Origin of the sequence: Salipiger sp. PrR007, from assembly GCF_010499845.1 — a bacterium.
Taxonomy (GTDB): Bacteria; Pseudomonadota; Alphaproteobacteria; order Rhodobacterales; family Rhodobacteraceae; genus Salipiger; species Salipiger pacificus_A.
In genome coordinates, this window is record NZ_JAAGOZ010000037.1 from 1 (window position 1) to 41,395 (window position 41,395).

General features: G+C 63.4%; 48 protein-coding genes and 2 pseudogenes. 34 read left to right on the plus strand and 16 right to left on the minus strand.

The annotated features are described in order from the left end of the window. Nucleotides 1–109: 109 nt before the first annotated feature. On the minus strand, nucleotides 110–295 hold the full coding sequence (locus G0Q01_RS16060) for a hypothetical protein (RefSeq protein WP_235940196.1): 186 nt from the start codon (nucleotides 293–295) through the stop codon (nucleotides 110–112). Nucleotides 296–464: 169 nt separating this feature from the next. Here G0Q01_RS16060 and G0Q01_RS16065 point away from each other — a divergent pair, with 169 nt between their 5' ends. The 7 genes from G0Q01_RS16065 to G0Q01_RS16095 are packed head-to-tail and all read left to right on the plus strand — an operon-like array spanning nucleotide 465 to nucleotide 5,523. Further along, complete coding sequence (locus G0Q01_RS16065) at nucleotides 465–1,190, plus strand: GntR family transcriptional regulator (protein ID WP_164195907.1); 726 nt, start codon at nucleotides 465–467, stop codon at nucleotides 1,188–1,190. Beyond that, on the plus strand, nucleotides 1,187–1,984 hold the full coding sequence (locus G0Q01_RS16070) for a sugar phosphate isomerase/epimerase (protein ID WP_164195905.1): 798 nt from the start codon (nucleotides 1,187–1,189) through the stop codon (nucleotides 1,982–1,984). Before G0Q01_RS16065 ends, G0Q01_RS16070 begins: the two co-directional genes overlap by 4 nt. Further along, nucleotides 1,981–2,433, plus strand: a complete 453-nt coding sequence (aroQ, locus tag G0Q01_RS16075) for a type II 3-dehydroquinate dehydratase (RefSeq protein WP_164195902.1) — start codon at nucleotides 1,981–1,983, stop codon at nucleotides 2,431–2,433. Before G0Q01_RS16070 ends, aroQ begins: the two co-directional genes overlap by 4 nt. After that, complete coding sequence (locus G0Q01_RS16080) at nucleotides 2,430–3,323, plus strand: dioxygenase (protein WP_164195900.1); 894 nt, start codon at nucleotides 2,430–2,432, stop codon at nucleotides 3,321–3,323. Before aroQ ends, G0Q01_RS16080 begins: the two co-directional genes overlap by 4 nt. A 7-nt stretch (nucleotides 3,324–3,330) precedes the next feature. After that, a complete protein-coding gene (hpaH, locus tag G0Q01_RS16085) occupies nucleotides 3,331–4,113 on the plus strand; it encodes a 2-oxo-hept-4-ene-1,7-dioate hydratase (protein WP_164195898.1) in 783 nt (260 codons plus the stop codon). A 10-nt stretch (nucleotides 4,114–4,123) separates the two neighbouring features. Beyond that, nucleotides 4,124–4,885: an HpcH/HpaI aldolase/citrate lyase family protein gene (locus G0Q01_RS16090; protein WP_164195896.1), complete on the plus strand. Its 762-nt coding sequence runs from the start codon at nucleotides 4,124–4,126 to the stop codon at nucleotides 4,883–4,885. After that, complete coding sequence (locus G0Q01_RS16095) at nucleotides 4,876–5,523, plus strand: transporter substrate-binding domain-containing protein (RefSeq protein WP_164213618.1); 648 nt, start codon at nucleotides 4,876–4,878, stop codon at nucleotides 5,521–5,523. Before G0Q01_RS16090 ends, G0Q01_RS16095 begins: the two co-directional genes overlap by 10 nt. A 144-nt stretch (nucleotides 5,524–5,667) precedes the next feature. On the opposite strand, the pseudogene G0Q01_RS27370 reads toward G0Q01_RS16095, so the two are convergent. Next, nucleotides 5,668–5,782, minus strand: a pseudogene (locus G0Q01_RS27370) (IS5/IS1182 family transposase); the annotation flags it as partial. A gap of 432 nt (nucleotides 5,783–6,214) precedes the next feature. Here G0Q01_RS27370 and G0Q01_RS16100 point away from each other — a divergent pair. The 5 genes from G0Q01_RS16100 (at nucleotide 6,215) to G0Q01_RS16120 (ending at nucleotide 9,767) form a co-directional block, all read left to right on the plus strand. Continuing rightward, nucleotides 6,215–6,847: a tyrosine-type recombinase/integrase gene (locus G0Q01_RS16100; RefSeq protein WP_113913682.1), complete on the plus strand. Its 633-nt coding sequence runs from the start codon at nucleotides 6,215–6,217 to the stop codon at nucleotides 6,845–6,847. 278 nt (nucleotides 6,848–7,125) lie between these two features. Then, the gene (locus G0Q01_RS16105; protein ID WP_164213619.1) at nucleotides 7,126–7,662 is read left to right on the plus strand and encodes a dihydrofolate reductase family protein; all 537 of its coding nucleotides are present in this window, start codon (nucleotides 7,126–7,128) and stop codon (nucleotides 7,660–7,662) included. A 59-nt stretch (nucleotides 7,663–7,721) separates the two neighbouring features. Continuing rightward, nucleotides 7,722–8,219 carry a TetR/AcrR family transcriptional regulator gene (locus tag G0Q01_RS16110; RefSeq protein WP_370526757.1) on the plus strand — a complete coding sequence of 166 codons (498 nt, stop codon included), beginning with the start codon at nucleotides 7,722–7,724 and terminating at the stop codon, nucleotides 8,217–8,219. A gap of 236 nt (nucleotides 8,220–8,455) precedes the next feature. After that, complete coding sequence (locus G0Q01_RS16115) at nucleotides 8,456–8,917, plus strand: carboxymuconolactone decarboxylase family protein (RefSeq protein WP_235940198.1); 462 nt, start codon at nucleotides 8,456–8,458, stop codon at nucleotides 8,915–8,917. Then, nucleotides 8,877–9,767: a sigma-70 family RNA polymerase sigma factor gene (locus tag G0Q01_RS16120; RefSeq protein WP_164213622.1), complete on the plus strand. Its 891-nt coding sequence runs from the start codon at nucleotides 8,877–8,879 to the stop codon at nucleotides 9,765–9,767. Before G0Q01_RS16115 ends, G0Q01_RS16120 begins: the two co-directional genes overlap by 41 nt. Nucleotides 9,768–10,263: 496 nt before the next feature. Here G0Q01_RS16120 and G0Q01_RS16125 read toward each other — a convergent pair whose 3' ends face one another. From G0Q01_RS16125 to G0Q01_RS16135, 3 genes are all read right to left on the minus strand, one after another. Further along, nucleotides 10,264–11,457, minus strand: a complete 1,194-nt coding sequence (locus G0Q01_RS16125) for an IS91 family transposase (RefSeq protein WP_164198535.1) — start codon at nucleotides 11,455–11,457, stop codon at nucleotides 10,264–10,266. A gap of 12 nt (nucleotides 11,458–11,469) precedes the next feature. Next, a complete protein-coding gene (locus G0Q01_RS16130; protein WP_164198534.1) occupies nucleotides 11,470–12,357 on the minus strand; it encodes a site-specific integrase in 888 nt (295 codons plus the stop codon). A 398-nt stretch (nucleotides 12,358–12,755) separates the two neighbouring features. Beyond that, nucleotides 12,756–13,655 (minus strand): DMT family transporter, encoded by a 900-nt coding sequence (locus G0Q01_RS16135; RefSeq protein ID WP_370526758.1) that lies wholly within the window; start codon nucleotides 13,653–13,655, stop codon nucleotides 12,756–12,758. A 526-nt stretch (nucleotides 13,656–14,181) separates the two neighbouring features. Between G0Q01_RS16135 and napF the strand changes: the two genes are divergently transcribed. From napF to G0Q01_RS16165, 6 genes are all read left to right on the plus strand, one after another. After that, nucleotides 14,182–14,700 (plus strand): ferredoxin-type protein NapF, encoded by a 519-nt coding sequence (napF, locus tag G0Q01_RS16140; RefSeq protein ID WP_164213624.1) that lies wholly within the window; start codon nucleotides 14,182–14,184, stop codon nucleotides 14,698–14,700. Continuing rightward, the gene (locus tag G0Q01_RS16145) at nucleotides 14,697–14,969 is read left to right on the plus strand and encodes a chaperone NapD (RefSeq protein WP_092431207.1); all 273 of its coding nucleotides are present in this window, start codon (nucleotides 14,697–14,699) and stop codon (nucleotides 14,967–14,969) included. The genes napF and G0Q01_RS16145 overlap by 4 nt, the downstream gene beginning before the upstream one ends. 3 nt (nucleotides 14,970–14,972) lie before the next feature. Continuing rightward, nucleotides 14,973–17,465, plus strand: a complete 2,493-nt coding sequence (gene napA, locus G0Q01_RS16150) for a nitrate reductase catalytic subunit NapA (protein WP_164213625.1) — start codon at nucleotides 14,973–14,975, stop codon at nucleotides 17,463–17,465. A gap of 330 nt (nucleotides 17,466–17,795) precedes the next feature. Then, nucleotides 17,796–18,239 carry a nitrate reductase cytochrome c-type subunit gene (locus G0Q01_RS16155; protein WP_092431210.1) on the plus strand — a complete coding sequence of 148 codons (444 nt, stop codon included), beginning with the start codon at nucleotides 17,796–17,798 and terminating at the stop codon, nucleotides 18,237–18,239. Nucleotides 18,240–18,265: 26 nt separating this feature from the next. Next, the gene (locus G0Q01_RS16160) at nucleotides 18,266–18,967 is read left to right on the plus strand and encodes a NapC/NirT family cytochrome c (RefSeq protein WP_164213626.1); all 702 of its coding nucleotides are present in this window, start codon (nucleotides 18,266–18,268) and stop codon (nucleotides 18,965–18,967) included. Nucleotides 18,968–19,040: 73 nt separating this feature from the next. After that, the gene (locus G0Q01_RS16165; protein ID WP_235940200.1) at nucleotides 19,041–19,313 is read left to right on the plus strand and encodes a hypothetical protein; all 273 of its coding nucleotides are present in this window, start codon (nucleotides 19,041–19,043) and stop codon (nucleotides 19,311–19,313) included. A 586-nt stretch (nucleotides 19,314–19,899) separates the two neighbouring features. On the opposite strand, the gene G0Q01_RS16170 is transcribed toward G0Q01_RS16165, so the two are convergent. Next, nucleotides 19,900–21,135, minus strand: coding sequence for an NnrS family protein (locus G0Q01_RS16170; protein WP_164213627.1), 1,236 nt, complete (start codon nucleotides 21,133–21,135; stop codon nucleotides 19,900–19,902). A gap of 80 nt (nucleotides 21,136–21,215) precedes the next feature. Then, nucleotides 21,216–21,644 (minus strand): pseudoazurin, encoded by a 429-nt coding sequence (locus G0Q01_RS16175; protein WP_092431216.1) that lies wholly within the window; start codon nucleotides 21,642–21,644, stop codon nucleotides 21,216–21,218. A gap of 101 nt (nucleotides 21,645–21,745) precedes the next feature. Here G0Q01_RS16175 and G0Q01_RS16180 point away from each other — a divergent pair, with 101 nt between their 5' ends. Then, nucleotides 21,746–22,441, plus strand: a complete 696-nt coding sequence (locus G0Q01_RS16180) for a Crp/Fnr family transcriptional regulator (RefSeq protein WP_164213628.1) — start codon at nucleotides 21,746–21,748, stop codon at nucleotides 22,439–22,441. A 28-nt stretch (nucleotides 22,442–22,469) separates the two neighbouring features. Here the strand turns inward: G0Q01_RS16180 and G0Q01_RS16185 are convergent, their stop codons facing one another. Next, nucleotides 22,470–22,688, minus strand: coding sequence for a DUF1858 domain-containing protein (locus G0Q01_RS16185; protein WP_164213629.1), 219 nt, complete (start codon nucleotides 22,686–22,688; stop codon nucleotides 22,470–22,472). Between the two features lie 125 nt (nucleotides 22,689–22,813). On the opposite strand from G0Q01_RS16185, the gene G0Q01_RS16190 reads away from it, so the two are divergent. Genes G0Q01_RS16190 through hemN form a run of 8 tightly spaced genes read left to right on the plus strand, consistent with a single transcriptional unit; the run spans nucleotide 22,814 to nucleotide 29,808 of the window. Continuing rightward, nucleotides 22,814–23,266, plus strand: a complete 453-nt coding sequence (locus G0Q01_RS16190; RefSeq protein WP_092431218.1) for a cytochrome c — start codon at nucleotides 22,814–22,816, stop codon at nucleotides 23,264–23,266. Nucleotides 23,267–23,287: 21 nt separating this feature from the next. Further along, the gene (locus tag G0Q01_RS16195) at nucleotides 23,288–24,631 is read left to right on the plus strand and encodes a cbb3-type cytochrome c oxidase subunit I (protein ID WP_092431220.1); all 1,344 of its coding nucleotides are present in this window, start codon (nucleotides 23,288–23,290) and stop codon (nucleotides 24,629–24,631) included. A 3-nt stretch (nucleotides 24,632–24,634) separates the two neighbouring features. Then, nucleotides 24,635–25,429 carry a CbbQ/NirQ/NorQ/GpvN family protein gene (locus G0Q01_RS16200; protein WP_164213630.1) on the plus strand — a complete coding sequence of 265 codons (795 nt, stop codon included), beginning with the start codon at nucleotides 24,635–24,637 and terminating at the stop codon, nucleotides 25,427–25,429. A 4-nt stretch (nucleotides 25,430–25,433) separates the two neighbouring features. Then, the gene (locus G0Q01_RS16205) at nucleotides 25,434–27,311 is read left to right on the plus strand and encodes a nitric oxide reductase activation protein NorD (RefSeq protein WP_164213631.1); all 1,878 of its coding nucleotides are present in this window, start codon (nucleotides 25,434–25,436) and stop codon (nucleotides 27,309–27,311) included. Between the two features lies 1 nt (nucleotide 27,312). After that, nucleotides 27,313–27,486, plus strand: coding sequence for a hypothetical protein (locus tag G0Q01_RS26615; protein WP_176806976.1), 174 nt, complete (start codon nucleotides 27,313–27,315; stop codon nucleotides 27,484–27,486). Beyond that, nucleotides 27,483–27,713, plus strand: a complete 231-nt coding sequence (locus G0Q01_RS16210) for an NnrT protein (protein WP_092431223.1) — start codon at nucleotides 27,483–27,485, stop codon at nucleotides 27,711–27,713. Before G0Q01_RS26615 ends, G0Q01_RS16210 begins: the two co-directional genes overlap by 4 nt. Then, on the plus strand, nucleotides 27,710–28,402 hold the full coding sequence (locus G0Q01_RS16215; RefSeq protein WP_164213632.1) for an NnrU family protein: 693 nt from the start codon (nucleotides 27,710–27,712) through the stop codon (nucleotides 28,400–28,402). Before G0Q01_RS16210 ends, G0Q01_RS16215 begins: the two co-directional genes overlap by 4 nt. A 50-nt stretch (nucleotides 28,403–28,452) precedes the next feature. Then, nucleotides 28,453–29,808, plus strand: coding sequence for an oxygen-independent coproporphyrinogen III oxidase (hemN, locus tag G0Q01_RS16220; protein ID WP_164213633.1), 1,356 nt, complete (start codon nucleotides 28,453–28,455; stop codon nucleotides 29,806–29,808). Nucleotides 29,809–29,877: 69 nt separating this feature from the next. On the opposite strand, the gene G0Q01_RS16225 is transcribed toward hemN, so the two are convergent. From G0Q01_RS16225 to hmpA, 3 genes are all read right to left on the minus strand, one after another. After that, nucleotides 29,878–30,681: an SUMF1/EgtB/PvdO family nonheme iron enzyme gene (locus tag G0Q01_RS16225; protein ID WP_092567504.1), complete on the minus strand. Its 804-nt coding sequence runs from the start codon at nucleotides 30,679–30,681 to the stop codon at nucleotides 29,878–29,880. 96 nt (nucleotides 30,682–30,777) lie between these two features. Next, a complete protein-coding gene (nirK, locus tag G0Q01_RS16230; RefSeq protein WP_164213634.1) occupies nucleotides 30,778–31,926 on the minus strand; it encodes a copper-containing nitrite reductase in 1,149 nt (382 codons plus the stop codon). A 399-nt stretch (nucleotides 31,927–32,325) separates the two neighbouring features. Then, nucleotides 32,326–33,507 carry an NO-inducible flavohemoprotein gene (gene hmpA, locus G0Q01_RS16235; protein WP_164213635.1) on the minus strand — a complete coding sequence of 394 codons (1,182 nt, stop codon included), beginning with the start codon at nucleotides 33,505–33,507 and terminating at the stop codon, nucleotides 32,326–32,328. A gap of 147 nt (nucleotides 33,508–33,654) precedes the next feature. Between hmpA and G0Q01_RS16240 the strand changes: the two genes are divergently transcribed. Then, entirely contained in the window at nucleotides 33,655–34,086 is a 432-nt protein-coding gene (locus G0Q01_RS16240; protein ID WP_164213636.1) for an Rrf2 family transcriptional regulator, read from the plus strand. 85 nt (nucleotides 34,087–34,171) lie between these two features. On the opposite strand, the gene G0Q01_RS16245 is transcribed toward G0Q01_RS16240, so the two are convergent. Continuing rightward, nucleotides 34,172–34,876 (minus strand): FadR/GntR family transcriptional regulator, encoded by a 705-nt coding sequence (locus tag G0Q01_RS16245; RefSeq protein ID WP_164213637.1) that lies wholly within the window; start codon nucleotides 34,874–34,876, stop codon nucleotides 34,172–34,174. Nucleotides 34,877–34,966: 90 nt separating this feature from the next. On the opposite strand from G0Q01_RS16245, the gene G0Q01_RS16250 reads away from it, so the two are divergent. Next, nucleotides 34,967–35,722: a sulfite exporter TauE/SafE family protein gene (locus G0Q01_RS16250; protein WP_164213638.1), complete on the plus strand. Its 756-nt coding sequence runs from the start codon at nucleotides 34,967–34,969 to the stop codon at nucleotides 35,720–35,722. A 54-nt stretch (nucleotides 35,723–35,776) separates the two neighbouring features. Continuing rightward, on the plus strand, nucleotides 35,777–36,922 hold the full coding sequence (locus G0Q01_RS16255; RefSeq protein ID WP_164213639.1) for an HPP family protein: 1,146 nt from the start codon (nucleotides 35,777–35,779) through the stop codon (nucleotides 36,920–36,922). Nucleotides 36,923–37,002: 80 nt separating this feature from the next. Here the strand turns inward: G0Q01_RS16255 and G0Q01_RS16260 are convergent, their stop codons facing one another. Beyond that, nucleotides 37,003–37,608, minus strand: a complete 606-nt coding sequence (locus tag G0Q01_RS16260) for a hypothetical protein (protein WP_164213640.1) — start codon at nucleotides 37,606–37,608, stop codon at nucleotides 37,003–37,005. Between the two features lie 282 nt (nucleotides 37,609–37,890). On the opposite strand from G0Q01_RS16260, the gene G0Q01_RS16265 reads away from it, so the two are divergent. After that, nucleotides 37,891–38,085, plus strand: a complete 195-nt coding sequence (locus G0Q01_RS16265; RefSeq protein WP_164213641.1) for a hypothetical protein — start codon at nucleotides 37,891–37,893, stop codon at nucleotides 38,083–38,085. A 251-nt stretch (nucleotides 38,086–38,336) separates the two neighbouring features. Here G0Q01_RS16265 and G0Q01_RS16270 read toward each other — a convergent pair whose 3' ends face one another. From G0Q01_RS16270 to G0Q01_RS16280, 3 genes are all read right to left on the minus strand, one after another. Continuing rightward, entirely contained in the window at nucleotides 38,337–38,630 is a 294-nt protein-coding gene (locus G0Q01_RS16270) for a DNA-binding transcriptional regulator (RefSeq protein ID WP_164213642.1), read from the minus strand. Next, nucleotides 38,627–38,968: a type II toxin-antitoxin system RelE/ParE family toxin gene (locus tag G0Q01_RS16275; RefSeq protein ID WP_164213643.1), complete on the minus strand. Its 342-nt coding sequence runs from the start codon at nucleotides 38,966–38,968 to the stop codon at nucleotides 38,627–38,629. Before G0Q01_RS16275 ends, G0Q01_RS16270 begins: the two co-directional genes overlap by 4 nt. Before the next feature lie 85 nt (nucleotides 38,969–39,053). Then, complete coding sequence (locus G0Q01_RS16280; protein ID WP_164213644.1) at nucleotides 39,054–39,947, minus strand: DMT family transporter; 894 nt, start codon at nucleotides 39,945–39,947, stop codon at nucleotides 39,054–39,056. Nucleotides 39,948–40,351: 404 nt separating this feature from the next. Here G0Q01_RS16280 and G0Q01_RS16285 point away from each other — a divergent pair. From G0Q01_RS16285 to G0Q01_RS16295, 3 genes and pseudogenes are all read left to right on the plus strand, one after another. Then, nucleotides 40,352–40,690, plus strand: a pseudogene (locus G0Q01_RS16285) (transposase); the annotation flags it as partial. Beyond that, complete coding sequence (gene tnpB, locus G0Q01_RS16290) at nucleotides 40,684–41,037, plus strand: IS66 family insertion sequence element accessory protein TnpB (RefSeq protein ID WP_164213646.1); 354 nt, start codon at nucleotides 40,684–40,686, stop codon at nucleotides 41,035–41,037. The pseudogene G0Q01_RS16285 and the gene tnpB, both read left to right, overlap by 7 nt. Nucleotides 41,038–41,091: 54 nt before the next feature. After that, complete coding sequence (locus G0Q01_RS16295; RefSeq protein ID WP_235940201.1) at nucleotides 41,092–41,337, plus strand: transposase; 246 nt, start codon at nucleotides 41,092–41,094, stop codon at nucleotides 41,335–41,337. The last annotated feature ends 58 nt before the right edge of the window (nucleotides 41,338–41,395 follow it).

Below are 41,395 nucleotides of genomic sequence, written 5' to 3' on the forward strand. Positions count from 1 at the left end.
GAGGCAGAACACCGGTCGAGGCCCATCAGGGCCCCGGCCTCAAGGCGGCAGCATGATCACCAGGCAAGCTTAGCAGCGCCGCAAAACTGTCCGGGAAATGGGGACCACCTCAGTCCGCGAAGTCGGCAACCGCCGGCCCGAAAACCTCGGTCATCGCGACGGCGCGCTGATCGGTTTCGGAATTCACCGCCGACAGCCGGAGTTGAACCTTATCCTGAGCGAACGCGCTGCCGGACGTGACGGCGAGAGCCGCCGTGGCGGCCAGTACAGCACTCCGAGTAACCGAAAATGACATTTGTCTCCTCCCTGAATTTCAGTTCGGGCGACCGTCACCGGCCCCGCCGAATCCAATGAATCGAGGAGTAGAGAAATAAATCCACCCAGTCTAGAGAAATCGATTTTCAATCTTTACATCGATACTAAGCCATGAAATCTTCCACTCATAGAAACTTCGGACACGCCCCATGACCACGTTGGATGCAACAGCCAGAACACCGGACACCGCCCAGAAATCCGTCGGCAAGCCGACGATTGCGGGTCAGGTCGAGGCGCGGATGCGGCACGACATCCTGCATGGGATCCTGAAGCCCGGCGCGCGCCTGAACCTCGATCAGCTGCGCACGACGATGGGTGTCGGCCTCTCGCCGCTGCGCGAGGCCGTGACCCGTCTGGTGTCCGATGGGCTGATCGAGGTTGCGACTCAGCGCGGCTACACGGTCACCCCGACCTCGGTCGCCAATCTCGACGAGGTCAGCGCGCTGCGCATCGAGCTCGAGCCCTACGCGCTGCGCCGGTCGATCGCGAATGGCGGCCTCGACTGGGAGACGTCGGTGATGGCGGCGCTCTACCGCCTCAACAAGACCGACCGCATCGCCGGGGACAATGCCAGCCTGGCCGAATGGGAGGCTGCCAACAACGCGTTTCACCTTGCCCTGATAGAGCGTTGCGACATGCCACTGCTGTTGAAGATGTACAACTCGCTGGTCAACCTGAACGACCGGTATCGGCACATCTACCTGCAAGCGGTCGGCATTCAGCGGGAGGTCATCGACGAGCATACGGCCATCGCGCAGGCGGCGGTCGAGCGGCGCGCCGATGACGCGGCCGAATTGCTGTGCAGACATATCGAGAGATCCACGAACAACCTGCGCCGCCTCATCGCCGCAGAGCTTCCCAAGGTCTCAGAATGACCCGTCCGCTCGGCCTCGGCCATTTCACCTTTCTCGACCTCGCCCCCGCCGATCTCGTCAGGCTGGCACGGCGATCGGGGTTCGACTTCGTGGGCCTCAGGTTTCACCCCGTCGCGCCGGGAGGGGTCCACTACCTTCCCGCCACGCAGGACGTTTCGGAGCTGCGCCGCGTCATGGAGGGCGAAAGGATCGCCCTCTACGACATCGAGACGGTGGTCATCGACCGCGCCCTCGACCCCCGGTCACTGATCCCGGCGATGGATGCGGCGGCGGAGCTTGGCGGCAGGCGCGTGAACACCTGCGCCGACCTGTTCGACGGCCTGCCCGATCGCTTCGCGCAGGTCTGCGCGCTGGCACAGGAGCGCGGTCTCGGCGTCGATCTCGAGTGCATGGCATGGCGCGGCATCGACAGCCCTCAGGCCTGTCTCGAGCTGATCGACCGATCCGGCGCGCCCAACGCCGCCTACCTTGTCGACGCGCTGCATCACGTGCGCTGTGGCGGCACGCCGCAAGGCATCGCGGCGATGCCCGAAGACCGCGTCGTCTCGGCCCAGCTCTGTGATGCCCCCTCTGCGCGCCCGAGCGCCACCGACGCCTTGATCGCCGAGGCCCGCGGCGGGCGCCTCCTACCCGGCGAGGGCGCCCTGCCCCTGCGCGAAATCGTGGCCGCGCTGCCCGCCGACACCGTCATCTCGGTCGAACTGCCGTCAGCCGACGACCCCCGCCCCCCGGCGGAGCGCGCCCGTGCCATTCACTCCGCCACAACCGCCCTTCTGGAAGGACAGCCGACATGAAGACCATCGTGGTCCTGAATGGGCCGAACCTGAATCTGCTCGGCAAGCGCCAGCCGCAGATCTACGGCCATGAGACGCTCGAGGATGTCACCCGACTCTGCGAGGCCGCCTGCGCCGAGGATTTCGATATCCGGCTGCTGCAATCGAACCATGAAGGCCAGATCATCGACTGGATCCACGAGGCCCGCGAGACGACCTGCGGGATGGTGATCAACCCGGCCGCCTTCACGCATACCTCGGTCGCCATTCTGGACGCGCTCAACACCTATGAGCCGCCGGTCATCGAGGTCCATATCAGTCAGGTGCACAAGCGCGAGGCATTCCGCCACCACTCCTACGTGTCGCATCGCGCCGACGGTGTCATCGCGGGCCTCGGGATCGAAGGCTATGCCGCCGGCGTGCGGCGCATCTGCCAGCTTGTGGAAAGATCGACGGAGGCTGCGACATGACGATCATCAAGAGCGAACGAGACGTGACGCCGGCCGTACAGGCCGTCATGGCGCAAACCAGCGACCCGCGCCTGCGCGAAATCATGACATCCCTCATCACCCATCTGCACGGCTTCATTCGCGATGTGCGGCTGAGCGAGTCCGAGTTTCAGGCCGCCACCAAGATCCTCAACGCAATGGGGCAGCAGTCGAATGACAAGCACAACGAGTTTGTGCTGATGGCAGGCTCGCTCGGGGTGTCCTCGCTTGTGTGCCTGCTGAACAACGGCGATGGCGGCGCAACAGAGACGACGCAATCGCTGCTCGGCCCGTTCTGGCGGATGAACCAGCCGCTGACCGAAAACGGCGGCTCGATCCTACGCTCTGATACGCCCGGGCCGCGACTTTACGGTCTGTTTCAGTTTCACGATCAGGACGGCCGTCCGGTCGAGGGGCTGGAGGTCGATATCTGGCACGCCTCGCCCGTGGGGCTCTACGAGAACCAGGATGAAAGCCAGGCGGATTACAACCTGCGCGGCAAGTTCATCACCGATTCAGACGGGGTCGTCCGGTTCAAGTCGGTCAAGCCGATCGGCTACCCGATCCCGACCGACACCACCGTCGGCCAGTTGCTGAAGGCGCAGGGCCGCCACCCCTATCGCCCTGCGCATGTGCATGTCCTTGCCCACAAGCAGGGCTTCAAGACACTGATCAACCAGACCTACGTGGACGAAACCGACTACCTGACATCGGACGTGCAGTTCGGCGTGACCGAGGCGCTGATCGGCAAGCTCGAGCGCCATGACGGGCCGCACCCCGAGGAGGGCGACATCGGCGAATGGTACACCCTCGAGCATACCCTCGTCATGGAACCCGGCGAATCCCGCCTCCCCATTCCACCAATCAAGTGAGACTGAGATGTTGAGCGACCAGAACCGCCAGGCGGCGGCGGATGCGATCCTGACCGCCGAACGGTCCCGTGAGGTTTGCCCGCAACCCTCCGCCACATGGCCGGACATGACCCTCGAGGATGCCTACGACGTGCAACGCCGCTGGGCCGAGGCACGCATCGCCGACGGCGCACGGATCGTTGGGCGCAAGATCGGGCTGACCAGCCGCGCCATGCAGCAGGCCTCGAAGATGACCGAGCCCGACTATGGTGTGATCCTCGACGATGCGCTGTTTCAGGATGGCGCCCGGATCACCGCCGGCACCTTCATCAAGCCCCGACTGGAGGTCGAGCTGGCCTTCATCATGGGCGAGGACCTGTCCGGAGCGGGGTGCCAGATCCACGACGTGCTGCGCGCGACGGAATTCGTGCAGCCCGCGCTGGAGATCATCGACTACCGCACCGAGGTCCCCCGCCAGATCGTTGATACCATCGCCGACAACGCTGCCTTCGGCGCCATCGTGCTGGGCGGTCGCCCGATCCGGCCCTTCGACGTCGATCTGCGCCGGGTCGGCGCGACCCTGTCGCAGAACGGCGTGATCGAGGAAAGCGGCCTCGCCGCGGCCGTCATGGGACACCCCGCCGCGGGCCTGGCCTGGCTTGTCAACAAACTGGCACCGCTGGGGGATGGCCTGAAGAAAGGCGACATCGTCCTGGGCGGTGCCTTCACGCGACCCGTGGATATCAAGTCCGGCGATGTCATCGCGGCGGACTACGGCGAGCTTGGCTCGATCGGCGTCGGCTTCGAATAGGATCAGTATCATGAATCTGCCCCCCAACACCTTCAAAACCGCCCTCCGCGAGGGCCGTCGCCAGATCAGCATCTGGCATTCGCTGTGCGACCCCACGGTCGCCGAATTGCTGGCCGGCTGCGGCTACGACTGGGTCATGCTGGACACCGAGCACTCCCCGGTCGGCCCGGCGGAAGCGATCTCCTTCCTGCGCGCGGTCGCCCCCTATCCCACGAGCCCCGTGGTGCGCCCCGGCTGGAACGATCCGGTCGAGATCAAGAAGCTGCTCGATGCCGGCGCCCAGACCCTGCTGATCCCCTATGTCCAGAACGCGGACGAGGCGCGGGCTGCCGTCGCTGCCGTGACCTACCCCCCGAAGGGAATCCGCGGCGTGTCCGGGATCACCCGGGCCACCCGCTACGCCGCGGTCTCGGGCTATGCCCAACGTGCCAACGAAGAGATCTGTCTGCTCCTGCAAGTGGAAACCCGCGAGGCGCTCGACAGGATCGAAGAGATCGCTGCCGTCGAGGGCGTGGACGGCGTCTTCATCGGGCCTGCCGATCTGGCCGCCAGTTTCGGCTATCCCGGCGAGCCTTCGCATCCCGAGGTGAAGGCGGCGATCCTCGAGGCTTTCGCCAAGCTGGACCGGCTGGGCGTTCCGGCGGGCATCCTCTCGCTGGACCAGGAGTTCCTACGCGAGGCGAAAGCCGCAGGCGCGCGCTTCATCGCGGTTGACGTGGATAGCGGACTTCTCCGCAAGGCGGCCCTGTCGCGGCGGGCCGAATGGGACTGACAGGCCACGCGCTCGGACAGGGCGGCACGCTCCGCGTCGGGCTGAACATGAACAACGCCGCGCTGATCCGGAAGGACGGCGCTGCGTATACCGGGGTCGCCTACGCGCTCGCCCAGAGACTTGCCGAAGTGGCCGGGCTGCGGCTCGTTCCTGTCGAGTATCCGAACGCACGCGCGGCGGTCGACGCCGTCGGAGGCGAGTGGGACATTGCCTTTCTCGCCATTGATCCCTCGCGGACGGATCGGATCGCCTTCAGCGTGCCATACCGATCCGTGGAGGCAACCTTCCTCGTGCGCGACCGATCTCCAAAGCTGCGGTGTTCAGACGTTCTGGCGTCGGGGGAGCCTATCCTGAGCGCGCGCGGTGCCGCCTATCACGCGTACCTCGAAACCCTGGCGAGGCCGGGCGATCTCGTCGCCGCAGCGTCGCCCGCCGAGGCGCTCGCGCGGTTCCGGGCGGGCGAAGGGGCTGCGCTGGCGGGCATCCGCAACACCCTGTCCGACCACGAAAATGCGGCGTTCGGTGTCGTACCCGACTGTTTCGCCAAGATCGAACAGGCTGTGGCGCTACCGCGCCAGAACCGCGCGCAAATGGTGTTCGTAGACCAAATCGTTCAGACATTTCACGGTGACGAGTGAGTTAAGCCGATGTATCGGAGGGCAGGAATGCCATGTGTCGCTCGAGGAAAGAGGCGGCCGCTCCGCATGAGAGCTTCACCCGCGCGGCTGAGGCACGCGGTGTTGGTCGACGTGCTATGCGATGGTTCTGCTCTTCAAAAGCGAGAAGCTCCTTCCCGATATTATTCTGCGTGGCCACCCGCGGCGTGCAGTGCGACTTCGGGAAGTAGGGCTGCAGCAACTCCCTCTGGGCTTCGGTCAACCAGAAAAGATCGCACATCGTCAGCCTCCTTCTAGCGGGGGCTGAATCGCGCGAAGCCGTGCTAATCCATGGGTCCATCTGAGCCTAACGCCGCTCCGCGTGTCCAAAGTACCGGGTAGATGCCGTGTTCCAGCGAACCTGGAGCCAAGAAACTTCCGAATCCAATTGTTACTGGGACCGACCTTCGCAGCGAACGGACACTCCGTAGGCGGTTTGGTCGCTTCTCCCGAGGATTTCGCTGCGCGGCGCACGAACGACGAGATCCATAGCTGCGGTGCAGCATGAAGTTTTGACCGCGCCGCAGCGAAGACTCTGCTGCGAACGCGCGCAGTGAGGAATTGGCCCTTCCGAAACGGGCTCCAAGCCGACCTTCGCTGCGGATCGGTGTTATAATGGGTCGTCGGCGGAGCGCCGAAGACGCGGTGGGACCGGTGGAGTGGAGGAACCGCCATGTCTACCGCCAACCTACCAGCAATCCGTGCTTGCCGCCCCGCTTGGAACAAAGGGCGCATCGTCGGTCAAAAACGTCCGCTGCAACCGAAGCATGTCTGGGCGATCCGGGTCCGACTCGAAATCGCGCATCGCACCAGAGAACTGGCGCTCTTCAACCTTGCCATCGACAGCAAATTGCGTGGTTGCGACCTGGTGCGGCTCAAGGTCGCCGACCTCTATGCAGCGGGTCAGGTCAAGCACCGCGCTACGATCGTTCAGAGCAAGACAAGAAGGCCTGTCAGCTTCGAGGTCACCGAAGGTACCCGGAAAGCAATCGCAGCCTGGCTGGATGCCCCGCTCATGGTCGGGTCGGAGCATCTCTGGCCGGGACGGTTCCACGAACGGCGGCATATCTCGACACGGCAGTATGCTCGCCTCGTCCGGGACTGGGTGACCTCCATCGGTCTCGAGCCAAGCGCCTACGGCACCCATTCCATGCGCCGCACTAAGGTTGCGCAGATTTATCGGAAGACCGGCAATCTTAGAGCAGTGCAGCTATTGCTTGGCCATACGAAGATGGACAGCACCGTGCGTTACCTCGGCGTCGAACTGGAGGATGCGCTCGCGATTGCAGAGTCGGTAGAGATTTGAGCGCCTGGGGCCGGTCCGTCGCGGCCGGCCCATTGCGGACGGTCGAGCACGCGCACATGCGGCGGTGCGGCTGCCCTGAAACGGCCGTTCATGGCTTAGTGCAGAAAAATCCTAGGTCGAATGCCGCTGATGCGGACCCTGCTGCCGTTCGCTTTCGGTCTCGGGTTGCGTCAATCAAAACGAAGTCTATGCGGTGCCAACGTTGTGGACGGGCGTTACACTTGACACGAGGGACGCACACCTTCATTTATTATACAGTGTATAAATAAAGGTGTGAAATGATCACAGGGCATGTTTTCATTGCTACCAGTCTGGACGGCTTCATCGCTCGAAAGGACGGCGATATCGCGTGGCTCCTGGACCGCGATAGCCCCGACGAAGACCATGGCTATGATGCCTTCATCGCGGATATCGACATCATTCTGATGGGACGCGGAACATTCGAAAAGATGGCAGCCGTAAGACCATGGCCCTACAGTCGTCCAGTTGTCGTCCTGTCTTCGACCCTGTCGCAGTCCGACGTGCCGGACGACCTGGCCAACAAGGTACGGGTCGTGACGAAAGCGCCTGAAGAGGCGATGCATATGCTGGCGATCGAAGGACACCGGAAGGTATATGTCGATGGCGGCCTTCTCATTCAGTCCTTCCTTCGGGCCGGCCTGATCGCCGACATGGTGATCACCAGCGTTCCGGTGCTCCTTGGTGAAGGACGCCGGCTCTTCGGCAAGGTCGCCGCTGACATTCCCCTCTGCCTTGAGGACGTAAAGAGCTTTCCATCCGGACTCCTCCAGTCCCGTTACCGGGTCGAGGCATGAAGCGTCCCCGGGGGCGGCCACCACGGGCGCAAGCTCCTGTCTCGCGCGACGAGATGGTTGTGGCCGCCCTCGAGCTTCTGGATCGCGAGGGGGCAGACGCCCTCACGATGAGGGCGTTGGCGGAGCGCCTCGCCATCAACCCCATGACGATCCATCATCACTTCGGCGGACGGGATGGCTTGATCGGCGCGATGTCGGACGCGGTCTATGCGCAGGTAATGGCGCCGGAGGACGGCACCCCAATTGATCGGATTGGAGGTCTACTGAAGGCTTACCACGCCCAGGTGCTTCGCCACCCAGCCTTGACCTTGCTGATCTTCAGCCGGCCGACCGTTTTTCCGCAGCAGGCAGAACGGATCACCGACGAGATCTCTGCCCTTCTGGCCGACGTCGGCCTGCCAGATGATCGGACGCCGCTGTGGCGCGATATACTTGTGGACTTCACCCATGGCTCCGCCTTGGCGACTGCGATGATTGGTTGCGACGGGGACAGCGGATCTCACAAAAATCAGGGGTTCACCATGGCTCTGAGGGAACTCTTGATAAGCTTGAGCTGACGAGGCCAACTGGGTGGCAAGGACTCAGAGTTGGCTTGCGGCCGTGCGGCGGGACGGGGACAATCGCGTCCCGTGTCTCTCCCGGCCCTCAGTTGACCTTCTGTATGCGCCCCGGCGAACGTCCGTTCGGGAGATCAAGGCTGCCATATACTTTTTTGCAGCAGGCATGTCACATCAGCCTTTTCTGAATCGTCATATGGGTGTCAGCTAAACAGGAGACATCGATGACACCCAGAATGACCGATCACTTCCAGCGTATTGGCGCCGCCTCTCAGGGGTTGGTGACCTTCGAGACAGAGTTGCTGAAGGGGCCGGTGGAGCATTCCCTGCTTCACCTGATCAAATTGCGGGCCAGCCAGATCAACGGATGCGCGTTCTGCATCCAAATCCATGCGGCCGATGCGCTAAAAAATTGCGAAACCCATCTTCGCCTTCACATGCTGGCGGGCTGGCGTGACAGCAATCTCTTTACCCCCCGTGAACGCGCCGCACTGGCTTGGACCGAGGCCCTTACGCTGGTGGCGGAGACCCATGCACCCGATGGTATCTGGGAAGAGGTCTGTTCCTTATTCGACAAGGACGAAGTGGCATTCCTGACCTTCGCCATCGGCGCAATCAATCTGTGGAACCGGACCCAGATCGCGTTTCGGGCAATGCATGCCGATGCGCTTCCTGCCGAACGTGCCCATGCCGCCTGAGGGTGCGACCGAAATCTTCGAGATGCAGCGGCCGATGCTGCTGCGTCTCGCCTACCGGATGCTTGGCTCTCATGGGGAAGCAGAAGATGTGGTGCAGGAGGCTTGGGTGCGCTGGCAGGCTACAGATCATGCGCAACTTTCGGAGCCGTCCGCATGGTTGAGCACGGTCGTTTCGCGTCTGTGTCTGGACATTATGAAGTCGGCACGAAACCGTCGCGAAGTCTATACCGGCCCGTGGCTGCCCGAACCTCTAGTCGAAGAGGAAAGTGATGACATACGGCCTGACAACCTCACCCTGTCACTGATGTTGGCACTGGAACGACTGTCGCCCCTAGAGCGCGCAGCTTTTCTCTTGCATGATGTCTTTGGACAACCGCTCGATCAGGTCGCCCAGACAATAGATCGGTCTCCTACAGCGGCACGGCAATTGGCCAGACGGGCCAGGGCCCATGTCCATGTAGACCGCCCTCGCTATACGGTTCCGCGCGAAACCGGCGAGAGGGTGGCACGTGCCTTTTTCGACGCCTGTAAAACCGGAGATTCCAGCACCTTGTCTGCCATCCTGTCCGAAGGCGCGAGGCTTTACTCGGATGGCGGCGGCAAGGTCCGCAACGTGCTCAATATCATTTACGGAAAGGACAACCTGTTGCGAATGTTCAAGAGCTTGTCGCGCAAAAGAGGGGATGAGATGGAGTATATCCACTTTACCATGATTGATGGCCTGCCGGGTTTCATCTGGCGTTTGGGTGGTGAAATTCAGACGGCCGCCGTCGAAATGGACGCGACACAGATCATCGCAATCTACATCACACGAAACCCCGACAAGTTGAGTAAGATCAGATTGAATTAGTTAATGACAACTTCATTCGGATAGCGGGCTTTGATTCCCTGAGCAGCTATCGACAGCTTTCCGCCCTGCGTGTCCGAGCCTGACGACATGCTGCGCCTGGCACGAATGTCTTGGAAGGGCTGTGGAGCGGCCATCTGTCCCGTCCGGGCCGAAGTTCCTGGTGAAGGATTTTCGATGCGGGCCGTGGTGCAACGGTGCCGCTTGACGAGTGGTCGGCCGGCGTTGGAAATCCTCCCAAGGTGGAAGCCGCGGTGGCCAGGTGCTGTCTATGGGGAAAGTGCGCTCAGGTTTCCAGCGCCGGTGCAGCGTGGCTGACGGCTCGAATGATATCGAACGTCGCAAAGGGCGCCCTGATCGGCCGAGTTGATGATGTGCGGTCGCGGGCGGCGCCTTTCGTCGGCGGTTCGCGGGCGTGGCACTACGTGAGGCATGGCTGAGCCGGTCCGGAACGGGCGGGAGATCCGGAGTTTTGATCGTGGCAGAGACTGGCGGTTTGTCATGCGGCCTGCTCCCATGGTGGGGCGCGCGACATCGGTTTCTGGCCGCGACGAAAGATTTCGGTGATGCGCATCGGGCCACCGCAGCATGGGCACGGCTCGCGCAAGGTGAGCGGGGCAGGCTCCGCTGGTTCCTGCGCTTCCAGTTCGGGCGCCCGCTGCCCGAGCAGGCCACGGATGCGGACGATGGTGGCCTTGCGGGTTGCACCGGCCAGAAGGCCGTAGTGCCGGATCCGGTGGAACCCGTCGGGCAGGACGTGCATCAGGAACCGGCGGATGAACTCGGATGTAGCGAGGCGCATGACCCTCGCGCGGTCGCCGGACTTGATGCGGTAGTCCTTCCATCGAAACGCGACAGTCTCGGCGTCGGCGCTGACCAGGCGGGAGTTGGAGATCGCGACGCGGTGGGTGTAGCGGCTCAGGTAGGCGAGCACTGCCTTGGGCCCGCCGAAGGGCGGTTTGGCGTAGACGACCCATTCGGATTTGCGGAACGGCGCGAGCCAGGCGGCAAAGGCATTCGTCTGTGTCAGTCCTTCGAGATCGCCATAGAAGGCCAGCTCGCCAGCGGCATGAAGGGCCAGCAGCCCGTCGAGGAACAAGCGCCTGAACAGGCGCGACAGCACCCGCACATGCAGAAAGAACCCTGGCTTGCAGGCGACCCATCGGGTGCCATCAGGCGAGAGCCCTCCGCCCGGCACAATCATGTGGATGTGGGGATGGTGGGTCAGCGCCGATCCCCAGGTGTGCAGCACGCTGGTCATGCCGATCCGGGCGCCGAGCCGCTTGGGGTCGGCTGCGATGGTCGTGACCGTCTCGGCGGACGCCCGGAATAGCAGGCCATAAATGGCCTTCTTGTTCCACAAGGCGATCTGCGCGATCTCGGCTGGCAGGGTGAAGACGACGTGGAAATACTCCACGGGCAGAAGGTCCTCGGCGCGCGCCGCCATCCAGTCGCGCGCCGCCGGCCCCTGGCACTTCGGACAGTGCCGGTTCTTGCAGGAATTGTAGGCGATGTGGTGGTGGCCGCACTTGGCGCAGCCCGCTACATGCCCGCCGAGCGCCTCGGTCCGGCAGGCTTCGATGGCTGACATCACCTTGAACTGCGAGAGGCTGACGTGCCCGACATTGGCCTGCCGCCACCCAGGACCATGGGAACGAAAGATGTCAGCGATCTCCAGCGTCGGCCGGGGCACCCCGGCGCCCGGTCACTCCAGACTTCGCTTCACGGCGTGATCCTGCAGCTTGGCCAGCATCTCGTAGGGGCTGACCGTGTCGCGGATCGTCTTGGTGGCGACATGCGTGTATTGCGCCGTCGTCGTCAGCTTGGCATGGCCGAGCAGAACCTGGATCACCCGGACATCCGTGTTGGCCTCCAGCAGATGGGTCGCAAAGCTGTGCCTCAGGGTGTGCAGGGTGGCCGCCTTTTTGACCCCGGCCATGGTCTTGGCCGACGTGAACGCGCGGTTCAGTTGGCGCGGTGAGATCGGGTTGATCTTGGGCTTGCCCGGGAACAACCAGCCCTCGGGGCGCGCTTCGCGCCAGTAGTCGCGCAGGAGTTCGAGCAAGCCGGGGGACAGCATCACCTTGCGATCCTTCCGCCCCTTGCCCTGCTCGACATGGATCAGCATGCGGTCGCTGTCGATGTCCCCGATCTTGAGATTGCAGACCTCGGCCGCCCTGAGCCCGGCACCGTAGGAGATGCTGAGCGCCGCGCGATACTTCAGGCCGGGCCCAGGCGCCGCCATCAGAATGTCGGACACCTCCTCGACGCTGAACACCACCGGCAGCTTCCGTGGCTGCGTGCGGAACTGCATGTAGCGCTTCATGTCCTCGCGCCCGCAAGTCATGCCGAAGAAGAACCGAAGCGCCACGATCCGCACGTTGAACGTGCTGGCCGTGACCCCGTTGTCGGTCATGTGCAGTTGGTAGGCGCGCAACTCCTCCGGCGTGGCGGTGTCCGGCGAATGCCCAAGGAACTGGGAGAAATCCTTGATTGCCCGGATGTGGGACTTCTGCGCCTTCTCGCCCAACCCGCGGATGCGCATGTCTTCGATCATTCGCGCCCGCAGCGGCGAAATCCTCTCCTCGGTCATGGGAACCTCCTGTCTGTCGATTGAGAGGCCTCAATCGTCAGGCAGTTGCCCACATTCCCAAATGCACAGGGTGGCGATCAGTCCCACACCCCAGCCACACGCGCCATTGCCGCGCGAGCGGCTTCGTCCATGGGCCGGCAGCGTCTCGGCACTGCAGCGGTGGTGCGCCGTCCAGCTAGATCGGCTTCCTCCGCATACTGCATGACCAGGGCGTCGAGGCGGTCGACAGCTACTACGAGGGGCAAGCCCGAGGCTCGGTTTGTGGCGCCGAGGATGATGCTCAGGCGACTGCCCTACCCCGCACCGGAATCGCATAAGCACCAATAGGTTAGCCTTCGACTTGGCGCTGAACCGCCACATGTATTGGCTTCGTGCCGCCAAGGGGCCGGGTCAAACCCCTACGCCGCTGTGTTTGCGTGCGCAACTTGAGCAAACTGTCGTTCCCGGTTGTGCTCTCTCCACACTGTAAAGACACCGCTACCAATGATGATGGCGGCGCCGGCGAATACGGGCATTTCCGGGATTTCGTTCCAAACGAGCCATCCTGCCAACGTTGCCCAGATCAGAGCCGTGTAGTCGAGAGGCGCAATGACAACCGCGGGCGCCATTCGGAAGGCTTGGGTGATCAGCGTCATCCCAACTGTCCCAAAAAATGCGATAGCCACGAACTTCCACAGGTCATTCAGCGGCACGGGATGCCATACGAATGGTGCAATGAATGCGCTCAACAGAGCCCCTGCCCCGGTAAGATATAGAAGGAGCGTCCAAACGCTCTCACGCTCGTCGACCCATCTGGCGCTGACCATGAGGAGAGCGTAGAAAAGGGCAGTTCCGATGGGCAGCAGTGATACCAGCTGAAAGCTGGCCGCCCCTGGGCGTATCGCTATGACGACGCCGAGAAATCCCGCCAAGACTGCGAGCCACCTTTTCCATCCGACGTGCTCGCCAAGGAACATGGCCGAGATCGCAGTGATGAAGAGCGGCGCCACGAACACCAACGCTGTCGCTTCAGCGATGGGCATCTGCTTCAAACTTGAGAAGAACATGAAGGCGGCGCCCACCCAGACAACACCGCGGACGAGATGGGCGGCGGGTCGGTATGATCGCAAGGCACCAGTTCCGCCGCTGAACAAGACGATCGCAATTGCGAAAGGCAGCGCAATGAGATTTCTCAGGAAGAGAACCTGAAAAGGGGAATAGTCAGACGTCAGGTGCTTGGCAAAGGCGTCATTGACGCTCAGGCACGCGACCCCGACGCACATCATGAGCATCCCGATCGAGACTTTCGACTGCCGCACCTCGCGCCCTCCCTGCATGGTTGCTCGCACTCTTAGCAGGACTGCTCGAGTTGGCGCCATGCTCTCAGCAGAAAATCCACATCGAATGCTTAGAACACATTCAAAATTTCATGCTGTAGCGAAGCCGAACATGTTTGGCTTCGAGGTCTTTCGGTCACATCGCGCGTCCCGCAGAACCCAAGGCACGCCGCCGACCGGAGGGCCAGTATACCGCTTTGGAACGCTTAACTGTCCCTCGGGGCTTGAGTGGGCTAGTCGCTCACCCCGTCGGTCTCGCGGCAGGCGACCGCCACGTCCTACTGCGCGAACGGCCGGGCCAGACACGGCGTCAGATCGAAACGCGTGATTTGTGATTGAACAACCTTACGAGATTTCACAGCTAGGTCTCTCACAATTGGACAACGTTCAACACCACTTTATGCTAGGTCAGGCGCAGCTCTTTTCAGGACGCTCAACCTGTGGCAGTCTGCAACTCACAGTTTAATTTTGCTAAATTTTATAGAGTCAGCGAAAGGCCAGGACGTCAATGACGACCCAGCACAGCAGACGCAACTTCCTTCGCGGGCAATTGTCGCGCCCCGAGGCACCTCTCATGAGGCCCCCGGGGGCTCAGGCCCGCTTCTCGCAGCTCTGTACAGGTTGCGGCGACTGCCTGCGCGCCTGCCCCGAAGCGATCCTCATCCGCCAGCCCGGCCCGCATGAACCTGCCATGCCGCTGGTCGACTTCTCGCTCGGTGCCTGCACGTTCTGCGGTGCCTGCGCCGAGGCCTGCGAGACCGGCGCACTGCTTCCCGAGGCCGTGCCCGAGTGGCCGTGGACCGCCACCATCACCGACACCTGCCTGTCTCTGGGAGGCATCGCCTGCCGGGCCTGCGAAGATGCCTGCGAGCCCCGCGCCATCCGCTTTCGCCTGATGACCGGCGGCCGCGCCGCACCCACACTCGACCCTGAGCAATGCACCGGCTGCGGCGAATGCGCTTTCACCTGCCCCGCCGGCGCCGTTTCCTTTGAGCAGCGCGCACCGGCAACGGAGGTCGTGCGATGAACATCTGCGGCTGCCTCGTCCACGTTGCGCAGAACGCGCTGCTTGATGCCCGCGCGCAGATGGAAGCGCTCGACGGCGTCGAGGTGCATGCGCAGAGCGACGACGGAAGGCTGGTGGTGGTGGTCGAGGACACCGACACCGCCTTCGCCTCGGACATCATCATGACGCTTCACCAGATCCGCGGCGTGATCTCGCTGACCATCAACTACCACCATTTCGAAGACCTCGCCCAACGCCCATCCACCGCCGCCCCCCATCCGGAGACCTGACCCATGACCATCTCGGACTCGCGCAGGACTTTCCTCAAGGCCACCGCCGCCGCCAGCACCGCCGCCGCAGCGGGCATCTCGCTCGCCCCCGGCGCGCTGGCGCAGACCCCGGGAAATTCGGACATCCGCTGGGACAAGGCTCCCTGCCGCTTCTGCGGCACCGGCTGCTCGGTGCTCGTGGGCACCAAGGCGGGCCGGGTGGTCGCCACGCAGGGTGACCCCGAGGCCCCGGTGAACCGCGGCCTGAACTGCATCAAGGGCTACTTCCTGTCGAAGATCATGTATGGCGCCGACCGGCTCACCACGCCGATGCTGCGCAAGTCGGGCGGCGTCTACGACAAGAACGGCGAATTCGAGCCGGTGAGCTGGGACGAGGCCTTCGACGTCATGGCCGAGAAATGGAAGGCGGCTCTGGCCGCCAAGGGGCCGACCTCGGTGGGCATGTTCGGCTCGGGGCAATGGACGGTCTGGGAGGGCTACGCCGCCTCCAAGCTGATGAAGGCGGGCTTCCGGTCGAACAATATCGACCCCAACGCCCGGCACTGCATGGCCTCGGCGGTGGTCGGCTTCATGCGCGCCTTCGGCATCGACGAGCCGATGGGCTGTTACGACGACTTCGAGCACGCCGACACCTTCGTGCTCTGGGGCTCGAACATGGCCGAGATGCACCCGATCCTCTGGTCGCGGCTGACCGACACGCGGCTGACCAAGCCCGGGGCGCAGGTGCATGTTTTGTCGACCTTCGAACACCGCAGCTTCGAGCTGGCAGACAACGGCATGGTATTCACGCCGCAGACCGATCTCGCGATCCTCAACTACATCGCCAATTACATCATCCAGAACGATGCGGTGAACTGGGACTTCCTGGAAAAGCACGTCAACCTCACGAAGACCGCCACCGACATCGGCTATGGCTTGCGCGACACCGACCCGCTGCAGCAGGCCGCAGCCAACCCCAACTCGGGCGAGCTGACCCCGATCGACTTCGACGAATATGCCGCCGCCGTTTCGGAGTACACGCTGGAAAAAGTCTCCGAGATGTCCGGTGTGCCGGCACATCAGCTCGAACGGCTGGCCGAGCAATACGCCGATCCGAACCGCAAGGTCATGTCGCTCTGGACCATGGGCTTCAACCAGCACACGCGCGGCGGATGGGTGAATGGGCTGTGCTACAACATCCACCTGCTGACCGGGAAGATCTCCGAGCCGGGCAACTCGCCCTTCTCGCTGACCGGCCAGCCCTCGGCCTGCGGCACCGCCCGCGAGGTGGGCACCTTTTCGCACCGGCTTCCCGCCGACATGGTGGTGACCAACCCCGAACACCGTGCGCATGCCGAGGAAATCTGGAAGCTGCCCGAGGGCACCATCCCCGATAAGCCGGGCTTGCATGCGGTGGAACAGAACCGCGCGCTGCGGGATGGAAACCTCAACGCCTATTGGGTGCAGTGCAACAACAATATGCAGGCGGCCCCAAACATCAACCAAGAGGGTTGGCCCGGGTACCGGAACTCTGACAACTTCATCACGGTGTCGGATGCCTACCCCACGGTAACCGCCATGTCCGCCGACCTCATTCTCCCCGCCGCCATGTGGGTTGAAAAGGAAGGCGCCTATGGCAATGCCGAGCGCCGCACCCAGTTCTGGCGCCAGCAGGTCATGGCCCCGGGCGAGGCCAAGTCTGACCTCTGGCAGCTGATGGAGTTTGCCAAGCGCTTCACCGTCGAGGAGGCCTGGGGCGACGAGCTTGTGGCCAAGATGCCCGAGCTCGCCGGAAAGACACTCTACGAAGTGCTCTACCAGAACGGCAACGTGGACAAGTTCCCACTCGAGGAGACCGCCGAGGGCTTTGACAACGTCGAGGCGCAGCATTTTGGCTTCTACGTGCAGAAGGGGCTCTTCGAGGAATATGCCACCTTCGGGCGCGGCCACGGCCACGACCTCGCGCCCTTCGAGCAGTACCATCAGGCGCGCGGGTTGCGCTGGCCGGTGGTCGACGGGCAGGAGACGCTCTACCGCTTCCGCGAGGGCTATGACCCCTATGTGCCCGAGGGCTCGGAGGTGTCCTTTTACGGCTACCCGGATGGCAAGGCGAAGATCATCTTTGCCCCCTACGAGGCGCCGCCCGAAGTGCCCGACGACGACTACGACCTCTGGCTCTCGACCGGGCGCGTTCTGGAACATTGGCACTCCGGCTCGATGACCCGCCGGGTGCCCGAGCTGCACCGCGCTTTCCCCGCCGCCGTAGTATTCATGCACCCAGAGGATGCCGAGGCGCGGGGGCTTCGGCGCGGGCAGGAGATCGCCATCTCGACCCGGCGCGGCGAGATGCTCAGCAGGGTCGAGACCCGCGGCCGCAACAAGCCGCCGAAGGGCGTGGTGTTCGTGCCCTGGTTTGACGAGGGGCAACTGATCAACAAGCTCACACTGGATGCCACCTGTCCGCTGTCCAAGCAGACCGACTTCAAGAAATGTGCCTGCAAGGTCGAGCGGGTATGAGCTGGGCCGTCCACGCCCGAGGAGAGGTTAGAGGAGGCCGACCATGCCCACCGCCACGCCGTTTTCACCCCAACGCCGCAGTTTCCTGAAGGATACCGTGCGGATGGCCGGCGGCGGCGCGCGTCAAGGATGGCGATACACCGCTTGTCCTTTCGCTCGATTGCGCCAGTCACGGGCGCTGCGTCGAGGCCTGCTCGGTCGACGTTTTTGCCTTCACTTGTCACTTCGACACCCATGTCGAGGCCCCCTCCTCCCCGCCCGAACGATCCTGACACTCCACCGCCTGAGTGACCCACCCTGCGTGACAGCAATCAACTACGGAGAGCGCCCATGAAACTGCCGGTCATCGCGAGGATCGCCGCCTTCGCAACGCCCCTGCTCGTCGCGGGGCTGGTCGTGGCGCAGACATCCGGAGGCATCCAGTCGCTGCGCGGCGCCTCGGTCGATCAGGAACTCCAGCCGCCCGAGATCTACCAGCAGCAGGAGGGCCGCGAGGTGCGCAACTACCGGCAGCAGCCGCCAGTGATCCCGCATTCCATGACGCAATATCAGATCGACCTGCGCACCAACCAATGCCTCAGTTGCCATGACTGGAGCAATGCCGGTGACCGCGGCGCTCCGACGCTGTCGATGACACACTACCTCGACCGCAGCGGGAACCAGCTCGACACGGTGGCCGGCACCCGCTGGTTCTGCAATCAGTGCCACGTCCCGCAGGCGGATGCGCCGGCGCTGGTCGGCAATGACTTCGAAGCCTCCAGCGAAATGCGCTGAAGCAACGGCCCAATGGGAGAGACGAGATGCCGGATAAAAACGAGCTCGGTCGCCGCAATATCCTGCTTCGGATCTGGGACAAGTTCTGGAGCCCCACCGGGCTGTTCAGCACCGGCTTCCTCCTGATCGCGGGTTTTTTGGGCGGCATCCTCTTCTGGGGTGGTTTTCACTGGTCGCTGGAGATGACCAACACCGAGGAGTTCTGCACATCCTGCCACTCGATGGAGACGAACCTCGGCGAATACCGCCAGACTGTCCACTATAACAACCACTCCGGCGTGCGGGCGATCTGCTCGGACTGCCATGTGCCGCACGAGTGGCAATACAAGATGAAGGCGAAAATCATGGCGGTAAAGGATGTCTATCACGAGGTGCTGGGCACCATAAACACCTCGGAGAAATACGAGAATCGACGGCTCGAGATGGCCGCGGCGGTGTGGAAGAAGATGAAGGCGACCGACAGCCGAGAGTGCCGCAACTGCCACGCCTTCGAGTACATGGATTTCACCATCCAGGAGACGCGGGCGGCACAAAATCATCAGCGCGCGGTCGACGAGAACATGACCTGCATCGACTGCCACCAGGGCATCGCGCATGACCTCGCCCCGGGCTACCTTGAGGAATACCAGCACGTGGTCGAAACCCTGGCGCAGAGCCGCATGCCCGAGGCGTCGGGGCGCGTCGATGTCGCCTCGATCCGCTCATACCTCGGCATCTCGGCGGACTGACCACCTACCGGGCCAAACGGCGCCGGGGCGATGTCCGGCCGGCCCCACGCCAGCAACTCACGGAGACCAGACCATGCTGAGCCTGCTTGATCTACTCGGCACCATCGGGGGTAGCATCCTCGGCCTGCCCGGCATCCTCGGCGTCGCGCTCGGCATGACGACCCGGAACTGGATCATCGCGATGATCCTGGGCGGGGTGATCGGGGTCCTTACCCCAATTATTCTCGGGGGACATCATTCTGCGCACGTGCCGATCACCACACTCGAATACAGCGTCTCGACGGTCATTGGCATCATCGCCGGGCTTGTGGGATGCGCCATCCGGCGCAAAGGCGCCATGCTTTGACTCGAGTATCGTCAAGGCCACGAGATCGGATCACGGCCTACACCAAAGGAAACGAACTCGCCCAAGCTTGGAGACTGATCGGGTCCGGTTCGAACCGAGTCTCAAGCCCACCGGCGAAAGCGAAAAGCAGTCAAGGTAGCGAGGGCTGGCGGAAACAACGGCTGGCATGTCAATGTCCAGCGCAGTGGCAAAGACCGGAGGGAATCCGCAACCCGCCTAAACGTGGTGACCAAACCTATTCAGGATCAGCAAATCAGCGGCCCTGGCCAAATGATCAACACTCCCAAAAGCCGTAAGACCGCGAGTATTCGAGAGCCACGAGATCGCCCTGCAACTGCATCAGCGTCCGGCGCTTCTTCTGGCACTTCGTGACCTCCATCTTCAGCCCCGCAGCAAGTATTGCGGCGTAGGGAAGAAGTTTGCTCGACCGAGCCGGAGCCTTGAACGTCGCCTCGACTGCGCCAGCGTTGATAAGTCTTGATAATGTTTCGCAACAGGCAGGTTCGGCGGGTCAGAGGACGCTCCAGTATTCGCCGGTGATTTCGGCACCCGCCCTCCAGGGCGAACATTCATGGAACAAAGTCAGTCAAGTTGTTGCTCGAGCGTCCGATGTGGCAGCTTCTTGTTTGTCAGGCGGTGAACTGGGCATCTTCCGCGCCACCCGCGGTCGGGCAAGCCACGGACCGATCCGCCACGCAAGCAGGGCGAAACCGGCAGTCCAGAGCGCGGCAGATAGGTCGATCCCGTCTAGCGGGCCCAGCCACAAATGAGTGCCGGCCACGCGGGCAGCGCAGGCTGCGACGACAAGCACGAAGGCGGCCGTCAGCACTGGGCCAGCCACCAGCGGCCGGCCGGTGTGCCCCATCGTCGCTCGCATCATTACCGCGACGGTCATTCCGCCCACGGCCCCGATCCCGAAGATGTGCGCCGCGCCAGCCGGCCCGGTAAGGTCGATCGCCGCCGCCACCACTGATGCGAAACCGAGCGGAACCATCAGGTAGGCGAGGTGCAGCATCAGCAGAAGCGGCGAGCGCCATGTCTCCACGCCGCGCCAGCGGACAAGCCGGACTAAGTGCAAAATGGCCGCCACCGAGTTGAGCACGGTGCAAGCCATGCCAAAGGGAGCGACCACCCAGGCGATCAGCGCCGCCGCGCCGGATACCAGGCAAAGCCCGTCAAAGCGATTGAAGGCGACAGGCAGCCGGGTCGCGCCGCGATGGACCAACCAATTGCGCGTAAAGCTGGGGACAACCCGTCCACCGATCAGCAGGATTAGAAAGATCAGCAGGGCAATTCCCAGCCCGCGACCGAGATCCGCGCTGCCCTCTACCATCGCCTCGACATGAAACAGCAGGTTGGCGATCCAGAGAAGCGACACAGGCACCAGAACCTTGAGATTGCGCCAGTTCTTTCCGGCGACGATTTCTCGCGCGATCATTGCTGCGACTGCCAGGAGGAACATCTGGTCGACGAATGCCACCGCCGTCGGACTCAGCCCTAGTCCTCCGGCCACCGCCACGCGACCGGCCAGCCATACAGCCAAAAGTAACGCAAGCGGCCAGCCGCGTGTCGGCAGTCGTCCGGTCCAGTTCGGCACCGCGGTGAACAGGAACCCTGCCAGTACAGCGGCACCATAGCCGAAGACCATCTCGTGGACATGCCAGTCGGTGGGAATAAAATGGCCTGCGCGGGCGATCTCTCCGCGCCAGATCAACAACCATGCGGGGATCGCGACAAGCGCGAAGAGCACAGCAGACAAAAAGAAGGGCCGGAAGCCATAGGACAACAGCGCCGGGCCACGGTAACGCTCACGAAGGGGCATGGGGTTCCTCCAGGCCTAAAGACAATCGGGCGGTGCGTCTGGCACCGCCCGGATCGGTCGAACGTCAAAGGGACGAGTGATCATTCGACTTGTTCAAGCAGCTCCGCCATGCGGTCTTTCGATTTCCCTTTCTGCTTCACGCCTGCAGCCGCGTCGAAGTTCACCGCATCACCAACCTGGATCAGGGCCACCATTCCCATGGCGTAATGCGGGGTGCACTTGATGCCATAAACGCCTTCCGCCGCGGCGGTGAGTTCGAATTCTTTGTTCATATCGGATTTGAAGGCCTCGACGCCATCGGGAAGCATGCCATCGATACTTTCCGCATTGTGCCCTTTGTCGGTGGGAACAAACTTGATCACGTCGCCCGCTTCCGCCTTCACGAAAGCCGGTTCGAATACCATGGCACCGGCCTCACCGCGGTTCAGCATTTTGATCTCGATGGTCTCGGCACCGGCAATCGTCGCGGTCACTGCAAGGGTAGCAGCCACCATCATTTTCGCAAACATCGGAACATCCTTTCTTCTTCGTCCGCTTGTTTCGCCTGGCACATTTCTGGTTTAAGACAGTCTCCTGAACGTTGCTCTTGATCAAACTCGCGGACCGAAACTTGCTGAAGCTCGACGAAAGCCTTCTGAGCGGCCTGCCACCCTTCTCGCGGCTCAGCAGATCGCAGATCCGCGAAATCCTCGATCAGGCCAGCTCGCGCCGCTACGAGGAAGGCGTGGCCATTTTCCGCGAGGGCCACGATGCCGATCGCTTTTTTCTGCTTCTGGACGGCTATCTGCGGGTAATCCGCACCACGCCCGGCGGCGAACAGATCATCGTCTTGCACATCTCGCCCGGTCAGCTCTTTGGCATCGCCCCGGCGCTGCAGCGTGACACATTCCCCGCCACATCCGTCGCGGCGGCGGAATCTATCGCGCTGTCTTGGCCGGTGCGGCTGTGGCCCGAATTCACGTCAAAATACGACGGTTTCGCCACCGAAAGCTACAAGACGCTGGGTGCGAGGCTGGGCCAGATCCAGGAAACCCTGACCGAGATGGCGACTCAGGCAGTGGAGAAACGCGTCGCTGCCGCGGTGCTTCGCATGGTTAATCAAAGCGGTCGAAAGACCGAGAAGGGGATTGAGATCGCCTTTCCGGTCACCCGCCAGAACATTTCAGATATGACGGGTACCACCCTGCATACTGTGAGCCGGTTGCTTTCTGCTTGGGAAAAGGCAGGCATGGTTCAATCTACGCGAAAGCACATCGTCGTCACCGATCCGCATCGATTGGTCGTGCTCAGCAACGAGACCGGCTGAACCCTTACTCCATTGTCTAGCTGTAACGCTACCTTCCCGCTCCCAGCTGGCCGACAATCGCGTTCCGGAAGGTATCTTCGTCCAGACCGTACTCCCGGCAGGAATCCATGATCGTATGAAACGGCGCGATTGGGCAGCCAGGGCAAAGCATTCCTAGGTCCAGGAACGGACGTGCCGCCTCGGGCCAGAGCGCGAATAGGTCCGCCAGCGTCAGATCAACATCATCAATGTTCGGGCGGCGGCGCATGGAGAAGTCCTTTCCTCCGGAACCCTGCCAGCACCTTTCACCGGGTTCTTTGCGCTTACACAACAAACGGTCGCCTGCCGCCGCGTAGACCTCGCGTATCCGAAACAAACTGCCGGGACCGCGAAATGTCAGAGATACTTACAAAATCGCGGGCCAGGAACGTGTTCTACGGGGGATCCATTTTCTTCGTGCTCGTGTTCGTGGCCCTGACGGCGCAAAGCCACCGTCACATCACCCAGACCGCGACCGCCGGGATGGAACTGACCGATGAGGTCCGCCACGGCAAGCATGTGTGGGAACGTCATTCCTGCATCAACTGCCATACCCTGCACGGCGAGGGTGCCTATTTCGCCCCCGAACTCGGCAACGTGATGACCCGCTGGGGCGCGGCCGAAGATCCCGAGCTGGCCTACGAGATCCTCGACGGCTGGATGAAGGCACAACCCTCCGGCATCGAGGGGCGCCGCCAGATGCCCTTCTTCGAGATCACCGACGAAGAGATGCGCGCCCTTGCCGAGTTCCTTCGCTGGGCGGATCAGACCGACACCCAGGGCTGGCCGCCGAACGACGCCGGCTGATGCTCTGACAGGAGACAAGCAATGAAGTACCAATCGCAAAAGGTGGCTTACGCCTATTTTCTCGTGGCCATGGCGCTGTTCGGAATCCAGGTGCTGGGCGGACTGCTCGCCGGGTGGATCTATGTCGCGCCCAACACGCTGTCAGAGGTCCTGCCCTTCAACGTGGTTCGCATGATCCATACAAACGCGCTGATCGTCTGGCTTCTGCTGGGATTCTTCGGTGCCGCCTACTACCTCGTGCCGGAGGAGAGCGAGCGTGAGATCTTCTCGGTCAAGCTCGCCTACATCCAGCTTGCCATCTTGGTGATCGGCACGCTTGGCGCCGTGGTCTCCTACCTCGCCGGAATCCACGGCGGGCGCGAGTTCCTGGAACAGCCGCTCTGGGTCAAGTTCGGGATCCTCGTTGCCGCCGTGATCTTCCTTGTAAACGTGTCGCTGACCTTCCTCGCCGGGCGCAAGACGGCGATCACCAACATCCTGATGATGGGGCTGTGGCTGCTGTGCCTGCTCTGGGTCTTCGCCTTCATCAACCCCGACAACTTGTCACTCGACAAGATGTACTGGTGGATGGTGGTGCACCTTTGGGTCGAGGCGACGTGGGAACTGGTCATGGCGGCGATCCTCGGATTCCTGATGCTGAAGCTCACCGGCGTGGACCGCGAGGTGATCGAGAAATGGCTCTATGTGATTGTTGCGACTGCGCTGTTCTCGGGCATTCTCGGCACCGGACACCACTTCTACTGGATCGGTACGCCGGGCTACTGGCAGTGGATTGGCTCGATCTTCTCGACCTTCGAGGTGGTGCCCTTCTTCGCCATGATGTCCTTTGCCTTCGTGATGGTCTGGAAAGGCCGCAAGAACCACCCAAACAAGGCCGCGCTGTTGTGGTCACTCGGCTCCTCCACCGTCGCCTTCTTCGGTGCGGGCGTTTGGGGTTTCCTGCACACGCTACACGGGGTGAACTTCTATACCCATGGCACGCAGATCACCGCCGCCCACGGACACCTGGCCTTCTACGGCGCCTACGTGGCCCTCAATCTCGCGATGTTCAGCTATGCGATGCCGGTCCTGCGGAATCGCGCGCCCTACAACCAGGTGCTGAACATGGCATCTTTCTGGCTGATGACCGGTGGGATGGCCTTCATGACCTTCACGCTGACTTTTGCCGGCACGATCCAAACGCACATGCAGCGGATCGTAGGTGACTACTACATGGACGTGCAGGACCAATTGGGTCTGTTCTACCTGATGCGCTTCGGGTCCGGCGTGGCCGTGGTGCTGGGCGCGCTCCTGTTTATCTACTCCATGCTCGCGGTGCGCCGCGAGGTGATCAAACCCGGCCCCGTGGCCGTTCCGGGAGAGTGAGCGATGAAAGACATGAACACACCCGACCTGCCGTTCTACCAACCTGCCGGCGATGAATGCGCAGTGTTCGAGACGGCCCATGAAAACGGTCTGCCCCTTCTTCTGAAGGGGCCCACCGGCTGCGGCAAGACGCGGTTTGTGGAACACATGGCGGCGCGTCTCCGCCTGCCGCTGCACACCGTGGCCTGCCATGACGACTTGTCCGCCGCCGACCTTATCGGACGCTACCTTCTGAAGGGGGGAGAGACCGTCTGGGTCGATGGGCCATTGACACGGGCAGTGCGCGAAGGCGGGATCTGCTATCTCGACGAGGTGGTCGAGGCGCGCAAGGACGTCACAGTCGTGCTGCACCCGCTGACCGACGACCGCCGCCGGCTGGTCATAGACCGCACGGGCGAGGAACTGGCAGCGCCCGACTCCTTCATGCTCGTGGCCAGCTACAACCCCGGCTACCAGAATATCCTGAAAAAACTGAAACCGTCGACACGGCAGCGTTTCGTCTCGATCGGGTTCGCGTTTCCCTCGCCAGAGGTGGAGGTGCCCGTCGTGGTCCGCGAAAGTGGTCTGGACGAGGCGCGCGCGGCCGCCCTGGTGCGGCTGGGGGGTAAGATCCGAGCGCTTTCGGGCATGGACCTCGAGGAAGGCGTCTCCACCCGCCTGCTGATCTACGCAGCCACCATGATTGCCAAGGGGATGCCAGTAGACCGCGCGCTCGAAGCCGCAATCATCGAACCGCTTAGCGACGAGGCGGACACGCAACAGGCGCTGCGAGACCTCGCCGCCGTGATCTACGGGTAGGCCCATGCTACACGTTCTCGACCTGATGGAGCCCGAGGAGACCGTCGGCAACCTCTGGCACGACATGGCCTCCCGGTGGGGGGCTGCGACCGGCGACGCCGCCCGCGCAGTGACGTTCGAGGATATGCGCCGATCCGTCACCACGCTGTTCCGAGCACTCGGTGGCGCAGCGGGCGTGGAAATCGCGCACGCCCCGCTCATGACCTCCGACCACCGGACAGGCCGCATCCGCCGCATCGGAACGCCGCGCGAACGGGTGCATGTCGCTGATTTCGACGGTGACCGTCTGCGCCTGCCACCGGTGATCGACGCTTTCCCGACGCACGAGCTGAACAGGGCCTGTTACCTGTGGCTGGCGGCATTGGCGGCCCATGTCGAGGTCCCATCGCCAGAGGCCGACGCATTGGCCGCAGACCGGGCCGAGATCGCCGCGCTGGCGGCCGCGTCGGACCGGACCTATGCCGCCTGCCCCGGCCTGCGGCAAGCATACGACAGTCTGTGCCGGCTGATAGTACAGTATCGTAGCCGCGGCGGTCTGCCGCGCTGCGAGGCCGGTGTTGAACGTCTGATCCTCGACCAGCTGAGCGGCGTCTCAGATGCCGAGGAATGCCGGGTCTGCCCCGCCCCCCGAAGGTACCGGAGCTATGCGCCCGTCCCGGTCTGGCTGCGGTTGCGCAACGCGACCCGGGTCGACAAGTCCGCGTCGGACGAGTTGCAAGACCCCGGAACCGCGATGGCGGTGCCCACCCGCAAGGATGCCCGCCGCGAGGACCGCGACCAGGCCAACCGCAACGACAGCTTCATCATTCACCGCTTCGAGACGATCATGTCCTGGGCGGAAAGCCTCAACCTCAATCGGATGGTCGACGACGACGACCAAGATAACGCCGCCAAGGCCGCCGAGGATCAGGAGTACCTGTCCCTGAGCCAGAACCTGAAACGCGCTGCCACGCGCCTGCGCCTGTCTCTGGATCTTTCGCCGCAGGATGCCGAACACGAGCACCTGGCAGGAAAGTTCACCTACCCGGAATGGAACCGCCGCACGGGGGACTACATGCCCGGACACACGCGGGTGCTGGAAGCGGAAGCCAGCCCGCGCGACCTGTATTCCCCGGATCCGAAGCTCGTTGCTCGGGTCAAACGTCAGTTCGCTCCGCTGCATCCAAGGCGCGTGGTCCTGCCGCGGCAGATCGACGGTGACGACCTGGACCTTGACGCGGTGGTGACATCCCGCACCGACATAACCTGCGGCCACGAGGGCAGCGACCGCATCTGGCAGTCGAACCGACCAATGGCGCGAGATCTGTCCGTGGCGATCCTGATGGATTGCTCGCGCTCGACGGAGGCGGCGATAGGCGACACCTCTGTCATAGAGGTCGCGCGCGAGGCGTTGTCCTCGCTCGCCGAAGGAATCGATACTGCCGGCGACCGGTTGGGCATCTGGGGCTTCTCGTCCCTGCGCCGCGATCGGGTGTTCGTGCACCGAGCCAAGGCCTTCAAGGAACCGATGAGCCGTGCGGTAACCGCACGGATCGGCGGGCTCACTCCGGGCCACTACACCCGCCTCGGTGCCGCGATCCGGCACGTATCGGCACAACTGGCCGAAGAGGGCGCGACGCGCCGCCTGCTCCTGGTGCTGACCGATGGCAAGCCCAACGACCTGGACCACTACGAAGGGCAGCACGGGGTCGAAGACAGCCGCATGGCCGTCCGCGAAGCCCGCGCGCTGGGACAGGCGGTGCATGGTGTGATCGTGGACGAGGACGGACAGGACTGGTTTGCCCATATCTTCGGTCGTGCCGGGTTTACGCTGTTGCCAAACCCCGCCCGCCTGCCCCGTGCCCTCCCCAACATCTATCAAACCCTGACTATGGAGAGATGACGTGAAACGCATTCTTGCCCTCGTCTTGACCCTGCCCGCAACGGCGCTGGCCGAGCCCTTCGAACGGCCGATCCCGCAGCCGCAGACCGAGGCGGCCGAGTTCTGGTTTCTTGTCGGCTCCCTCGCGCTGATCGCCGCCTTGGCGGCGGTGCAATGGCTGGTAAGCCGGCGATGAGACCTGAACGTCGCCCCTCGTGGAAGCTGCTTTCCGCGCTCTACCCGTTCGGCGCGGGCGCGATGGGTGTGAACCTGTTCTTCGCCGCGCTGATCGGGTCTTGGCTCGGCTGGCCAGTGCTGACTCCCTTGCAGGCCGCCGCCGGAGGGCTGGTCATCGGCCTGCCCGCCACCTATGCCTTCGCCGGGCACATCGTGCGGCTGATGGAAAAGGCGGAGGATGCATGACCGGTTGGACAGAATACGGGCTCGCGCTGACGCTTTTCGTGGCGAGCCATTTCCTGCCGCGCGTCGGCGGCCTGCGTGAACGGCTGATCGGCGTGGTCGGCCGGCGGGTGTATTTCGGCGTCTACGGGCTGTTGTCCACCATCCTGCTGGTCTGGGTGGTCTCGGCTGCGATCCGTGCGCCCTATGTCGATCTCTGGCCGCAGCTGCCCTGGACCCGCTGGGTGCCGAACATCGCCATGCCGATCGCCATGATCCTGGTGACCTGCGGCACCGGGCTTCGCCAGCCCTTCACACTCGGCGGCAAGCGCGGCGCAGAGTTCGACCCCGCACGGCCCGGATTCGCCGCCATCTCGCGCCATCCGCTGTTTCTGGCACTGGCGCTGTGGTCCGGTGCGCACCTGGTGCCGAACGGGGATTTGGCCATGGTGATCCTGTTTGGCAGCTTCCTTGTCATGGCACTGGCCGCAATCCCCGCTTTCGACGCGCGGGCCCGCCACTCACTTAACGGCAACTCCGGCGCATTCTTTGCAAATACCGCTATCCTGTCCCTCTCTCCTCTGGTGCGCGGCGACTGGATGCGCGCCAATGCGCGCGGGACGGCGATCCGGGCAGGTGTCGGGCTTGTCCTCTGGATCGCACTCTTGCATCTTCACTCGGTGATCATCGGCGTTTCGCCCTTCCCGATTTGAACTTGTTTCAGCGCAAAGAACGTCGCGCCGGAAACCTTCATACAGGGCACATGAAACAGATCGACCGCCTCAGAACCCTCGGCCTCTTCGACGCCCGGGTGCCCCGCTATACCTCGTACCCGACAGCACCAGTGTTCTCGACCGACGTCTGCGCGCCCCAGCAGGCGAGCGCCCTCGCGGCGCTGGACCCGGCAGAACCGGTATCGGTCTATATCCACATACCATTCTGCGAGCGGCTGTGCTGGTTCTGCGCATGCCGGACCCAGGGCACGAAAACGCTGAGCCCTGTGGAAAGCTATATCAGCACTCTGGAACAGGAACTCGCCCTGCTCGCAGACACGCTTCCCGAGGGGCTGCGCATGGGCCGGATGCACTGGGGTGGCGGCACACCGACAATCCTGCCGCCTGCACTGATCCGCCGGCTGGCACGGGCGGTGAAGGCGGTCATCCCGCATACTGACGACTGGGAATTTTCGGTCGAGTTCGACCCGACCATGGTGGACCGCGACAAGATCGCCGCTCTGGCCGACGAAGGCTTGAACCGTGCTAGCATCGGCATCCAGGATTTCGACCCCGTCGTGCAAAAGGCCATCGGCCGCCTGCAGCCCTTCGGCGTCACGCGCGCCTGCGTTGAGGGTCTTAGAGCCGCTGGCATCCGTTCACTAAACGCGGACCTCGTCTACGGCCTGCCGCATCAGGACCTCGCGCGGCTGGATGACACCGTGAGCAAGGTGCTGGACCTGAAGCCCGACCGCATCGCCGTGTTCGGCTACGCCCATGTGCCGTGGATGTCGAAGCGGCAGCAGCTGATCGACGAGGACGCGCTGCCGAAAGAGTTGGAACGCTACCAGTTGTCCGAGTTGGCAGCGCGTCGCTTCGGTGAAGCGGGGCTGGAAAGCATCGGCATCGACCATTTCGCCCGCCCCGGCGACGCGCTCGCTCTGGCCGCGAGGAGCGGCCGCCTGCGCCGCAATTTCCAAGGCTATGTTGATGACGCCTGCGCAACGCTCATCGGCCTTGGCGCCTCGTCGATCTCACGCCTTCCCACGGGCTACATCCAGAACGCCGCCGTCACGCCTGCCTACGTCCAGCGGATCGAGGCCGGCCATCTGGCCGGCGCGCGGGGCCATATGATGAGCGATGACGACCTCATGCGCGCCCGCGCGATCGAGATGATCATGTGCACGTTCAAATTGGACCTGGAAACCCTGCGGGACGCCCATGGAGACGCGGTGGACCAGCTGCGCTCCGAAATTGCCCTGCTGCGCGACCGCTTCGGCGAGATAGTCGAGGGCCGCGGCGCGACAATGTCGATCCGGCCCGAGGCGCGGGCCCTGACCCGCATCATCGCCAGCCATTTTGATGCCCACGTGCCCGAAGCTGCGCGCTACAGCCAGGCATCGTGACACATACGCGGGTGCCGAGCTGGTGCACATCCCGGGGTTGGCCATTCCGGCGCTGTCAGCGCCGAACTGCTAGTCCAGGGAACGTACCAGCCGGAAGCCTAGATGGTCAGGCGGCAGTCCGACAGCGCAGCCGCCGACACTGGCGTCACGCACAATGTCCACGATTGCGGCCCGGTGCATCCCGCCAGCGATCCGCACCCAGCAATAGGGTTCGCTTTCGGCAATCGAGCCGTCGTCGTTCAACGAGCCGCGTTCCATGCAACTGTCCGTCCATTCCCAGACATTGCCTGCCATGTCGACCACCCCCCGGGAATTGACGCCGAAACTGCCCGTTGGTCGAAGGGTCGGGCTGGCGGTTCCACGCAGCAGGACACCAGCTTTGTAATTGGCCAGCATCCGCTCGCCAGGATCAAGGTCGCCCGGATCGACGTTTGCATCGGCATAGCGTTCGGCCGCGGCGTGCTGCCATTCCATCGCTGTCGGCAGGCGCCAAGTCTGCCCGGTGACCCCGGAATACCAAAGCGCGAAGTCCGTGGCATCCTGCCAGTTTACCTGGGTCTGAGGCACCCCAGTGCCGGCCGCCGGAACCTCCGAGCAGGCTGAGGCTGAGACGCAGGCCCCGTATTGTTCCCGACTGACCTGGTACTTCATGATCTCGAACGCCCGGACCTCGAGCGAAACCGGGTCGGGAGCACCAACCCTGCCGCCTCGGGAAAAACTTCCGAACGGACGGTATTCAACCGTGCCACCCGGCACTTCGACAAGTGCGGCCGGGTCGAACGGCGCGTTCGGCGTGTCACGCTTGGTCAGCAACAAGGGAACGGTTGCAAAAGTCAGTGCGGCGACACCTGCAACAAGGCGGGAAGGTTTCATGGCGAGGCTCCTGAGCCAGAAGGGGCGGCCGGCCTGACCCCACCGCCCCACTTTTCTCTCGGTTTGGGCAGCCCTCTGCCGGGCCGCGACCGGAGCTTACGGCAGAGCGGTCTTGCCCTCGTAGACCGCGTCGTACTCGATCGGAGCCTGCACTTGTTCCATCAGGTCATTGTTCCAGTCGCCCTCGACGACCACGTGGGCCGTCGCGCCCAGGTTCACCGCCTCGATCAGATTGTGGTTCACGTAGGCGTAGACCCCTGGCTGCAGGAATTCATAGAGCATCGCCCCGGCAGAGCCGCCGCGGATCAACCAGGTTTCAAGATCGCGCTCTGGCGGGTTGTTGAACTTACCAGTCTCCCAGACAAGGTCGCCGTGACCGCCAATCAGGTGCGGACGGGTGTCGCGGTTGGCCTGGCTGTGCACGAACAAGACCTTCTCGCCCTGGCGCGCATGCAGCGCGTTGTCGCCCGTCAACGCACCAACTTTGCCGTTGAACACGACGTGGGTAGGGATCAAGCCGTTCATGACTTCGAGCGTATCGGGATAGCTTTCGCCCGCATCCTCGAAGCGCTTGAATTCCCCCTTCTCGTCCTTCGGAATGTAGAAATCGTTCTCACCGATGTAGAACACGCGGTCGTATTTCACCGGATCGCCCTTGTGATCCGTCAGACCGCCTCGCGGCAGAACCATGATGGCACCGGACATGCCGCTGACGACGTGCCACGGGATCATGGGACCGCCTGGAGCACAGTGATAAACGAAGGTGCCTGGGCGCGTCGCCTTCCACCGCAGCGTGGTCTTCTCACCCGGGTTCACCAGGGTCAGTGACCCGCCGCCCAGAGCCCCAGTGGAGGAGTGGAAGTCGATATTGTGCTGCATCAGGTTTTCGGGCGAATTGTAGAGCGTCAGCTCGACGTAATCGCCCTCATGCACCACCATGAGCGGGCCAGGGATCGAGCCATTGAAGGTCATCGCCTGCAGGTAGGCGCCACTGTCGACCTCGACCTCCTTTTCGATGATCTGCATCTCGAATTCCACGATACGCGGCCCTCCTGGGGCGGTCTGCTCGTGTTCGTGCACCATCGGCGGACGGACCAGCCGGCGCTTGATACGCTGAAGGCTGGAGAGGTCGACAGGCTCCGCCATCGACGTATCCATGATTTCCTCGGCCTTGGCGGCCTTCGCCAGAACGGGGGTCGCGGCGATCCCTGCGGCGCCCATCAGGGCGGCTCTTCGCGTCAGCATTTCTTGTCTCCTTTCCGGTATGATTGTTGTTCGGAAGGAGGACACTGCGATTGGACCCTTGTCACTTTGCGCAAGCACAAGGTTCAGGTTCGATTCAGCCGAGAACTCGCATCTTTCAGCCTCAACGCGGAGCAAAGCGCAGCCAAAAGAAAGAATGCAGAGCGGAGCGTTCTCGCTTGGGTAGAAAAAGCTCCGGGCGCAACTCCGCGCAACCTTAGTAGCTTTGGAATCAGGGGGACGAATTGGTCCACAGACGACGCGAGACCCGCCCCCCTGGATGAACGTTCGGACACCGTAGCATGACAGCGCAGGGCTGGACCGTGCCCGCATGCAATCCGAAGTCGTGGTCCATTGGCCTTTCTCCTCGCGATGGTCTGCTGCGGCGGGTGCCCGGAGCGTTCAGCCCAATACCTCCGCTGCTGGTCCGAAGAACTCATGGTGAATGCGGGCATTGGGCACATTCGCCGCCTTAAGCCCACGCACCATCGCCTGCATGAAACCAACCGGGCCGCAGATGAAATAGTCGGCCTGCTCGATGTCGGTGTTCTCGGTCAGCCAGACAGGGTCGATGCGTCCCTCCAAGACCCCCTCCTTGCGCTCCCGCCCGCCAAGATCCTCATAAAACGCAAAGGTCGCGTCGGCGAGCCTACCAGAGATCCCGGTCATGGCGTGGCGCTCCGGATCCTGCGCCGCGTGGACATGGATCATGCGCAGACCTTTCCCGCCACAGGCTTCGAGCATCGAGATCATCGGCGTCAGTCCGACACCGCCCGAGAGCAGCACCACTTCCCGCTTGTCACGGGGGTCGAGGAAGAAGTCACCCGCCGGCGGCGCGACTTCGATCCGCTGGCCCACCTCGGCCACCTCGTGCAGCCAGTTCGACACGCGCCCGTGCGGCTCCCGCTTCACGGTGATGCGGTAGGTCTGACCGTTTGGCGCCGAGGAGATCGAATAGTTCCGCCGCTGCTCCTCGCCATCGGCAAGATGGAAGCGGAAGCTGAGATACTGGCCAGGTAGGTGCTGGACGACTGCGCCGCCGTCCACGGGACGCAGAACGAAGGAGACGATATCCGTCGCTTCGCGCCGCTTCTCCGCGATTTCGAAGGAGCGCCAGCCGCGCCAGCCACCGGACGCCTCTGCCGTACCCTGGTAGATGTCCTCTTCGCGTCCGATCAAGATGTGCGCGAGCTGCCAATAGGCCTCGCCCCAGGCACTCAGGATCTCCGGCGTTGCAGCCTCACCCAGCACCTCCGAGATCGCTCCCAGAAGCGCATCTGCGACATGCGGATAATGCTCCGGGAGAATCTGCAAGCCCGCGTGCTTCTGTGCGATCCGTTCGACGGCCTCGGCCAATACGTTCGGCGTGCGGATATGGGTTGCATAGGCCACCAGCGCATTCGCAAGGGCCTTGTGCTGTGGTGCCTGGCCCTCCTGATTGGACATGTTGAAGAGCGCGCGGATTTCTTCGTCCGCAAGCAGGCGCCGGTACATCGCAGGGACGATCTGATCGACATGCTGGGCCACGACCGGCGCGGTCGCTTCGATGATCTGCAGGGTTGCTTCGCTGAGCGGGCTCGACATGACGCTCTCCTAAAAGGTTCCGATAATCGGCATCTATACACGCCCTTCAAAAACATGCCACCCGTTCGTATCTTAAAGCCCTGCGTCATTGCGTCCCGGCCTGAGCGGACCGGTGCAGACTCCTGGCGCGACGGAAAGGACCGGAACATGCGGCTCAACGACAGCACCGACATTGCGCTGCGGATCATGATCCACGCCGCCTCGACCGGCGGCCACCGCATCACGATCGACCAGATCGTCGCCCACTACCACCTGCCGCGCAGCACGGTCATGAAGGTGGTCAATGCGTTGACACAGGGAGGATTTCTCAGCGCGCAGCGCGGCCGTTCAGGCGGACTGACGCTAGCACGGGACGCGGGCGACATTCCCGTGAGCGCCTTGGTCGAGCATATGGAGACCGATTTCGCCCTGGCGGAATGCATGCGCCCGGGCAACGCCTGCACAATCACGCGGCACTGCCGCCTGATCTCCCCCCTTGAGGAGGCACGCCGCGCCTTCCTTGCCGCGCTCGCGCGGTATTCCGTCGCCGACATTGCCCTCGCGCCCGCAGAGTTCGGTCTGACCGCGCCCGATACCTGAAGCCTTTCGGGTCTCTAGGCGCGCCGCCCCAAGGCGCCAGCGCACCGCCAGCGCTTCTGCATTCTCAGAACCTAAGCACCCAACCCTACTGTCCCGCCCCCGGCAGCCCGGCCGCGCGCATCGCCTCCGAGATGGTCTCGAGATGCCCCCGCATCGCCGCCGCCGCGGGCTCCGGGTGGCACCCCGAGATCGCCGACGCAATGGCCTCGTGCTGGGCGCTGTGGCGCTCGGTGAACGCGCTGACGCCGAGCCTCCGGTAGGTCAGCTCCCACTCTCGCTGCCATGCCGCGTGACGCCGCACACCCGCAAGATAGTCAAGCAGTCCCAGCAGGATTGGGTTGCCGGTCACCTCGGCGATGCCGCGGTGAAAGGCCGCGTCGAGCTGCTCGCTTTCGGGCCGCGTGCGCGCCCTGCGGCCGCGCTGCGCCAGCTCCGCCAAATAGGCCGCCTGCTCCGGGGTGGCGAGCCGCGCCGCCTCGGCGGCCACCGAGGGCTCGATGGTCTGCCTCGCCTGCATGAGCTGCATCGGCGACGCACCCTGCACGAGGATCTGCTCGCGGATCGGATAGCCGAGCGGCCGCGGGCCGCAGAAGGTGCCCTGCCCGACATGCCGCCAGATCTCCCCTTCGCGCTCGAGCACCTGCAAAGCGCCGCGCAGCGTCTCGCGGCTGCAGCCGAGCAGGCGGGCAAGCTCGCGCTCGGGCGGCAGCCGCGCGCCAACCTCGGTGGCCAGATCGGCCACCAGCCCGCGGAGTTCCGACAGGACCACCTGCCCCCGCTTCGAAGTCATGCCGCGCCTCCCGCTCCGGGCCAAACCCAGACCAATTTGCAGACCAATGCCATGCTATGCAACACCGCGCTTCTCTCGAGGAGGACTCATATGCTGACCACGACCATCCTTGCCCTTGCCGGTTTCGGCGCAGGGGCGCTCAACGCCATCGCGGGCGGAGGCACATTCCTGACCTTTCCCGCGCTGGTCTGGCTCGGCGTGCCGCCGATCATGGCCAATGCCACCGCCACTTTCGCCGCCCTGCCCGGCTATGCCGGAAGCAGCTGGGCCTATCGCCGAGACATCCAGGCAGGCGAAGGGCCAAGCCTGCGCGCGCTCGTCGTCACCGCGCTGCTTGGCGGGATCCTCGGTGCGCTGCTGCTGTTGGTCACCCCCGAGGACCTGTTTTCCGGCGTCATTCCCTGGCTGCTGCTGATCGCCACTCTGGCCTTTGCTGCCGGTCCCGCGCTCCTGCGCGGGCTGCTCGCCTCGGGGCGCAGCCTACCCGATGCCGTCTCGCTAGCGCTGCTGCTGCTCGTCTCGATCTACGGCGGCTATTTCAACGGCGGGCTCGGGATCCTGCTGCTGGCCGCCTTCGGGCTCATCGGCATGAGCGACCTGCACCGGATGAACGGGCTGAAGACGTTGGCCTCGCTGGTGCTCTCGGCTGTCTCGGTCGCCACCTACAGCCTTGCCGGGCTGATCGACTGGAGCGCGCTGATCGTGACCGGCCTTGGCTGCACTGCGGGCGGATACGTCGGGGCGCATATGGCCCGCAAGGTGCAGGACATCGCGCTGCTGCGGACCTTCATCGTCACCGTGGGGCTGGTCACCACCATCGTCTTCTTCACTCAAGCCTATGGTTGAATTTTTCACGAAATGCTGAATTTTTGCGCAGAAGATGCACAAGGCAGTTCTCATATGCAGATTCTTCGCTCCCTCGGGCCCGCTGTGGCGCACGTTTCCCTACGCGAGTCGTTGCGCGCAGGCTTTGGCGCTTTGCTTGGCCTAGGCGTCACCGGGCTGTTCCTGCTCTCACCGCAGGTCAACCTGAGCCTTGGGCTCTATCTCGTCGCGCCCTTCGGCGCGACCTCGGTGCTGCTTTTCGCGGTCCCCAACAGCCCCCTCGCCCAGCCCTGGTCCGCCATTGTCGGAAACACCGTCGCGGCGCTCGTGGGCGTTGCAACCTGCCTGCTGATCGCCGACCCGGCGCTGCGCATCGCGCTCGCCGTGGGCCTCGCGATCACCGCGACGATCTTGTGCCGCGCGGTGCATCCGCCGGCGGGGGCGGTGGCAATGACCGCCGCCATGAGCCCCGACGCCATCGACCATCTCGGCTTCTGGTTCGCCCTGACCCCCATCGCCGCGGGCACCACTGCGCTGGTCATCCTCGCCGCGCTCTACGCAAAGCTCACTGGGCGGCACTACCCGTTCCGGCAGTTCGACGCCCCCGGCCAGCACGGCACCGAGGACCGTGCCCCCTCCGAGCGCCTCGGGCTCTCCGAAGCCGAGCTCTCCGGGCTACTGGAGCGTTATCGGCAGTCGTTCAACCTCGGGGTCGAGGATCTGGCGCGGCTCATCGGCGCCGCCGAGATGCAAGCCGCGAGCCATCATGCAGGCCCGCTCAATGCCGAGGACATCATGTCACGCGATCTGGTCACTGTTGGTGGCGGCACCTCCCTTGCCGAGGTCGCCGAGCTGTTCCGGCGGCATCGGTTCACCTCGCTGCCAGTGGTCGGGCCCGAGCAGAGGTTTCTCGGGGTGATCTTCCAGATCCATCTGATCACCCGCGCCCGCGAGGATGCGCAGCGGCTTGAGCGGGGCTTCCTGCCCGCCTTCCGGCGGCTCGTCGATCTCGGGCGAGAAACCCCGGTGACCGCCTCGGACATCATGAATGTCGCCGGCCCGCGCGCGACGCGCGCCTCGCCGGTCGCCGCGCTGCTGCCGATGATGGCGGATGGCGACGTCGATGCCATCCCGGTGCTCGAGCGCGGACGCATCGTCGGCATCGTCACGCGGACAGACATGATCGCTGCGCTGGCACGCCAGGCGCTGCGGCACCGCTGAGATCGCCGCAGGAAAAAGCCTGCAGACCAAAAATGTCCGAGACAAGCTCGGCCGAAGTCCAACAGGGAGGTAGGGACGGCCTATAGCCGTGGAACTTTGCGAGCGTTTGGCCAAGCGTGGTAAGGATTGTTCGACACGATTGGCGCCTCCAATTCGTCCGCCAACTCGATCACCCACGCCGCGACCGACTTCTCCGACGGGCAGATGTCGATATTCACGTCACGGTCCAGGAGCCGACGGAATCCGCGGAGATCACCCTCTTCGCCCAACGACGTCCGGCAGGCGTCAGGGGCCAGAACGATATGCGGCGTGACCCGCCGCGCCTGCAGCATATCGATCACGGTGCGCAGCGCCTCCAGATTTGCGACCCTTCCCTCCCAGCACATCACATCCATGCCATCGACGATAGCGAGATCCCGGCGCCAAGCCCGCGGCGTCGACTCAGGGTCATTGTAGGAGGCCCCGGACGCCTCCTGACTTGGCGACTCCGCTCTGGGATGGGCGCAATCGGGGTCGCCGACGACCAGGCCAACTCGGGAGGCGCCTTCCTCGCCCTGAGGCTCAGTCACCTGCGCAGAGATCTGTTCGGTGGCCGCGTCCGAGTGCGTGTGAGACGCGAGCAATTGAGCGGTGTTCGCATCCGCAAGGCGACCGGTCGCGACGAGCTCCGAAGTTTCCGCGCCCATGGAAGCTGGATATCTTCGCAACCAGGCAAGCGCCTTTCGGAGGATATCGAATACGTATCTGAGAAGCATTTTTCGTGTAGTTGATGCGGTGCAGCGCAAAGATTATAGAAAGACCGACCGCAACAGCAGCGCCGATAAGGAGCCAGCAAATTGCCGCGGGGCCATTACTGTCGCACCATCGCTTTGGCGAAGTCCAGCGTCATGATGAATGGCGGCCGCGACGGTGAAGCCATCCCTTTGCAGCCTGCAGATTCTCGCGGAACGACCTGAGGACACGCCCCAATGCGTGATTTTGTCATTGTCTGCGGCCCGAAAGGGCATGTCTGGCATGGTGCTCACATCCTGGTAACAGAAAGGGCCGGAAACCATGTCGTGACAAGTCTCGGCACCTTCAGACGCGACCGCTACGGCACACTCCGCCTCGAGACCAACCCTGCCTTCCGCATTGAGGAGGACCCGGAAGTAGAGCAGACCTGACCATGATGCCAGTCAACTACTTGGGATTTAGCCAGGAGCTTTGGCTTCGACCGATACCTACCCTGCAGGGTCTCAGCTGATCCAGCGAACATCATGTCTGAAATTTACTACATATTTCGGACAAGCGAAGCGAGAGTGCGGTCCCGCATCGATGCAGCCGGCCCCGACGGTCTCGAAGCACCATGGCGCTAATCTTCACGGTGCCGCTGGGGGCATTGCCGAAAACGGTCGTTGGCGCCTTTCCTGGCTGCTCACCTACCGCGCAGGAGATCCTGAACGACTGAGGGCTGCTTGGCGATGAGCGCCAGCAACACCTGCGCCGGCCCGGTAGGCTGCCGGCGCCCCTGCTCCCAGTTCAGCAACGTGCCCTTTGCGACTCCAATACTCTTGGCGAACTCGCTTTGTGACAGTCCGGTTTTCTGCCGGACTTTGGCGACATCGACGCTGGCGACCGCAACGTCATGCACCTTGGCGCCAGCCTGCTGGCCCGCTGCGAAGGCCAGCGCCTCTTCGAGACCCCTGGTCACAGATTCAAATGCGCTCATTTGTCGTCTCCGTATCTGGCGATGATCGCCTTGCTCATCTCTACGGCCGCGGCCTGCTCCGACTTCGAGAGGTTGGCTTTCTCGTTTTTGGCGAACACCGTGATCAGGAAAATCGGCATGTGGCTGCCTCCGAACACGTAGATCGTCCTGAACCCACCGCTCTTGCCGCCGCCTTCCCGCGGGATGCGAACCTTGCGCAAACCGCCGCCCAGCGACACACCAGCTTCCGGGTTCGCGGCGATGAAAGTGATTGCCGCCGCCCGTTCCTCGTCCGACATGATCGCCTTTGCGCGCTTCTGGAATTCGGGAAGCTCGACCACTGTCTGCAATCGTGTCATCTTCTGCTACCATATATGCGTCATTGACATATACGTCAACGGCGGACTCTCGGAGTCCGCCCTTAACGAGTCTCCAGCCTGGTTCTCAATCTACAGAGGAGCACAGCCCTGGGACGTCATCCAGCATGGCGGCCGGCGCAGGCGATCTCTCCCGGTAGACGACGTAAAGGCCCGAGGCGAGGATGACTGCTATCCCGAGCCAGGTCATCCGATCAGGAAAGTCTCCGAAAACCAGAAAGCCGGCGGCAGTGGCGCCGATGATCTCGAGATACTGGAATGGTGCCAGGAGACCGGCTTCAGCGTGGCGAAAGGCTTCGGCGATCAGGACATAGCTTGCAGCGGCGAGGAGGCCGCTTCCCAAGATCAAGGCCCAGGCCGAAGTCGCAAGGGCGCCAGGGTCTGGGGTGGGAAGCCCCGATGCGTGAAGCGCGAACGAAAGCGCTACCATTCCGAGGCAGGCATAGATTGTGGCGCCGCACTGAATGGTCAGCCCAGAGCGTGTGCGCGTGGCACGGCGGAGGACGATCATGTTGAGCGCATGGGAGGCGGCCGCGAGGAGCGGCAGTAGCGCGGCGATCTCGAACTCCGGTCCCGGCCGGATCACGATAAGCGCACCGACGAGTCCTGTGCCGACTGCTGCGAGGCGCCGCGCTCCGACTGTCTCGCCCAGGAGTGGGCCTGCCAGCAACGTCAGGATTAAAGGCTCAACGAAAAAGATGGCGATCGCGGTGGCAATCGGCATGACCGCGAAGGCGCCTATCAGGCCGATGAGGGTGATCATCACCAGCAGACCGGACAGCGCAACGATCGGAGAGAGCATTGCGCCACGGAGGCGGCCGGGCAACAACGCCGCCGCCGGCAGGAGGAAGGCTGCTTGGGCAACAACGCGCGCGGTCGCGACGTCGACCGGGTTCAGTTTCTCTGTCAGAAACTTCGACAAAGTGTCGCCCAGTGGCAGCAGTAGCATTGCCGCGGCCATGCAGGTCATTCCTGCGCAAGAACCAGTCCACATGGTCCGCGACCTGTCGAACAAGGGAAGAGTCATAGGACACCTCATAACTTCAGGCTCCGCACGATATGTGCGGGAGCAAGTCCGGGCGTTCAGGACATCGGTTGAAAATATCGGGGCTGGGCAGCGGACGCGCGACGCCATCGCATGCTGCCTTGCAACCCGCATATAGGGGTCTTCGAAGGAGTTGTCCAATCCGGGGAGCAGGCCGATCTCTGTAAACGCTGTCGCCGCCCCACATTGCCGACGGGATCAGCCATTGCGAGTTGATACGCATCCAAAAAGAAGGAGTGCGTTTCGCAATGTTCGCAAAGAGTTCATTTCTCACTGCGCTTGGTGTTGAAGTCTTCGCTTCCGGCTAGAGGCGTTGGCCGGATCACGTTAAGGCGCAGGCGGTGGCCGAGACGCTGGAGCCCGGGGCGACGGTGTCGGGTGTCGCGGCGCGCTACGAGATCATGCCGAGCCAGCTGACGGCGTGGCGGCGGCTGGCCAAGGAGGGCAAGCTCGTCTTGCCCGCGGTGGAGGTCAACGAAGCTGTCTTCGCACCTCTGGTGGTCTGCGACGAGATCACGGCGGCCTCTGAGGCTGAACCGCCAAGCGCCGAGACGCCGATCAGGATTGTGCGGGATACGGTCATCATCGAACTCGCGAAGGATGCGCCCGCCGCCCGGATCGCCGAGATCGTCCACGCCTTGGAGGCGCATCCATGTTAATGCCCTCGCAGGGTGTGCAGATCCTGGTGGCGACGAAGCCGGTCGACTTCCGCAAAGGCCATGATGGCCTCGCGGCGCTGGTGCAGTCGATGCTGGCCGAGGACCCGTTCACTGGCACGGTCTTCGTGTTCCGCTCGAAGCGCGCCGACCGGTTGAAGATCCTGTTCTGGGACGGCAGTGGTTTGGTCATGGCCTACAAGCGGCTTGAGGAAAGCACATTCACCTGGCCTTCGATCCGTGACGGGGCCATGACCCTGAACCGCGCACAGTTCGAGGCCATGTTCGCCGGCCTGGACTGGCGCCGGGTGCGGTCACTGGAGGTCCGCCGTCCGGCTGTGGCAGAGTGACTCACCGCGCTGAATAGCCGGACATCGGCACCCCGGGCGCAGTATCATCCGCCCATGTCCAGCGCCCCGCCCATCGACCTGTCCACGATCCCCGAGAGCCAGCGCGCCGCCGTGCTGGCGCTGTTGCAGGAGAACGGCGCACTGAAGGACGCCACCCGGCGGCTGGAGCATCTCGTCGCTGAACTGAACCATGTCGTGCATGGCAAACGCTCCGAGAAGCTGAGCGAGGACGATCGGCAACTGGCCTTCGAAGACCTGGAAACAGCCGTCGCCGAGGTCGAGTGTAACCGCCGGACGTAATCTCCCCGAAACCGCCGTTTGAATTTTCCCCAGACGAGAGCGTCAGGGCCAATTCCGA

Excerpts from the sequence above, each read along its gene's own strand:
- G0Q01_RS16260 (WP_164213640.1), bottom strand. The coding sequence starts at position 37,608 with ATGGGCGCGGAAACTTCGGAGCTCGTCGCGACCGGTCGCCTTGCGGAT.
- G0Q01_RS16265 (WP_164213641.1), top strand. The coding sequence starts at position 37,891 with ATGCGTGATTTTGTCATTGTCTGCGGCCCGAAAGGGCATGTCTGGCAT.
- G0Q01_RS16065 (WP_164195907.1), top strand. The coding sequence starts at position 465 with ATGACCACGTTGGATGCAACAGCCAGAACACCGGACACCGCCCAGAAA.
- hemN (WP_164213633.1), top strand. The coding sequence starts at position 28,453 with ATGAAACAGATCGACCGCCTCAGAACCCTCGGCCTCTTCGACGCCCGG.
- G0Q01_RS16255 (WP_164213639.1), top strand. The coding sequence starts at position 35,777 with ATGCAGATTCTTCGCTCCCTCGGGCCCGCTGTGGCGCACGTTTCCCTA.
- G0Q01_RS16225 (WP_092567504.1), bottom strand. The coding sequence starts at position 30,681 with ATGAAACCTTCCCGCCTTGTTGCAGGTGTCGCCGCACTGACTTTTGCA.
- G0Q01_RS16200 (WP_164213630.1), top strand. The coding sequence starts at position 24,635 with ATGAAAGACATGAACACACCCGACCTGCCGTTCTACCAACCTGCCGGC.
- G0Q01_RS16080 (WP_164195900.1), top strand. The coding sequence starts at position 2,430 with ATGACGATCATCAAGAGCGAACGAGACGTGACGCCGGCCGTACAGGCC.
- G0Q01_RS16160 (WP_164213626.1), top strand. The coding sequence starts at position 18,266 with ATGCCGGATAAAAACGAGCTCGGTCGCCGCAATATCCTGCTTCGGATC.
- napF (WP_164213624.1), top strand. The coding sequence starts at position 14,182 with ATGACGACCCAGCACAGCAGACGCAACTTCCTTCGCGGGCAATTGTCG.
- G0Q01_RS16070 (WP_164195905.1), top strand. The coding sequence starts at position 1,187 with ATGACCCGTCCGCTCGGCCTCGGCCATTTCACCTTTCTCGACCTCGCC.
- G0Q01_RS16275 (WP_164213643.1), bottom strand. The coding sequence starts at position 38,968 with ATGACACGATTGCAGACAGTGGTCGAGCTTCCCGAATTCCAGAAGCGC.
- tnpB (WP_164213646.1), top strand. The coding sequence starts at position 40,684 with ATGTTAATGCCCTCGCAGGGTGTGCAGATCCTGGTGGCGACGAAGCCG.
- G0Q01_RS16095 (WP_164213618.1), top strand. The coding sequence starts at position 4,876 with ATGGGACTGACAGGCCACGCGCTCGGACAGGGCGGCACGCTCCGCGTC.
- G0Q01_RS16210 (WP_092431223.1), top strand. The coding sequence starts at position 27,483 with ATGAGACCTGAACGTCGCCCCTCGTGGAAGCTGCTTTCCGCGCTCTAC.
- nirK (WP_164213634.1), bottom strand. The coding sequence starts at position 31,926 with ATGCTGACGCGAAGAGCCGCCCTGATGGGCGCCGCAGGGATCGCCGCG.
- G0Q01_RS16155 (WP_092431210.1), top strand. The coding sequence starts at position 17,796 with ATGAAACTGCCGGTCATCGCGAGGATCGCCGCCTTCGCAACGCCCCTG.
- G0Q01_RS16090 (WP_164195896.1), top strand. The coding sequence starts at position 4,124 with ATGAATCTGCCCCCCAACACCTTCAAAACCGCCCTCCGCGAGGGCCGT.
- hmpA (WP_164213635.1), bottom strand. The coding sequence starts at position 33,507 with ATGTCGAGCCCGCTCAGCGAAGCAACCCTGCAGATCATCGAAGCGACC.
- G0Q01_RS16195 (WP_092431220.1), top strand. The coding sequence starts at position 23,288 with ATGAAGTACCAATCGCAAAAGGTGGCTTACGCCTATTTTCTCGTGGCC.
- aroQ (WP_164195902.1), top strand. The coding sequence starts at position 1,981 with ATGAAGACCATCGTGGTCCTGAATGGGCCGAACCTGAATCTGCTCGGC.
- G0Q01_RS16170 (WP_164213627.1), bottom strand. The coding sequence starts at position 21,135 with ATGCCCCTTCGTGAGCGTTACCGTGGCCCGGCGCTGTTGTCCTATGGC.
- G0Q01_RS16190 (WP_092431218.1), top strand. The coding sequence starts at position 22,814 with ATGTCAGAGATACTTACAAAATCGCGGGCCAGGAACGTGTTCTACGGG.
- G0Q01_RS16295 (WP_235940201.1), top strand. The coding sequence starts at position 41,092 with ATGTCCAGCGCCCCGCCCATCGACCTGTCCACGATCCCCGAGAGCCAG.
- G0Q01_RS16245 (WP_164213637.1), bottom strand. The coding sequence starts at position 34,876 with ATGACTTCGAAGCGGGGGCAGGTGGTCCTGTCGGAACTCCGCGGGCTG.
- G0Q01_RS16270 (WP_164213642.1), bottom strand. The coding sequence starts at position 38,630 with ATGAGCGCATTTGAATCTGTGACCAGGGGTCTCGAAGAGGCGCTGGCC.
- hpaH (WP_164195898.1), top strand. The coding sequence starts at position 3,331 with ATGTTGAGCGACCAGAACCGCCAGGCGGCGGCGGATGCGATCCTGACC.
- G0Q01_RS16115 (WP_235940198.1), top strand. The coding sequence starts at position 8,456 with ATGACCGATCACTTCCAGCGTATTGGCGCCGCCTCTCAGGGGTTGGTG.
- G0Q01_RS16185 (WP_164213629.1), bottom strand. The coding sequence starts at position 22,688 with ATGCGCCGCCGCCCGAACATTGATGATGTTGATCTGACGCTGGCGGAC.
- G0Q01_RS16130 (WP_164198534.1), bottom strand. The coding sequence starts at position 12,357 with ATGACCGAGGAGAGGATTTCGCCGCTGCGGGCGCGAATGATCGAAGAC.
- napA (WP_164213625.1), top strand. The coding sequence starts at position 14,973 with ATGACCATCTCGGACTCGCGCAGGACTTTCCTCAAGGCCACCGCCGCC.
- G0Q01_RS16175 (WP_092431216.1), bottom strand. The coding sequence starts at position 21,644 with ATGTTTGCGAAAATGATGGTGGCTGCTACCCTTGCAGTGACCGCGACG.
- G0Q01_RS16205 (WP_164213631.1), top strand. The coding sequence starts at position 25,434 with ATGCTACACGTTCTCGACCTGATGGAGCCCGAGGAGACCGTCGGCAAC.
- G0Q01_RS16105 (WP_164213619.1), top strand. The coding sequence starts at position 7,126 with ATGATCACAGGGCATGTTTTCATTGCTACCAGTCTGGACGGCTTCATC.
- G0Q01_RS16240 (WP_164213636.1), top strand. The coding sequence starts at position 33,655 with ATGCGGCTCAACGACAGCACCGACATTGCGCTGCGGATCATGATCCAC.
- G0Q01_RS16120 (WP_164213622.1), top strand. The coding sequence starts at position 8,877 with ATGCCGATGCGCTTCCTGCCGAACGTGCCCATGCCGCCTGAGGGTGCG.
- G0Q01_RS16060 (WP_235940196.1), bottom strand. The coding sequence starts at position 295 with ATGTCATTTTCGGTTACTCGGAGTGCTGTACTGGCCGCCACGGCGGCT.
- G0Q01_RS16145 (WP_092431207.1), top strand. The coding sequence starts at position 14,697 with ATGAACATCTGCGGCTGCCTCGTCCACGTTGCGCAGAACGCGCTGCTT.
- G0Q01_RS16215 (WP_164213632.1), top strand. The coding sequence starts at position 27,710 with ATGACCGGTTGGACAGAATACGGGCTCGCGCTGACGCTTTTCGTGGCG.
- G0Q01_RS16100 (WP_113913682.1), top strand. The coding sequence starts at position 6,215 with ATGTCTACCGCCAACCTACCAGCAATCCGTGCTTGCCGCCCCGCTTGG.
- G0Q01_RS16250 (WP_164213638.1), top strand. The coding sequence starts at position 34,967 with ATGCTGACCACGACCATCCTTGCCCTTGCCGGTTTCGGCGCAGGGGCG.
- G0Q01_RS16165 (WP_235940200.1), top strand. The coding sequence starts at position 19,041 with ATGCTGAGCCTGCTTGATCTACTCGGCACCATCGGGGGTAGCATCCTC.
- G0Q01_RS16280 (WP_164213644.1), bottom strand. The coding sequence starts at position 39,947 with ATGGCCGCGGCAATGCTACTGCTGCCACTGGGCGACACTTTGTCGAAG.